Raw genomic sequence first — 57,053 nt, forward strand, 5'->3', positions numbered from 1 at the left:
GAACGCCGCCTTCACCTACCCCGGCTCCGAGACCCCCGCGCTGCGCGGCGTCTCGGTCGAGATCAAACGCGGTGAGGTCGTCGCGTTCGTCGGCGAGAACGGCTCGGGCAAGACCACCCTGGCCAAGATCCTGTCGGGCCTGTACGAGCCCGACACCGGCCGGGTCACCTGGGACGACGTCGACCTGCGCGAGGTCGATCCCGAAGCGATCCGCCGGCGCACCGGGGTCATCGCCCAGGATCACACGCGCTGGCCGCTCAACGCCCGCTACAACATCACGATGGGCACCGGCAAGGGCGAGGCCGCCCTGCACACGGCCGCCGCGGTGGCCGGGGCCGACGAGGTCATCGCCGAGCTCCCCCACGGCTACCGCACGCTGCTCGACCGGCGCTTCAAGGACGGGCACGAGCTGTCGGGCGGCCAGTGGCAGCGCATCGCCGTGGCTCGCGGCTTCCACCGGGAGGCCGACCTGCTCATCTGCGACGAGCCGACCGCCTCCCTCGACGCGCGGGCCGAGCACGCGCTGTTCGAGCGGATCCGCGGCCACTCCGACGGACGGACGGTGCTGCTGATCACCCACCGCCTGGCCAGCGTCCGCTACGCCGACCGCATCTACGTGCTCGACCACGGGCTCGTCACCGAGGAGGGCGACCACGAGACGCTCATGGCGCTCGGCGGCCTCTACACCGAGCTCTACACCCTGCAGGCCTCGGCCTACCGCTGACCGCCCGATGTGGAGGTGGAATCGGGAGTGGGAGCCAGTCGCACGCCGCCCGGCTCGGTCTTCTCGTCGGGGAAGACCCACTTCCGCAGCGCCCAGAAGCGGAAGACCATGGCGATCAGCGTGCCGATGATCTGCGCGCTCATGAAGTCGGCGATCTCCTGGGTCAGCAGGCTCACCTCCGGGGTCTCCAGACGGAACATGTACCGGGAGATCCATAGCGGCGCGGAGCTGAGCACCAGACCGACGCCACTGACCAGGAAGAACAGCGCCGCCTCGTGACGGCGCTCACGGCCGCCCCTGGTCCGGAACGACCATTCGCGATTCAGCACGTAGGACACGATCGTCGCCACGAGCACCGCGATGATCTTCGCGGTCACCGGCTTCGGTTCCAAAAAGGTCAGCTTCAGACCATAGAACACCGTGTTGTCCACTAAGAACGCCGCTCCACCCACCACCGCGAACTTCAGCGGTTCGCGGTGCTTCAGCGCACGTGCGCGCAGTGGTTCCGGCAATCTCGCGACTACTGCGTTGGCTATTCGGAGCACCCCCGATCTTCTCACCAGTCGAACAGCGCCGGGTTCCGCGGTTCCGTGGCAATTCCGGCCGGTCATGGGCGCAGTCCGAGCCAACTCAGGTGACCATGAGCGCTGACGGGAGGTTCAGGGCCTCCAGGAACGCGGCGGCGGCCGGTGCGGGGCGCTGGCGGCTCCAGATCAGGTGCTCCACCCGGGTGGGTGGATCACGGAGCTCGACGACGCGCACATCACGGAGTTCGGGGGCGAAGGCGGCGGGCATCATGCCGATCCCCAGACCCAGCCGGACCAGCCGCGCCAGGAGATCCGCGTTCGTGATCTCGAAGGCGACCTCACGGCTGACGCCGGCAGCGGCGAACGCCTCGTCCGACTGAGCGCGCGCGGCCGTGCCGGCGGGAAAGTCCACGAACACCTCGCTCGACAGCCGGCGCAGATCCACGTCGGCCATGTCGGCCAGCGGGTGGCCGGGCGCCACCACCGCGACCAGCTCACCCCGCGCCAGGGCGCGCCCCCGGACCTCCTTCGGTTGTACGTCCGGCGGCAGCCCGAGGAACGCGATGTCCAGCGTGCCCTGCCGTACCTGTTCGGCCAACTCGTCGCTCGCCCCCACGCGCAGCGTGATCCGCACCTGCGGATGGCGCACGTGAAAGCTCTTCAGCGCGCTCGGCAGGTCGACCGCCGTGACGGTCGGGATGGTGCCGATGGCGAGCTGGCCGCGAAGCTCCCCGGAGGCCGCCGCCACCTCAGCGCGCGCCCGTTCGGCGGCGTCGAGAGCCTGCCGGGCAGCGGGCAGGAACGCTTCGCCGGCGGGGGTCAGTCTGACCCGGCGGCTGGTGCGCTCGAAGAGCCGGGCGCCCAGTTCGCGTTCCAACCGGGCGATCTGGTGGCTCAGTGCGGATTGGACGACTCGGCAACGTTCGGCGGCACGGGTGAAGTTCGCCGTCTCCGCCACGGCGACCACATAGCGCATCTGCTGGAGTTCCACGAATCCATCATGAATCACGATCGTTAGCGTGAAAAACATGCATTGGACTCATTGATTCTCAGTGCCCAAGGCTGGGGACATGACGAACGCAGCCGGATCAGGCACTCCACGCGTTACGACGCACCACGAGGCCACCGAGGTGCCAGACGGTCCCGCGCCGCTGAGCCGCGGGCTGCTGCTCCTGATGTCCGCGGCGACGGGGCTCTCGGTGGCCAACAACTACTTCGCCCAGCCACTGCTGGACCTGCTCGGCCGGGAACTCCGGCTCAGCACCACGATGGCCGGAATGATCGTGACGGCCGCGCAGGTCGGCTACGGACTGGGGCTGATCCTGCTCGTGCCGCTCGGCGACCTGGTGGAACGCCGCAGGCTCGCTGTCATGCTGTACGCGGCCACCGCGGTGTTCCTGCTGGTCTCGGCGACCGCGCCCAACGGAGCACTGCTGCTGGCCGGAACCGTGCTCACCGCATTGACCTCGGTGGCGGCCCAGGTCGTGGTGCCGTACGCCGCCACGCTCGCGGCACCGGCGCAGCGCGGCCGAGTGATCGGCACCGTGATGAGCGGGCTGATGCTGGGCGCGTTGTTGTCCCGTACGGTCGCGGGAGGGCTCGCCGAACTCGGCGGCTGGCGGACGGTCTACTGGGTGAGCGCGATCCTCATCGCCGGGGTGACAGTGCTGCTGTGGCGCTTCCTACCGCCCCTGCACACCCCAATCGGGCTGTCGTACCCGGCGCTGTTGCGCTCGACGATCGCGCTGTTCCGCCACGAGCCCGTGTTGCGGTGGCGGGCCGGCATCGCCGCCCTCTCGCTCGCCTCGTTCAACGTGCTGTGGACGGCCGTGACCTTCCTGCTCGCCGGCCCGGCGTACGGCTGGTCCGAGGGGGGCATCGGACTGCTCGGACTGGTGGGCGCGGTGGGCACGGTGGCAACGACGGTGGCCGGCCGGCTGGCCGACCGTGGCTACACGCAATGGGTCACGGGGATCGGCAGCGCCACGCTCGCCGCCGCCTGGCTGCTGATCGGCATGGGCGAGAGCTCCCTCTGGTGGCTCCTCGGCGGGGTGATCGTGCTGAACCTGGCACACCAGGCGGTGCTCAACAGCAACCAGCACGTCATCTACGCGCTGAGCCCGGAGATCCGCAACCGGCTCAACTCCGCGTTGATGACGGCCTTCTTCGCCGGCGGCGCCGCAGGCTCGGCGCTGGCCGCGGTGGCGTGGGTGCGTGGCGGCTGGACGGCGGTGAGCGTCCTGGGAGGCGTGCTGGCCTGCGGGATGTTCGTGCTGTGGGTGCTGGAACGGCGAAATGTCCGAGAGAGGCGTCATCCGGCCGGCTCCACGTGACCTGTCCGCTGCCGCCAATGTCACCGTCACACCATGGAAGGGATCCAGCAGTGTCGAACAAGAAAACCGTCCTGGTCACAGGCGCGACCGGTGGCCAGGGCGGCGCCGTCGCCCGCAGGCTGCTCGACGACGGCTGGGCGGTGCGCGCCCTCGTCCGCGGCCCGGACAAGCAGAAAGCCAGGGAGCTCAAGGCGCTCGGCGCGGAGCTGGTCACCGGCGATCTCGACGACCCGGAGTCGCTGCGCGCGGCGGCGCAGGGCGCGCACGGCGTCTTCAGCGTGCAGCCCGCCGACGTGGCCGACCCACACCCCGCGGTCGAGGTGCGGCAGGGCAGGAACGTCGCCGACGCGGCCCAAGCCGCGGGCGTCGCGCACCTCGTCTACAGCTCCGTTGGCGCCGCCGGGCGCGAGTCCGGCGTCGCCCACTTCGAGACCAAGACGGAGATCGAGGCGCACATCGATGCCATCGGCGTGCCCGCGACCGTGCTGCGGCCGGCTTTCTTCATGGAGAACTGGCCGTCCATGGTGCCGCAGGCGGAGAACGGCGAGCGGGTTGGTTCGATCGCGCTGGACGCGGACACCTCGCTGCAGATGATCGCGCTGGTCGACATCGGCCGGATCGCGGCGGACGCGTTCGACAAGTCGGCCGAGTTCATCGGCAAGAAGATCGAGATCGCCGGCGACGAGCTGACCGTGCGGCAGATCGGCGAGGTGTTCACCAGGGTCGATGGCATTCCGACTCGCTTCGAGCGGCAGCCGATCGAGGAACTGCGGGCCGGGGCAGAGGAGGTGGCGAACATGTTCGACTGGTTCAACGAGAAGGGGTACCAGGCCGATATCGCCGCGCTCCGCGAGCGGTACCCGGAGTTGCTGACCCTGGAGGCGTGGCTGAGCAGGAACCGGTAGGAGATCGGCCCCGCACGCGCGATCCGTCAGGACAGGGCAGCCTGGAGGATGGCGCGGGCGATCGCGGCGGCGGACGGGTCGCCGGGAGGCGCCTGTTCGAGGACGACGCCCACGGCCACCTCGGGCACGTCCGCGGGGGCGAAGGCGGTGATGACGGCCTGGTCCCGGAGCGACCCGGCGGCGGCCGGCTCGACGCCGGGAAGGGCCGCCGGCGCGCTCCCGGCGGCCACCTCGACTCCGGGGATGGCGATCGCCTCGCCGGCGCCTCCCGGCCGGGTGACGGCGGCCATCATCGCCGCCAGCTGCCGGGCGTCGGGCGCGGCCAGCGTGACGCGGTAGGGCGAGGCGTCGGCGCGGTTGATGATCGAGCCGTCCGGCAGACGTACGTCCTGCACCAGGTACGGGCGCATCAGGACCCCGTCGTTGGCCACGGCGGCCGACAGCATGGCGACCATCAGCGGCGTGGCCCGGACGAGGTGCCGGCCGGTGGCCGTCAGCGCGGTCCCGGCCCGGTCCAGGCCGGCGGGGAAGGTGCTGGGCACGGCGCGCAGGGGGACGGCGAGGTCATCGGCGCCGAAGCCGAACGCCTCCGCCTGGGCGCGCAGAACGTCCTGGCCGAGGTGGAGGCCGAGCCCGGCGAACGCGGTGTCGCACGATCCGCGGAAGGCGCGGCTGAGCGCGACCGTGCCGTCGCCACAGGGCCGGCCGCCGGGGTTGGACAGGTGGCGCGAGCCGCCGGGGAGCGGCAGGCGGCCGGGGGCGACGACGCGGGACACGGGCGTGTACTCGCCGGAGGCGAGCGCGGCGGCCGCGGTGACCACGGTGAAGGCCGAGCCCGGCGGGTAGCTCCGCTCCAGGGCCCGGTTGAGCAGCGGCCGGCTCGGGTCGTGGCTCAACCGCTGGTCCACCCTGACCAGCCGGTCCGCGTTGAGCGTGGAGTAGGCGCCGGGGTCGTACGACGGGTAGCTGGCCAGGGCCAGGATCGCGCCGGTCGCCGGGTCGACGGCCACCGCCGCGCCGGGCCGGCCCGTCGACCTGAGGCCCTGGTAGGCGGCCCATTGGACGCGTTCCCTGATCGTGAGCCTGACGTCGGCCCCGCCCGCGTCGCCGTCGTTGATCAGCCTGCGCATCCGCACCTTCGGGTCGTCCCCGGACAGCACGCCGTTCTCGGCCTGCTCGACGCCGGTGGCCTGGTGCAGGGCGATGTGGCCGGTGACGGGGGCGTACATCTCGCCGTTGGTGTAGACGCGCCGGTACTCGTACGGGCCGCGCCTGCTCGGCCGGCTCCTGACGATGGTCCGGCCGTCGTAGGTGAGGATGTCGCCGCGCGGGTGCGCGAACCTGGCGAGGAGCGCCCGTTGGTCACGCGGGTCGGCGCCGAAGCGGCGCACGCCGAGCGTCTGCAGATAGGTGATGTTCGCCAGCAGGGAGAACAGCAGCGCTCCACAGACCAGGGCGACCCGTCTCAGCGGGATGTTCATCCGTCTCGCCCTCGGCCCGGCCATGGATCACGTCTAACAGGCGGCCCGCCAAGCCAGGGCTACAGGAGGCTCCGGTAGTAGGAGATCTTGTTGTGGAGGTAGCGCTGCCGCTCGGTGAGGCTGGCGATCTGGGGATCAGCCCACGTCACCGAACAGGTCCTGGACAGCCTGAGCGGTGGCCGCGCCGGTGAGCCAGGTCTCGAGCTGAGCGAGATCCGTGCAGGACAGGATCCGGGCACGTGTCTCCTCAGTGACGTGAAAGCCCCGCGCATTCAGCACGAGCAGCACCGACCGGGCCGCCTCCTCGGCCTTCCCTTCGACTTTTCCTTCGACCTTCCCCTTGGCTTTGACTTCGGCTATGCCCTCTTGGAGACCGCGACCGTAGTGCTCGCGGGCCCAGGGTGTGTAAACCGGCCAGTCGGTGGACGTCATGATCTCCTCCATGAAAACAGGTGCACGGCCTCCGGCTTCAGAGGACGCTCTGATAGTAGGAGATCTTGTTCCTGATGTAGCGCTTGCGTTCCACGAGGTTCTCGATCTGGGCCTCGACGCGGTGATCGTGCTCTTCGAGGAGCTTGATGCGATCCGGGATGGTGTGGTCGCCGGCACGGGTCAGCTCGGCGAAGCGGAGCATCTCGGCGATCGGCATGCCGGTGTCGCGCAGGCACCGGATCGTCCCGAGCCAGCCCACGTCCTCCTCGCTGAACCGGCGCTGCCCGGCAGCGTTGCGGCCCACGGGCTCCAGCAGGCCGATCTTCTCGTAGTAGCGCAGGGTGTCGAGGGTGAAGCCGGTCTCCTCGACCACTTCGGCGGGTGTGTAGACGCTCACGCCCCAGAGCATCGCACCTGGAGTGCACTCCAGGTCAACGCGAGATCGTTCGTACCGAAAAATGCTCTTACGCGGGCACTTGTTGAGCGCTTGACATGGAGTGCACTCCAGCTTCCACAGTCATCCCTTGACATCCTCCCGGCTCTGAAGAACCGGGATTCCGACCGTCGCCGGTCGGGCTTCCTGCTTCACCGCCGGTCGCCCGCCCGAGAGAGGACTCTCGTTGAGGTCCTACACCGGCTCCACAGGCGTTTCGCCTCTCCGCAAGCCCTGCGGCGAGGGTGATTCCGATCGTTCGTCCGGCGGCTTGGTTGTCGCCACCGTCGAACACACTACCGAACCGCGCGGTGTCGTGCGGCGTTTCGACGGCGGTCCGCCTGGCGGCGAATCGCCTGCCCCTGCCCTGCTCCGCAGGGGTCCGATTCCTCCCTCGCCGGAAGGCGGGGGTCTCCTCGGAGGTTCCCGATGAACATCGCACTCGGCACGATCCCCTTCGGCACGACAGTCGGCGAGAAGGACTCCTTCGCCCTTCTGGACCGCTTCGCCGAGGTGGGCGGCACCATGATCGACACTGCGAACAACTACCCGTTCTGGGCCGAGGGCTGCTCCGGCGACGAGAGCGAGCTGACCGTCGGGGCCTGGATGGCCGCCCGCGGCAACCGCGACGAGATCTTCCTGAGCACCAAGGTCGGCGCCCGCCCGACGATCCCCGGCGACACCACCCTGGACTCGGCGGAGGGGCTGTCCGCCCCGGCCGTCGCCAAGGCCGTCGAGGGCAGCCTGAGCAGGTTACGGACGGACTACATCGATGTGTATTGGGCGCACATCGAGGACCGTTCGGTGCCGCTGGAGGAGACGCTGGGCGCCTTCGACGCGCTCGCCCGGCAGGGCCGGATCCGCAGCGCGGGCGCCAGCAACGTGCCCGCCTGGCGGCTCGACCGGGCGCGCAACCTGTCGGCCTCGCGCGGCCTGCTGCCCTACACGTACGTGCAGCTCCGCCACACCTACCTGCGCCCCCGCCCGCTGACCAGAATGGCGGAGTCGGGCCATGTGCTCGCCACGGACGAGATGCTGGACTACGTCCGCGCCGAGCCTGACCTGACGCTGTGGGCGTACAACACGCTGATGGCGGGCGCCTACACGCGGCCCGACCGGCCGATCCCGGAGATCTACGACCACCCGGGCACCACCCGGCGGCTCGCCGTGCTGCGCGAGGTGTCGTCGGAGCTGGGCGTCACGCCCAACCAGGTGGTGCTGGCCTGGCTCCTGGCCGACGGGTACGTCCCGATCGTCGGCGTCTCCACGATGGCCCAGCTCGATGAGGCCATCGGCGCGGCGGACCTCAAGCTCGACGACGACCTCCGCGCGCGGCTCGACGCCCCCTGCTGACCCCGCCGCCGCGAGCCGCGGCTACGGGAGATGCTCGGCCAGGTAGCGGCGGACCAGCAGCTTGCACTCGGCGATCATGAACGGGTCGCCGTCGGGCTGGATGCGGAAGGCCACCTTCAGCACCGCGTCGGTGGCCTCCACCGCCACCAGCAGCGCCCGGTCGAGCCCGTCGCCCGGAGGCGCGTCGAGCAGGTCGACGGCGAGCGCTCGCAGGCGCTCGGCCACGACGACGTTGTTGTCCTGGGCCCGGTCGAGGGTCCGGCGGGTGCCCTCCAGGGGCGGCCCTCCCGGCCGGGCCAGGACCTCGCCGAAGTCGACCACCGCGAACCCCGGCGTGGTGCGCTTCATCGCGACGAACTCGTCGATCGCCAGGTCCACCAGGTCGGTCCAGTGCCCCAGGTGGGCCTCGGCGATCCGCTCACTCACCCGGCTCAGGAACGCGTCGAGGTTGCGCACGGCCAGCGCCCGGACCAGGCCCTGCTTGTCGGGGAAGAACTGGTAGAACGTGCCGATCGGCACCCCGGCCCGCCGCGCGACCTCCTTGGTGGTCAGCGCCTCGTAACCGAGCTCGTCCAGCAGGCGCGCGCACTCGTCGAGCATCCGCTCCACCCGCTCCACACTGCGGCGCTGGGCTGGACGGCGGCGCAAGGCACTGGTCATGCCCCCATCCTCGCTTATTTCCCGCGGGGACAGGCTCTGACTTCCCAAGACGATTAACATGAGCAGCACTCGCATAACTTGAGGAGCCGCTGATGTTTCTCTGGGGTACGGCCACGGCCGCCTACCAGATCGAGGGGGCCATCGCCGAGGACGGCAGGGGCGTCTCCATCTGGGACACGTTCGCGCACGAGCCGGGCCGCGTCCGCGACGGCCACACCGGCGACGTGGCCTGCGACCACTACCACCGCTGGCGCGAGGACCTCGGGCTCCTGACGGACCTCGGGGTCAACGCCTACCGCTTCTCGATCGCCTGGCCCCGGATCCAGCCGGACGGCGCGGGCGCGCCCAACCCGGCCGGTCTCGGCTTCTACGAGCGGCTGGTCGACGGGCTGCTCGCGGCGGACATCACGCCGGTGCCGACCCTGTTCCACTGGGACCTGCCGCAGGCGCTGGAGGACCGCGGCGGGTGGCTGGACCGCGACACCGCCGAGCGGTTCGCCGAGTACGCCGGCATCGTCGCCGAACGGCTGGCCGACCGGGTCCCGATGTGGATCACACTGAACGAGCCGTTCGTGCACATGGCCTTCGGCTACGGCATGGGCGTCCACGCCCCGGGCCGGGCGCTGCTGCTCGACGCTCTCCCCGTCGCGCACCACCAGCTGCTCGGCCACGGCCTGGCCGTACAGGCGTTGCGGGCTGCGGGCGCCGGGCAGGTGCTGATCACCAACAACTGCACCCCCATCTGGCCCGCGTCGGACTCGGAGGAGGACCTGGCCGCCGCGGCCGCCTACGACGCCCTGCACAACCGGCTGTTCAACGACCCGGTCCTGCTGGGCTCGTATCCCGACCTGTCGGCGTACGGGACCGAGGTGGAGGTCCGCGACGGTGACCTGGCCACGATCTCGGCCCCGCTGGACGGCCTGGGCGTCAACTACTACAACCCCACCCGGATCGCCGCTCCCACGGGCGACGGCCTCCCCTTCTCGGACGTCGGCGTCACCGGCTACCCCACCACCGCCTTCGGCTGGCCCGTGGTCCCCGACGGTCTGCGCGAGCTCCTGACGGGCCTGCGCCAGAGGTACGGCACCGCCCTCCCACCCGTCTACGTCACCGAGAACGGCTGCTCCCAGCCGGACGAGCTCACCCCGGCCGGCGTCGACGACCAGGCGCGCATCGCCTACCTCGACGGCCACATCGACGCGGTCGAGCGTGCCCGTCGGGAGGGCGTCGACGTGCGCGGCTACTTCGTCTGGTCGCTGCTGGACAACTTCGAGTGGGCCGAGGGCTATCATCAGCGCTTCGGCCTCGTCCACGTCGACTTCGCCACCCAGCGCCGCACCCCCAAGGCGTCCTACCACTGGCTCAGGCGCCGCCTGGCCGGCGGCGACCGGCCGCCCTCTTGACGCCACCGCATATCGGGAAACACTGTTTCCCTCATGGCAGCGACATGGTCCGCAGATGACGTCCGAGAGCCCGAGCCGACCGCCACGTGGGACGCGATCGTCGTGGGGGCGGGCCCCGGCGGGCTCGCCTGCGCCGTCGCCGCCGCCGACGCCGGGGCCCGTGTGCTGCTGCTGGAGAAGGCGGACGACGTGGGAGGCGCGCTGCACTTCTCCGGCGGGCACCTGTCCGCCGGCGGGTTCTCGGCCCAGTACGAACGCGGCATCGAGGACGACCCGGAGCGGCACCTCGCCGACATCCGGCGGATCAGCCGGGGCACCGCGCGCGAGGACCTGACCCGGGTGTCGCTCGCCGAGCAGCCGGCCGTGCTGGAGTGGCTGCTGGCGGCCGGGTTCGCGATCGACCCGGCGACTCCCCGGATCGTGCACGGGCACGAGCCGTACCTCACGCCGCGCACGGTCCACGCCTCCGCCGTACCGGGGGGACCGGCGATCCTGGCCGTGCTGCGCCCGCTGCTGGCCGCCCACCAGGCGGCGGGCCGGATCGACCTGCGGTGCGGAGTCCGGATCACCGACCTGCTGACCGCGCCGCCGACCGGCGGCGCGGGGGCCGGGAACGGGCCGGCCACCGGCGCCCAAGACGGCGACGGCCGGGTGACCGGGGTGGTGGCCGAGGACGGGACCCGGTGGCGGGCCGGTGCGGTGGTGCTGGCCACCGGCGGCTTCGGCTTCGCGCCGGAGCTGTTCGCCGAGCTGGAGGGAGCGCCGCTGACCACGTCGGCGGCGCCCACGTCCACCGGCGACGGCCTGCTGATGGGCCGGCGGGCCGGCGCGGCCGTGCAGGGCACCGGCAGGTACATCCCGACGTTCGGCGGCCTGCCCCCGGAGGGCGACGATCCCCGGGTCGACTGGACGCACCGGCCCCAGCTGGTCGCCGTCGAGCGGCCGCCGTGGGAGATCTACGTCGACCCGCGCGGCAGGCGGTGGATCGCCGAGGACGAGCCGAGCATCGACCGCAAGGAACGGGCGTTGACCACGGTCGAGCGGATGACGTTCTGGATGGTGTTCGACGAGCGGGCGCTGCGCGAGTCGTACCCGATCGTGCACGGGTGGAGCGCGGCCGAGCTGGCCGAGCGGTGCGGGCGGCGGCGCGGCGTGCACCGGGCGGGCGACCTGGGCGGGCTCGCCGAGCTGGCCGGGATCGACCGGGAGGGCCTGCTGGAGACGGTGGCCAGGTACAACGGCTTCGTGGCCGGCGGCCGGGACCCCGACTTCGGCCGGCGCCACCTGCCCGCGCCGATCGCCGAGCCGCCCTACTACGCGATCGAGAACCATCCGGTCACGCTGATCACGTTCGCCGGGCTCGACGTGGACACGCGGTCGCGGGTGCGCCGCGCCGACGGGCAGATCATCCCCGGCCTGTACGCCGTCGGCGAGGTCATCGGCTCGGCGGCCGTCAACGGCAACGCGTTCTGCTCGGGCATGTGCCTCACCCCGGCGATGGCCTTCGGCCGCCTCGTCGGCCGCGACCTCGCCGGACGGCGCGGGATCCGGCGCTAGAACAGCGTCGGAGACCGCCCCGGACGCCCGTGCTGGAACCGCGCTAGAACACCGACACGTGCACGTGGTCGTAGTGGTTGGCGGTGGGCCCGCCGCGGTCGGACATGGGGTCCCAGCCCCCGCCGGACCGGATGTCGTAGTAGCGCTGCTTCCAGATGATGTACATCACACCGAGCCGCGACCCGTTCTGGATGAGGTACTCGGCCAGCGCGTCGCCGCGGTCGGCGTCGGCGCCGGAGGCCACCCGGCCGCCGCCCGACATCATGAAGTCGCAGGCGCGTCCCTTGCCGTGCTCGCCGGGGTCGCCGGAGCGCAGGCAGCCCACGCCGTAGGGCATCGGGAAGTTCTGCATGACCTCGGCACGTACCGAGATCATGCGCTGGGTGAGCCCGCTGGAGCCGCCGGGCTGCTGGAAGCCGTACTTGGCGAGCAGCCGCTCCATCTCGCGGCGCTTGCCCTGCATGACCTTGATCTCTTTGCGCAGCTTGTTGATCTTGTCGTTGGCGGCGAGCTTGGCCTTCTTGGAGTCGTCGATCAGCTTCTCGATGCGCTGGACCTGGCTGGTGCGCTCATGGGCGATGTAGGCCATGTTGGCCGCGTGGCCGAGCGCGTTGTGCGGCTCGCCGCCGAGGCCGAACAGCTGGGTGCCGTCGAGCGGGCCCACGATGTAGGCGTTGCGGGCGATGTCGGCGACGTCGGCCCTGGCCCTGTCGAGCCGTGCCTGCAGGGCGCCGGAGGTCTGGGTGGCCTTGCCGGCCTGGATCCTGATCTCCTCAAGGCTCTGGATCTGGCCCCGGTAGAGGTCGTTGAGCTGCGCCGCCTGTTTGGTCAGCTTGCGCAGCTCGGCCGGACTGGGGTCGGCCGAGGCCGGCCGCGAGGGAGGGAGGGCGAGCAGCCCGGCGAGGAGGGCGGCGAGTGCGGTGCGGCGACCCAGTCTCACGCCCGTCCTCCCCTCATAGACGGACCGAAACTATAGAAGATGATCTTTATTTCTGTCATCCGAACGATGGAACCCATGTGTCTTAGGTGATGCATGCCTACTTTGTCGGAAATAAGAGCACGATAAGTTTTTGGGCCTTGCCGAGACCGTCGAGTCGGTTTGAGATGGCGGCGAACTCTCTGCGAAGGGGCAGACCGTGTCTCGTTTATCGTCCTCACTCATGGCCGTCGTTCTCGGCCTCGGCACCTGCCTGGTCGCCGTCCAAGCCCACGCCGAGGTGGACCCGCTGCCACCCGGCGACCGGATCGAGCTCTATCAGCTGGACAGCCCTCCCGGCACCGGGCAGATCCTGCGGGAGAAGGGCTTCGACATCGTCCAGCAGGAGAACAAGGGCGGCCAGGAGCACATCGAGCTGACCGCCGCCCAGGCCGACCTCGACGGGCTGCGCAAGCTCGGCCACAAGCCCGAACCCGTGCGCAACCCGCAGGGCCAGACCCAGCTGGAGGCCGCGAGGACGCAGGCGGCGGGCGGCTACACGGTCTGGAAGTCCTACTCCGAGCCCGGCGGCATCGCCGACCAGCTCAGAGCCATCGCCAACGCCAACAAGGACATCGTCAAGATCCAGTCCATCGGCAGGACGCTGAGGGGCCAGGACATCCTCGCCGTCAAGGTCAGCACCCTGGCCAGGGCGCTCCCCGACGGGATCAAGCCCTCGACGCTCTACTCGGCGACGCAGCACGCCCGCGAGTGGATCGCCGCCGAGGTGGACATGCGGCTGCTGAAGTACGTGGTGGCCAACAAGTCGGCGCTGCGCGACCTGCTCAACAGGACCGAGCTGTGGTTCGTGCCGGTGGCCAACCCCGACGGCTACGACTTCACCTTCACCGAGGGCAACCGCCTGTGGCGCAAGAACCTGCGCGACGTCAACGGCGACGGCCGGATCACCAGCGGTGACGGCGTCGACCCCAACCGCAACTTCCCCACGAACTTCCACTACGACGAGGAGGGCTCCTCCTCGATCCCGAGCAGCGAGACCTACCGGGGCACCGGCCCGGCCAGCGAGCCGGAGACCAGGGCCATGGACGGCCTGCTGAAGCGCGTCGGGTTCGAGATGCAGCTCAACTACCACTCGTTCGGCCCGCTGCTGCTCTACCCGATCGGCTTCCAGATCGCCACCGAGACGGCCGACAACCCGATCTACGAGGCGCTGACCGGCACCGACGCCAACCCGGCGGTCCCTGGCTTCGACCCCGACCTCGGCGCCGAGCTCTACACCACCAACGGCGACACCAACGACCAGGCGCACCGCCAGTACGGCACGCTGTCCTGGACCCCGGAGCTCAACGAGGGCTGTGACGGCTGCGGGTTCGTCTTCCCCGACGACGAGGCGCTGGTGCAGGCGGAGTTCGAGAAGAACCTCCCGTTCGCCCTGGACGTCGCGAAGTCCGCGGTCAACCCGGTCGAGCCGGTCAGCCACCTGGGCAACAGGACGCCCGACTTCGTGATCGACCCCTTCGAGGTGAGCCATGGCCGCGACCAGGTGGTCCAGGTCAACGCCAAGCGCCGGCTGGGCCCCGTCGCGCTCAGCTACCAGGTCAACGGCGGCCGTACCAAGACGGCGCTGACCAGCGAGTGGAAGGGCGGAGAGCGCTACGGCAAGGGCTACGACCGCTACTACCACCGGCTGCGCGGCAAGATCACCGGCACCAAGCCGGGTGACAGCGTGAAGGTCTGGTTCACCTCGCTCGGCAAGAAGAGCGCCGACTTCACCTACAAGGTGGCCGACGACATCGGCGGCAAGGTGCTGGTGCTCGCCGCCGAGGACGTCACCGGCATCAGCCCGGCGCAGGGCGTGACCGAGGCGAAGTACGCCGACGACTACGCCAAGGCGCTGGACGAGGCCGGCTACAGCTCCGACGTCTACGACCTGGACAAGATGGGCCGCAAGGCGCCGCACCCGCTCGGCGTGCTCAGCCACTACAAGGCCGTCGTCTGGGAGACCGGCGACGACATCATCCCGCGCAGCGTGGGCCAGGTGCCCGGCACCACGTCCAAGGCCGGGGTCGACACCGAACTGGCCGTCCGCGACTACCTCAACGAGGGCGGCAAGCTGCTGCACGCGGGCAAGTACCCGTCGTACGCGGCCAACAACAACGGCGCCTACTACTACCAGCCCGACCAGCCGGCCCAGCCGGAGTGCGCGACGCCGAACGACCCGCCGTGCATCCCGGTGTTCAACGACTTCCAGCAGTACTACCTGGGCGCCTACGTCTACTTCGACGACGCGGGCACCGACCACGACACGGGTCAGCCGTTCGCGCTGAAGGGCGTGGGCGGCCGCTTCGACGGCCTCAACGCCACGCTGGAGCCGAGCCACACGAACTCGTTCGTGGCGACCTCGGCGATCCTGCCCGCCGACCGGTTCCCGCTGTTCGCGAGCTCAGCGCCCGTCAAGTGGGTACGGCCCGGCGGCCCGTTCGACCCGCACACCGGCTCCTGGGACGTCTACAGCGGCATCGCCGACGTCTCGTGGAAGCGGCTGACCAAGACGATCGACCTCACCGGCAAGACCTCGGGCGACCTGTCGTTCTGGACGTCGTACGACACCGAGGCCGACTGGGACTTCCTGACCGTGGAGGCCCGTACCGCCGGTGGCGACGACTGGACCACGCTGCCCGACGCCAATGGCCACACCGCGCAGTCGACGGGCAGCAGCTGCGCACCGCCGAGCGGCGGCGCGGGCTGGCGCACGATCCACCCCTTCACCCAGCGCTACCAGGGTGCCGACTGCTCGCCGACCGGCACCTCGGGCTCGTGGAACGCGGCCAGCGGCAACTCCGCGGGCTGGCAGCAGTGGAAGATCGACCTGACCCCGTACGCGGGCAAGCGGGTCGAGCTGTCGATCTCGTACATCAGCGACTGGGCCACCCAGGGCGCGGGCGTCTTCCTCGACGACTTCGCGGTCACCCTGGACGGCGCGGCGAGCGAGTCGACGTCGTTCGAGGCCGACCTGGGCGGCTGGACGGTCGGCGACCCGCCGGAGGGCACCTCGCCCTCGATCAACAACTGGTTCCGCACGGACCAGGTGTTCGAGGAGGGCGGCGGCGTCACCACCAAGGACACCGTCTACCTCGGCTTCGGCGTGGAGAGCCTGACCACGCAGGAGATGCGCACCGACCTGGTCAAGCGGTCGATGCGGCATCTGCTCGGAGATCGGCGCTGATCTGAGGCGAGCGTGACGGGGGGCGCGGCGTACCTGCCGCGTCCCTCTTGCGTGCGCGGACAGAACATGGTTCGGTCACCTTGAGGCTGTGCACAAACAAGCAAGCATTCGGTCCGCGGGAGGCTCACATCATGCGCCAGCACGACACGCTGTTCATCGGAGGCGAATGGGTGGCACCGGCGGGCACCGGCACCATCGACGTCATCTCCCCCCAGACAGAGGAGGTCGTCGGCCGGGTGCCCGACGGCACGCCCGAGGACATGGAGCGCGCGGTCGCCGCCGCCCGCGAGGCCTTCGACCACGGCCCCTGGCCTCGCATGACGTTCGCCGAGCGGGCCGCGGCGATCGGCCGGCTGGCCGCGATCTACGAGGCCCGGCAGGGCGAGATGGCCGCGCTGATCACCGAGGAGATGGGCTCGCCGATCACCTTCTCCAACCTCGCGCAGGCGCCCCAGCCGCTCGGGATGCTGAAGTTCTACGCCGAGTACGGCGCGACGTTCGAGCAGGAGGAGCAGCGGCCCGGCCTGTTCGGCCCGGTGACGGTGCGGCGCGAGCCGGTGGGCGTGGTGGCCGCCGTGGTGCCGTGGAACGTCCCGCAGTTCGTCTCGATGACCAAGATCGCGCCCGCTCTGCTGGCCGGCTGCACGATCGTGCTCAAGCCCGCCCCCGAGACCCCGCTCGACGCCTACCTGCTGGCCGAGATGGTGCTGGAGGCCGGACTCCCGGCCGGCGTGCTCAACATCGTGCCCGCCGGTCGTGAGGCGGGCGAGCACCTGGTGTCCCACGCGGGCGTGGACAAGGTGGCCTTCACCGGCTCGACCGCCGCCGGCCGCCGCATCGCCGCCATCTGCGGCGAACAGCTCAAGCGGGTCAGCCTGGAGCTCGGCGGCAAGTCGGCCGCCATCGTCCTCGACGACGCCGACCTCCCCTCCAGCATGGGCATGCTGGCGCTCGCCTCGCTGATGAACAACGGCCAGGCCTGCGTCGCGCAGACCCGCATCCTCGCCTCGCGCAACCGCTACGACGAGGTCGTCGAGGCGGTCGCGAACATGGTGACCTCGCAGCCCGTCGGCGACCCCGCCGACCCGGGCACCGGCATCGGCCCGCTGGTCGCCAAGCGGCAGCAGGAACGCGTCGAGGGCTACATCAAGGCCGGCATGGACGAGGGCGCCAAGGTCGTCGTCGGCGGACTCGACCGGCCCTACGACCGCGGCTGGTACGTCGCCCCGACCGTGTTCGCCGGGGTGACCAACGACATGAGGATCGCCCGGGAGGAGATCTTCGGCCCGGTGCTGGCCGTGATCCCCTACGAGGACGAGGCGGACGCCGTACGCATCGCCAACGACAGCGACTACGGCCTGGCCGGCACCGTCTGGACGGCCGACACCGAGCACGGCATGGACGTGGCCAGGCAGGTGCGCACCGGCACGTACGGGGTCAACTGCTACATGCTGGAGGCCAACACGCCCTTCGGCGGCTACAAGGCCAGCGGGATCGGGCGCGAGCTCGGCCCCGAGGGGCTCAGCGGCTACCTGGAGTACAAGACCATCGCCCGCCTGGGCTGACGGAGCGTTCGCAGGGCTCCGGCATTTCGGTGTGCCGGAGCCCTGCTCGCGTGCGAGACAGAACACCCAGCGCGCCCCCGCAACGCTAGGTGAACATCCCGCCGGCCCCTCAGCGGCCCGCTGGACGTGGACCACGGTGGGCGACCGTCCAGCTACAAGAAGTATGTCCCAGTCCGCCGCCGCTAGCGGTTTCCTGCCCCAAGGACTTTCTCCCTGCGGTTTTGTTCCATCCGCCCTAGGTAGACGTGTATTACTCAGGAAAAGTTCGAGTCGATCCACTTTCCGATGCGACGGACCAGTTCGGGGGTCGCCGCCGCCTCCGCGTGGCCGAACCCGGGCTCGATCCAGAGCTCCTTGGGCTCGCGCGCTCCCGCGTAGACCTGCCAGGCGTGCTCCAGCGGGAAGAACGCGTCGGCGTCGCCGTGCACGATCAGCAGCGGCGTGGGTGAGACCAGCCCGGCGGCCTCGTGGGGCGGCATCGGGATCGGGTCCCAGGCGCCCCGCGCGATCCGGGTGCGCTTGGCCATCCGGGCCGCCCACCGCCCGACGGGCTGCTCGATGGCCCAGTGGACCTGCCGCATCGGCCGGGTGCCCCGGTAGTGCCAGCGGGCCGGCCCGCTGACCGCCACGACCGCCTCGACGCCGCCCAGCAGCGCCGCGTGGCGCACGGCCACCGCCGCGCCCATCGAGAAGCCCACCACCGCGATCCGGGAGTAGCCGATCACCCGCGCGTGGCGCACGGCCGCGGCCAGATCGAGGATCTCCAGGTCGCCGACCGTGGTCTCGCCGCCCGAGCGGCCGTGGCCGCGGAAGTCGAACGCGATCACGCCGCCGTGGCCGCTGAGCGCGTGGACGATGCGGCGGGCCGCGCCCACCCGCCACGAGCCGGTGAACCCGTGGGCCACCACGATGCCGAGGTCGGACCGGGCCGACGGGGTGTGCGCGGCGTCGATCCGGACGCCGTCGTCGGTCCTGAGCATGACCGGGAAGTGTGGCGCGAGCGGCATGACCTCAAGCGTAGGGTCACCGCCGGTCCGCATCGCGCCGAGAGGGCGCCAGAACACGCAGGTCAGCCACGCTCACCACGGTCCGCACCCGCGAGCCGTCGGCCGCGTCGAGCGCCTGGGGCAGATCGGAGATCATCACGCGCGCGTGGCTGGCCAGGATGCGCCGGCGCAGGTCGCAGGCGTCGAGCTCGGCGGGCAGCGGCCAGGCGACCGCGCCGACGGCGATCACCGCGTCGGTCGCCACCAGCAGATGGGGCCCGACGGGCAGGCAGATGAGCACCGAGTCGCCCAGCCGCACTCCCCTGCGGCGGAGCTGGACGGTCGCCGCCGCCGACCACTCGTCCAACTCCCCCTCGGTGAGCCGCAGACCCGTCGCCGAGTCCACCATGACGATGCGCTCATCCATGCCGACCACGGTAGGGAGGGGCATCTCGGGCGTACATGGGGCGGAATATGCACTTCGCTATGCAGAAGCCTCAGGATGTTCGGCGGCCCACACCGCGATCTGCGCGCGCGAGGTATAGCCGAGCTTCTCCATGATGTTGGCGATGTGCCTGGCCACGGTGGCCGGGCTGATCACGAGCTCCTCGGCGATGGCCCGGTTGGACAGCCCCCGGGTCAGCAGCGCGGCGATCTCCCGCTCGCGCGGGGTCAGCACCGAGTGCGGGACCCGGGCGGAACGCGGCCGGGGCGCCCGGTCGGCCGGCGCCGGCCGCTCCCCGTCGAGGACACGCTGGGCGGCGTCGGCGGGGCTCATCGTCCGGCCCCGCGACCAGAGCAAGGAGGCGCGGCCCTCACCGAGCTTGGCCCGGGCGCGGGCGAGCAGCTCCTCGATGCGGGTCGCGGCGGAGTGCTGGCCGATCGACTCCCGGAGCGTGGCCGCCGCGGCCGCGGCGAGGACCGCCGCCTCCAGGTCACCCTCGGCCTCGGCGAGCACCGACAGCCCCACGAGGCAGCGGGCCACGCCCTGGCGCTGCCCGGTGTGCCGGCTCAGTGACAGGCTCGCGCCCAGCCGTTCTCTGGCCGTGGCGAACTCGTGCAGCAGGGCCGCGACCCGCCCGGCGCGCGCCAGGCAGCGGGCCAGCTCGACTCCGGTGCCGAGCTCCCGCAGCCAGGTGACGGCCGCCTCGTAGTGGGCCATGGCCGTCACCAGGTCGCCACGCGCCTCGGCGACCGCGCCGAGCTGGGTCGCCACCCGGGCCAGGATCCACCGGTGGCCGTGCTCGCGCGCCCGCTCCAGCGCCTCCTCGCCGTACCGCTGGGCCTCGCGCAACCGGCCGCGCACCAGGGCCACGGCCGAGAGCCCGGCCAGCCCCGCCGCCTGGTTCCACTGGTCGCCGGCGGCCGTGGCCACGGCCAGGCACCGCTCGGCGTGGTGCAGCGCCTCCTCGGCCCGCCCCAGGCGCAACCACACCATGACCAGCAGGTTGTGCACGACGCAGGCCCGGAACCGGTCGTCGGCGAGGCCCGGCAGACTCTCCGTGGCCAGCTCAAGGGAACGGGGCAGCTCGTCGCGAGCCTCCAGGCCGTAGGCGAGGTAGGCCTTGGCCAGGGCGATCTGATGGACGGGCACCTGGCTCAGATCGAGGGCGAGCAGCCGCTCCACCCAGCCGACGATCTCCGTCAGGCCGCTCACCGGCAGCAGGCCCGTGCTGCGGAAGCACAGCCGCAGGCCCTGCGACGCGCTGCCCGACTCGATGGCCCAGTCGAGCGCCGCCCGCTGGTCGTCGAGCAGCGTGCGGCTCGCGGTCAGGGCGGCCAGCCGCCGCGCCCACGGCAGCCGGCGCTCGGTCAGCTCGGCCGTGAAGTGCCGCTGCATCAGCTCGCAGAGCACGTGCAGGTGACGGTCGCGGACGACCTCGTGCTCACCCGCCGCCGCCAGCCGCTCGGCGGCGAAACGCTTGATGGTCTCCAGCAGGCGGTAGCGCCTGCGAGATTCGTCACACAACACCAGGGACTTGTCGACCAGCCCGCCCAGCAGGTCGACGATCTCCGCCCCGGAGATGGGCAGCTCGGCGCACACCTGCTCGGCGAGGTCGAGGTCGAAGGACCCGGCGAAGACCGAGAGCCTGCGCAGCAGCACCTGCTCCTTGGCCGACAGCAGGTCGTGGCTCCACTCGACGGCGGCCCGCAGGGTGCGCTGCCTGGCCGGGGCGGTGCGCTCACCGGTGGTGAGCAGCGAGAAGCGGTCGTCGATCCGGTCGGCGATCTGCCCGGGGTTGAGCAGGCTGGTGCGGGCGGCGGCCAGCTCCAGCGCGAGCGGCAGCCCGTCGAGGGCCCGGCACAGGCGCGCCACGTCGGCCTGGCTCTCGGGACCCAGCCGGGTGCCCACGGCGGCCGCCCGGTCGCGGAAGAGCCGCACCGCCTCGGCGTCGGGCGCCCCGGGCTCGGGCAGGTCGAGCGGCGGCACCCGCCAGACCAGCTCGCTGGCGATGCGCAACGGCTCCCTGCTGGTGGCCAGGATGCTCAGCCGCCGGCACGAGGCGACGAGCCTGGCGCTCACCTCGGCGCAGCTGTCGACCAGGTGCTCGCAGTTGTCGAGCAGCAGCAGGCAGCGCGTGCCGCCCAGCCGCGCGGCCACGGTGTCGAGCAGCGGCCGGGTGTGCTCCTCGGGCACGCCCAGCACCCTGGCGATCTCGCGCACCACCAGCTCGGGCCGGTTGATCCTGGCCAGCTCGACCAGCCACACGCCACCGGAGTAGGAGGGCACCAGCCGGGCCGCGACGCGCAGGGCCAGCCGGGTCTTGCCGATGCCGCCGACGCCGCACAGGGTGACCACACGCGTGTCGCCGAACATCCCGCACAGGTCGTCGAGATCACGCTCGCGTCCGACGAACCGGTTGGGCTCGGCTGGGAGGTTGTGCCGGGGGGAGTCAGGCATGTGGTCACCCTGCGTCGCGGAAGGATCACACTCTTCCACAGTGTCGCACTTTTCACAGGGCGAGGGAGCTGACGACCGCCCTTTCGTCGACGACGCGCAGCGTGGGGTCGCCGAGCAGGCGTCTGGCCAGGTCGTACGGGGCGACGACGAGCGTGGCGGCGCGCTCGTGGGCCAGCACCCGGCAGCCGATCAGGCTGGGCTCGTGCGCGATCACGACGTGCGCGCCGGCCATCATGGCCAGGTCGAGCACCCGCAGGCCCTTGAACGCGTCGCTCACCGCCGCGAGCACGACGTCGTCGGGGCCGACCAGCAGCCGGGTGGCCAGCTTCCGCAGGTCTCCGGCCAGCTCGTCGTGGTGCAGGATCCGCTCACCGTCGACGCTCAGGGCGGGACCGGCCAGCGGCCCGAACTCGACCGTGCGCTCGCCGATCAGGTCGGCGAACGGCTTGGCCCCGGAGACGGGCTCCATGCTGAAGACGTGCTGCACGTCGACCGCGTCGGCGTCGAAGCCGCGATGGACGATCATCATCCGGGCGGTGCCGGAGGCGCCGAGCACGACGACGCCGCCGGACCAGGCGACGGAGTGCACGGCGACCGCCAGTCCGGCGCCGAGGGGCAGGTCGACGAGCACGCGGTCGCCGTAGCGGAGCCCGTGGCGGCGCAGCCCGGCCGCCACGTGCGTGACCCGCCGCGCGAAGGCGGCGTAGGACAGCACCTCGCCGGTCCTGACGTCGGTCACCGCCGGTCGGTCGCCCCGCGTCGGCGCCGCGCCCATCACCAGCTCTGTCCAGGTCATGCCGTCAATGTAGGGACCCCAGGCCTTCCCCGGCATGCACACAATTGTGCAACCCGGTATGTACCTCGCCCCGCTGAACCGGGACAAGCGCCCTAGTCTTGCTCCATGCGGGACGAGTCCGTCGAGCGCATCCTCGACGCCGCCTACGCGCGGATGCTGGCCGGTGGCCTGCGGCGGTTGACGGTCGACGAGGTCGCCAAGGAGGCGGGCCTGTCACGGATCACCGTCTATCGCCGCTTCGCGCGCAAGAGCGATCTGGTGCAGGAGGTCATCCTGCGCGAGCTGCGGAGATTTCTGCGTTCGTTCGAGCAGGCGGTGGCGCCCCTGCCGGACATGCCGGAGCGGGTGGTCGAGGGGTTCGCCGTCACCCTGCGCCTCGTTCGCGGGCATCCGCTGCTGAGCGGGCTGCTGGCCACCGAGCCGGAGACGATCCTGCCGCACCTCACGCTGGAGGCGGGGCCGTACCTCGCGGTGGCCAGGGAGTATCTGGCGGCGCATCTGAACACGCCGGACGCGCGGGCGGTCGCCGAGATGTTCATCCGCGTGGCGCTGTCGTTCGTGCTCACGCCGGACAGCGTCGTGCCGCTCGGCACTGACGAGCAGGCCCGCGCCTACGCCCGCAGGCACCTCGTCCCGCTCCTGCCATCAGAGGGGATCAACTAGACTTGGTAGGTCGCGACATCGCGCGGCCGACCCCACGACAAACAGATCGAGACTCATCATGCCTTTGAACAGCCGCGACGACCTGCGGAACATCGCGATCATCGCGCACGTCGACCATGGCAAGACCACGCTGGTCGACGCCATGCTCTGGCAGTCCGGGGCCTTCCGCGCCAACCAGGATGTCGACGACCGCGTCATGGACTCCAACGACCTCGAGCGCGAGAAGGGCATCACCATTCTCGCCAAGAACACCGCGGTCGAGCACGGCGGCATGACCATCAACATCATCGACACTCCCGGCCACGCCGACTTCGGCGGCGAGGTCGAGCGCGGCCTGTCCATGGTCGACGGTGTCGTGCTGCTGGTCGACGCCTCCGAGGGACCGCTGCCGCAGACCCGGTTCGTGCTGCGCAAGGCGCTGAGCGCGAAGATGCCGGTCATCCTGTGCATCAACAAGGTCGACCGGCCCGACGCCCGCATCAAGGAGGTCGTCGACGAGGTCTATGAGCTGTTCATGGACCTCGACGCGACGGAGGAGCAGATCGACTTCCCGATCGTCTACGCCTCGGGCAAGGCCGGCCGGGCCGCGCTCGCCCGCCCCGACGACGGCACCATGCCCGACTCCGAGGACCTCGAGCCGCTGTTCGAGATCATCAAGTCGACGATCCCGGCTCCCACCTACGACCCCAACGCGCCGCTGCAGGCCCACGTCACCAACCTCGACGCGTCCTCCTACCTCGGCCGCATCGCGCTCTGCCGGATCCACCAGGGCGTGCTGCGCAAGGGCCAGCAGGTGGCCTGGTGCCGCACCGACGGCTCGGTGCAGAAGGTGAAGATCACCGAGCTGCTGATGACCGAGGCGCTGGAGCGCAAGCCCGCCGAGGAGGCCGGGCCGGGCGACATCATCGCCATCGCCGGCATTCCCGACATCATGATCGGTGAGACGCTGGCCGATCCCGAGGACCCGCGCCCGCTGCCGCTGATCACCGTCGACGAGCCGGCCATCTCGATGACCATCGGCACCAACACCTCGCCGCTGGTCGGCAAGGCCAAGGGCACCAAGGTCACCGCCCGCATGGTCAAGGACCGCCTGGAGCGGGAGCTCGTCGGCAACGTCTCGCTGCGCGTGCTGCCCACCGAGCGTCCCGACACCTGGGAGGTGCAGGGCCGTGGCGAGCTGGCGCTGGCCATCCTGGTCGAGCAGATGCGCCGCGAGGGCTACGAGCTGACCGTCGGCAAGCCGCAGGTCGTCACCAAGCTCGTCGACGGCAAGGTGCACGAGCCGGTCGAGCGCCTGACGGTCGACTGCCCCGAGGAGTACCTGGGCGCGGTCACGCAGCTGCTGGCCGTCCGCAAGGGCCGCATGGAGCACATGACCAACCACGGCACCGGCTGGATCCGGATGGAGTTCGTGGTGCCCGCGCGCGGCCTGATCGGGTTCCGCACCGAGTTCCTCACCGAGACGCGCGGCACCGGGCTGGTGCACCACGTGTTCGACTCCTACGAGCCGTGGTTCGGCGAGCTGCGCACCCGCAACAACGGGTCGCTGGTGGCCGACCGCTCGGGTCCGGTGACCGCCTTCGCCATGCTCAACCTGCAGGAGCGCGGCACCCTGTTCGTCTCGCCGACGACCGAGGTCTACGAAGGCATGATCATCGGCGAGAACTCCCGGTCCGACGACATGGACGTCAACATCACCAAGGAGAAGAAGCTCACCAACATGCGCTCCTCCACCTCCGAGGAGACCGAGAAGGTGATCCCGCCGCGCGTGCTGTCGCTGGAGCAGGCGCTCGAGTTCATCCGCGAGGACGAGTGCGTGGAGATCACACCCGAGGCCGTACGCATCCGCAAGGTCGAGCTCAACGCCTCCACCCGCGGCCGGAGCGCGGCGCGGGCCAAGCGCGCCTGACGTCCTTCCGCACGGCCGGGTCCGCGCGTCCCACCGGGACGGCGGCGCCCGGCTCGGCCGCCGTCCTCGGTCTCCTCGGGCGACGACCAGGTCAGCTCCAGGTCAGCTCCGCGCCGAGGTGAGGACCACGTACCCGTCCCGGGCGAACCTCACCTCGTAGCCGTTCGCGACCAGCAGCCGCACCCGCTCGCGCTGCTCGGGCAGGTCGGCGAAGGGGAACGTGCGGCGCCCCGTCTCGGCCACCACCCATGGCGCCCAGCGGGGCGTGCGGTCCCAGAGCAGCACGGTGGTCCTGCCCGACAGGGCGGGCGCCAGGTTGTTGGCCGCCTCGACCAGCACGCCGTCGGGCACCACGGCGACCGCGGCCGCCGCCGCCCGCTCACGCCCGTCGAGGCGGTAGGAGTCGGGGTCGGCGAGGGCGGCCAGCGAGAAGAAGGGCACCGTGGCGACCGCGAACGCGAGCGCGCCCGCCGCCCACGCCCGGGGTAGCCAGGGAACTCTCCCCCGGACCCGCCGGACGGCGTCCACCCCACCGGCGAAGACGACCACCACGACGAACGCGTTGTAGTGGTATTCGGCCACCCACCAGTTGGGGAACGAGCCGGCCAGCATCCGCTCGGCGATCAGCGGCACCGCCATCGCGAACAACGGCGAGCCGAGCGCGGCCAGCAGGCTGACACCGAGCAGCAGGGCCAGCGTGACGAGCTTGACGGGCGGGGCGCCGAGCTGGGCGATCACCGTGAGCGGGTCGGTCAGCGCGGTGCGGGCGACGGCGGGCAGATCGGGGCCCAGCGCGCCGTACGCCCAGTAGTAGGTGGACCTGCCGCCGAACAGCGGGATCAGCACCTGGGACGCCAGCGCGGCGAACCCGAGCCCGCCGGCCACGAACGCACCGCCCAGCACCCGCCAGCCCCGCTGGAAGAGCAGGACCAGCCCGAAGCCCGCGACCAGTAGGCCCATGTCCTCCTTGACGCAGAGCAGCGCGAGGACGGCGAGCACCACGTGGCCGCGCCGGCCCGCCTGCCACCGTTCGAGGAGCAGGGCGGTCAGCAGGGGCGCGAAGGCGGCCTCGTGGAAATCGAAGGCGACGGCCTCGACCACCGGCCACGACAGGGTGTAGGCGACCGCGACCAGGTGCGCCACGGCCGGGCTGCCCAGGGCCCGCCTGGTGAAGACCCACAGCGGCACCGCCGCCGCGGCCATCAGCACCGCCTGGGCGACGAGCAGGGTCTGGGGACCGTCGAAGATCCAGTAGAGCGGCGCCAGCAGGGCGAGGATCGGCGACCAGTGGTCGCCGAGGACGGCGAAGCCGGGGCCGAAGTCGTTGTGGACGCCCTTGACGATGGCGACCGGAAGCTGGAAACGGGAGTAGGAGCGGACCGCCTGGTCGAAGATGACCAGGTCGTAGGCCCCGGCCCGGAACCCCGCGAACCGGGTCAGCGACAGCACGGCGTAGGCCAGGGCGGCCACCCCGGTGATCGCCCCCAGAATGATCCGGTGCCGGTCGAACCCGGCTCGGGTGCCGCTCTCCGGTCGCCGGACGTCCGTGTCGTGGCTGCTCGCCGTCACTTCAGCGCCGGGGCAGATCGCTGGCGCGTACGTGGGTGCCGAGCCACCCCACCAGCGGCTCGAAGGCGCGCCAGGTCTCGCGGACCCGGTCGGCCGCCTCGGCGGTGTGGATCCAGGGCTCGGGCGGGAACCGGTGTCCGGCGTGCAGGGACCTGTGGCGCAGCAGGTCGATGCGCGGATGGTCGTCGGAGAACCCACGCGGTTTCGTCTTGAGCCGATCGCCCTCCAGGGTGTGGCCCGCCGCCTGGAGAGCCGCGACCAGGGCGGCCAGCGACTTGCCGGTCAGGTCGTCGTCCACGGCCGCGCGGTAGCGGGCGACCTGGTCGGAAGCCTGGGTGTAGCAGCCGCCCGCGGTGTAGAGGCCGTCGGCGGAGATCTGGACGTAGAGCCCGATGCCGGGCACCAGGTCGACGAAAGCCCCCTGATGGGTCTTGTACGGCGACTTGTCCTTGGCGTAACGAACGTCGCGATAGGGGCGGAACAACTGGGCCTGGCCGAACTCCTGCGCCAGCTCCTCGGTGAGGGCCAGCATGGGCGCGCGCACCGCGTCGTCGTAGAAGTGCCGGTGACGGGTGAAGTACGTCTTGGAGTTGTCCGCCTCAAGGCCCTCGTAGAAGACGAAGGCCTCGTCGGGAAAGCCGGTGAAACCCATGCCGACAAGCGTGCCACGCCTCACTCGTGCTTCGTCCACCGATCCGTGTACTCCCGGCCGGGCACCGGCGTGGCACCGTACAGCTCCGAGACGGTGACGAACTTGAAGCCCTTCTTGGCGAGCGTGTCGAGCAGCTGGGGCACGGCCTCGATGGTCGTGCGGTGGATGTCATGCATGAGCACGATCTCTCCGGGTTTGGCGGCGCCCGCTCGCCGGGCCACGACCGAGGAGGCGCGGTCGCGCCAGTCGAGGGTGTCGAGGCTCCACAGGATCTGCGCCAGCCCCTCACGGCGGGTCTCGGCGGCCACCCTGGCGTCCGTGGCCCCGTACGGCGGCCGCATCATCCGCATCCGCACCCCGGTCAGCCTGCGCACGAGATTGTCGGTCTGGACGAGCTCGGCCCTGATCTGCTCCTCGGGGAGGGCCGTCAGCGGCGGATGGCTCCAGGAGTGGTTGCCGATCTCGTGGCCCTCGTCGACGATGCGGCGCGCGAGGCCGTGTGGGTCGGCGGCCACCATCTGGCCCAGCACGAAGAAGGTGGCCTTGGCCTCGCGGCCACGCAGCAGGTCGAGCAGCTTGCCGGTGTATTCACCGGGCCCGTCGTCGAAGGTGAGCGCGACGCACTTGTCACGCCGGCAGTTGACCGGGCGGCTGGCGGGCCAGTCGGGCTGCGCCCGCGCCAGCCGCTTGGCCAGGACCCGGGGGTCGACCACCGCCGGCGGACGGGCGGCCTGCTGACGTGTCTGGGGCCGCGTGCCGCAGGCCGTGACCGCCATCACCAGCAGCGCCAGAGCCAGTCCCCATATGTGCACGCTTCCCCCTGAAGGCACAGGGGGGCAGGCTATGGATAGTCCTGTGCCGGATCCCCCCGCAAGTCCTTGGCCAGGTCCTCCCACCATGGTGGGATATCGGCCTGCGGAGCGGTAAGGCGACGCGCCACTCTTAGGGCACATCCGACCGGATCCGTACCTAGATGCCGATGTTTCACTGGTCGGGCGCTTCGCGGGGCTCGGCGACGACCATGATGAGGCGGAGTTCGTCAGGCCCGTTGTTGGCGTAGCGATGGGGCCGATCGGCGGTGAAGACCACCGCGGCGTCGGTCCTGATCAGGTGGCTTCTGCCGTACACGGTGAGGGTGAGCTCACCCGCGAGGACAGTGAGCATCTCCCTGGTGCCGGGCGGGTGCGGATCGCCGTCGTGGTGCCCGCCGGGGCCGAGCCGCCAGTCCCACAGCTCCAGGATCGTCGGAGTGTCGGCGCCGACGAGCACCCGAGCGTGCACCTCGCCCTGGTCGAAGGTGACCACGTCGGCCTTCTCCACGATCCGGACCACCGGCACGTCGGCGACCTCGACCAGCCGGGCCACGGTCACGCCGAGCGCGGAGGCGATGCGGGTGAGGGTGGAGACGCTGGGGTTGGTCCTGGCCTGCTCGACCTGGACGAGCATGCCTTTGCTCACCCCCGAGCGTGCGGCCAGGGCGTCGAGGGTGAAGCCGCGGTGTGAGCGCTGTGCCCTGACGTTGCTGGCGATGGCCTGGGTGATCGTCTCCGGATCCTGCATGAGTGCAGTCTAGTGAACCCCGCTTGCAGTATATTGCACCTATTGTGTTGCACTAAGAGTGCACTCCACTGCACCAGATGGGAGAGACGTGACTGCGGTGATCCTGGCGACCGCCTGTGCGTTGGTCTACGGCACGGCCGACTTCTTCGGCGGGCTGGCGACCCGGCGTTCCCGGGTGTTCGCGGTCGTGGCCCTGTCGCAACTGGCCGGCCTGGCGCTGATCCTGGCCCTGCTCCCGCTGCTGCCCGGCCTGTTCGGCACCAGGGCGTTGCTCTGGGGGCTGGCCGCCGGTCTGGCGGGCGCGGCCGGGCTCGTGCTGTTCTACCGGGCGCTGGCCACCGGGGTGATGTCGGTGGTCGCGCCCACCACGGCGGTGACCTCCGCCGTGCTGCCGGTGCTGTTCGGGCTCGCCAGCGGCGAGCGGCCGCATCCCGTGGCGCTGACCGGGGTGGTGCTCGCGCTCGGCTCGGTGCTGCTGGTCAGCCAGGACCCGTCGGCCGCGAAGGGCGGCTCCGTGGGTTCGGTGCTGGTCGCGCTGGCGGCGGGCGCCGGGTTCGGCGGCTTCTTCATCCTGCTCGCGCTGGCCCCGGACGACGCCGCGCTGTGGCCGCTGGTCGGCGCCCGGCTCTCGTCGGTGACCATGGTCGTGCTGCTGGCCGTCGTCGCCGGGCGCACGCTGAAGCCGGCCGCCGGGGGGTTGCGCGTCATCGTCGCCGCCGGCCTGCTCGACATGCTGGCCAACGTCCTCTACCTGCTGGCCAAGGCCGAGGGCCTGCTCAGCCTGGTGGCGGTGCTGGTCTCGCTCTACCCGGCGAGCACGCTGCTGCTGGCCAGGCAGGTGCTCGGTGAGCGGCTGCACCCGATCCAGCTGACCGGGGTCGCCTGCGCGCTGGGGGCGGTCGCGCTCATAGCCGTTGCGTAGGCGACAAGCGCTTGCTACGTTTCGCCCGTGCGTCCCGACCGGGCACGGGCCCACAGTGAGTCGTTGAGACACCTGCTGGTGCCGTACGACTCGCCTGAGGCGTTCCTCCGACTGGTGGTGCCGCGCGTGCGCGACGCGCTGGCTGACGGCAGGCGGGTGCTCGCGGTCACCTGCGCGGCGAAGCTCGGGCTGCTGTCCGAGGCGCTCGGAGCCGACGCCGACCGGATCGACACCCGCCTGTCCGGCTCGTGGTACGCCCACCCGCACCGGACCCTGGCCGCCTACCACGAGTACGCGACGGGCCGGCGGACCCTGATCATCGGCGAGCCCACCTGGACGGGCCGGAGCGACCGGGAGATCCGCGAGTGGATCCGCTACGAGTCGGTGCTCAACGCGGCCCTGGGCGGCGCCGCGACCACCGTGCTGTGCCCGTACGACCCGGGACGGACACCTGAGGAGGTGTACAGCCACGGCCCCGTCACGCACCCGCTCACGCTGCGCGCCGACGGGGAGGTGGCCAACGCGCGGTTCGTGGAGCCGCACGAGCTGGTGCTGAGCGGCGACCTCGCGCCGCTGCCCGACCCGCACGGGCGGGTGGAGTCGCTGCGGTTCACCGCCCGCGAGCTGAAGGACCTGCGCCAGGCGGTCACCGACTACGCCAGGGCGGCCGGGATGTCCCGGAGCGACGTCGCCTCGCTGGTGCTCGGCGTCTCGGAGATAGCCGCCAACAGCGTCGAGCACGGCGCCGGGCACGGCCTGGTCAGGATGTGGGTGAACGGGAGGGAGCTGGTCTGCGAGATCGCCGAGCCGGGCGGCGCTCTGACCGACCCGTTACCGGGCTATATACCACCGGAGCCCGAATCCTCTCGGGGATACGGGCTCTGGATCAGTCGTCAGCTCTGTGATCTCGTCGAGCTGCGGACGGAGCGCGGAACGCTCCGGGTGCGCCTGCACATGCGTCTCGGTGACTAGGCCGCGCTCTGCGCGGGCACGCGCACGGCGCCCTCGGCGCGGGCGTACGGCTCCAGCGTGTCGCGCAGCTGGCGGCGGCCGCGGTGCAGCCGGGACATGACGGTCCCGATGGGAGTGCCCATGCGCTCGGCGATCTCCTTGTACGCGAAGCCCTCGACGTCGGCCAGGTAGACGGCCACGCGGAAGTCCTCGGGCAGCGCCCGCAGCGCGTTCATCACCACGTTGTCGGGCAGCCGGTCGAGCGCCTCGGTCTCGGCGGACCTGAGCCCGGTCGAGCTGTGCGACTCGGCGGCGTGCAGCTGCCAGTCCTCGATGTCCTCGGCTGCGGAGAGCTTCGGCGAACGCTGCTTCTTGCGGTAGTCGTTGATGAAGTTGTTGGTGAGGATGCGGTGCAGCCAGGCCTTGAGGTTGGTGCCCTCGCGGAACTGGTGGTAGGAGGTGTAAGCCTTGGCCACCGTCTCCTGGACCAGGTCCTCGGCGTCGGCGGCGTTGCGGGTCAGGCGCATGGCGGAGGCGAACAGCTGCGACGTCACCGGCACGACGTCGCGCTCGAACCAGTCCTGACGCTGCTCATCGGTCATCGTGATCAATTCATTCCCCCTTGCACTGTCCCCGTCTCGGCGCAGGCAGCGAAACCATGTTCGCAAAACCCCCGTAAGGGCCGCGTTAACGGTTGCGCCTGGTCAGAGAGGTAAAAAAGTCCCATTGCTCGCGGCATGCGTCATCACGTCCACGGCCGGACTAGTCTCATTATCATAACACTATCCATCCAATTTCCTAGAAAAAGTGGGCGGAGTCACATGAGATAGCGTATGGACATGGATTTCGTGGACCGTCACGACATGGAGGCACGTCACTGGGTGGCGGAGGCCATCCGCAAGGTGGAGGCCGACGCCAACCGGAGCTGTGACACACACCTGCATGTCTTCCCGCTGCCCCCGCGGTGGGGGGTAAACCTCTACTTGAAAGACGAGTCGGTACACCCGACCGGTTCACTGAAACACCGACTTGCCCGATCACTTTTCCTGTACGGCCTGGCCAACGGCTGGATCGGCCCCTCGACCACGATCGTCGAGGCGTCCAGCGGCTCCACGGCCGTGAGCGAGGCCTACTTCGCCCGCCTGCTCGGCCTGCCGTTCATCGCGGTGATGCCCGCCTCCACCTCACCGGAGAAGTGTCACCTGATCGAGTTCTACGGCGGCAAATGTCATTTGGTCGACGACCCGACCACGATCTATGACGAGTCTCACCGCCTGGCCGCCGAGACGGGCGGCCACTTCATGGACCAGTTCACCTACGCCGAGCGGGCGACCGACTGGCGCGGCAACAACAACATCGCCGAGTCGATCTACGCGCAGATGTCGCTGGAGCCGCACCCGGTGCCGGCCTGGATCGTGGTCGGCGCGGGCACCGGCGGCACCTCGTCCACGATCGGCCGCTACATCCGCTACCGCCGCCACGACACCCGCCTGGCCGTCGCCGACCCCGAGGGCTCGGCCTTCTACCCGAGCTGGGTGTCGGGCGACCCCTCGGTCACCGCGCCGGGCTCGCGGATCGAGGGCATCGGCCGTCCCCGGGTGGAGCCGTCCTTCCAGCCCACGGTGATCGACCGCATGGTGGCCGTGCCCGATGCCCGGTCGATCGCCGCCATGCACTGGGTGCGCGAGGTCACCGGCCGGGACGTCGGCGGCTCCACCGGCACCAACGTGGCCGCCTGCGTGGACCTGATCAGGGAGATGCGCGAGGCCGGCGAGCAGGGCAGCGTCGTCACCCTCATCTGCGACGGCGGCGAACGCTACCGGGGCACCTACTGCGACCCCGGCTGGCTCGCCGCCCAGGGCCTCGACATCCACCCGCACCTCGACGAGTTCCGGGCGTTCCTGCCCGACTGATCGGCTAGGCCGCCTTGGCCGGGTCGACCTCGAACAGCTTGGCCACGTCGTCGAGGATCGCGTGGGCGCCCTGGATGCCGACGGCGGTCATCCAGGTGAGGTCGTTCACCTCGTGCTTCTCGCCCTTGAGCTTGCCCCACAGCGGGTTGTTCACGAACTTCTCCTTGGGCCCGTCGGCGGCGGGGTCCGCGTAGGTCGCCACGAAGATGTGGTCGGCGTCCAGATCGGCGATGCGCTCCTGACTGACGTTGACCACGATCGAGTCGCTCACGGTGGGCTGGCCCTCCGGCCGGGGGAAGCCGATGTCCTTCATGACCAGGCCGGAGTAGGACTCCTCGACGTACAGGCGGGTCGTCGGCTCGCCCGCGAAACGGACGATGGAGATGGTCGGCAGCTCGCCCTCCTTCTCCTTGATCGCGGAGCCGATCTTCCCGGCCCGCTCCTCGAACGCCTTGAGCCTCGCCTCCGCCACGTCCTCCTTGCCGAGCGCCTGGCCCACCAGGCGGAGGTTCTCCTTCCAGATGGCGCCGGTCGTCTCGCTGAAGACGGTAGGAGCGATCTTGGCGAGCTTGTCGTAGAGCGCCTCGTGACGGACCTTGGCCGAGACGATCAGGTCGGGCTTGAGCGCGATGATCTTCTCCAGGCTCGGCTCCTCCAGCGTGCCGACGGCCGTGGCCTCCTTGCCGTACTCCTCGGCGACGGTGCCGAGGTAGTCGGGCAGCGCCGTGTCGATCGACCGGTAGGTGGTGTATCCGACCACCGGCGTCTCCAGTGTCAGCACCGCGTCCACGAAGCTCTGGTCCAGCGCCACCACCCGCTTGGGCCGACTGGGGATCACGGTCTCGCCCATCGCGTGCTTGACGGTGCGGAACGGCCCGGCCGAGCTCTCCGGAGCGGCGGACTCGGCGGTCTCGGTCGAGCCGCAAGCGGCCAGACCCGCCACCAGAACGGCCCCTACCAGCGCACGCAACGATTTCATCGAGAACCCTTCTTAGCTTAGGCAACCCTTAATTAAGTTAGCCGTGCCTAACCTGGCATACTTCTCCGGGATCGGGCAAATGCTGGAGGGACGAGTGGGAGCAACCGCTGTCGCGCCACGCTCGCACACCCTCCGCCACCGGCGTCTCCTTCTGCTCACCGTGCTGCTGGGAGCCGTCTGCGTGACCGTGGTGCTGAGCGTCACGGTCGGGTCCAGGCCCGTGCCGCCGGCCGACGCCTGGCAGGCGCTCACCGCCCCCACCGGCACCGAGAGCCACATCATCATCCGCTCGCTGCGCGTCCCGAGGACCGTGCTCGGCGTGCTGGCCGGCCTCGCGCTCGGCGTGGCGGGCGCGCTCATGCAGGGCCACACCCGCAACCCGCTCGCCGACCCCGGTCTGCTCGGCGTCACCCAGGGCGCCGCCTTCGCCATGGTGGCCTCGATCATCCTGCTCGGCGCCCAGAGCCTGCTCGCCTACATCTGGTTCGGCCTGGCCGGAGCTCTGATCGCCAGCGTGGGCGTGTTCGCGCTCGGCATGGTCGGCGGCCGGGGCGGCCCCACGCCCGTCACGCTCGCCCTCGCGGGCACCGCCGTCAGCGCCTTCCTCTACGCGCTGACCTCGGCCATCGTGCTCCTCGACGAGCAGGCCATGGACGTGTTCAGGTTCTGGCAGGCGGGTTCGATCGCCGCGCGCGGCCCTGACGTGGTCTGGCAGGTGCTGCCGTTCGTCGTGGCCGGCCTGGTGCTGGCCATGGTCAACGCCCCCGGCCTGAACGCGCTCTCCCTCGGCGAGGACGTCGCGCGCGGCCTCGGGCAGCGCATCGGCCTCACCCGGGGCGTCGGCGTCGCCGCCGTCACGCTGCTCACCGGCGCCGCGGTGGCCGCCTGCGGGTCCCTGGCCTTCGTCGGCCTGATCGTGCCGCATCTGGCCCGCTCGCTGTCCGGCACCGATCACCGTTGGCTGCTGCCCTACTCCGGCCTGATCGGCGTCGCGCTGCTGCTGCTCGCCGACGTGATCGGCCGCGTCGTCGCCCCTCCCGGCGAGCTGGAGGTCGGCGTGGTGCTCGCCCTGCTCGGCGCCCCCTTCTTCGTCGCGCTGGTCCGCCGCAGGAAGCCGGTGCGGCTGTGACGACCGTCCTCGCGCTCCGCGTCGCGGGCCTGTCCTGGCGGGTACGCCCCCGCGCCGCCGCCGTCACGCTGGGCGGCCTCCTGCTGCTCGGCGTGCTCATGGCACTGAACATGCGCATCGGCGACATCCAGATGAGCCTGGCCGAGGTGGCGCGGGCCACGTTCGACACCGCGAGCGCCGGCCACTTCGTCATCATGGATCTCCGCCTGCCCCGCACCCTGACCGGCGCGCTGGTGGGCGCCGCGCTGGCGCTGTCCGGCGCGATCATCCAGTCCATCGCCCGCAACCCGCTGGCCAGCCCCGAGATCCTCGGGGTCACCACCGGCGCCTCGGTCGCCGTCGTGGCCGGCGTCGTGGTCAGCGGCAGCGCGTACGGCGGCGCCAGCGGGCTGCTCTCCACCCTCGGCATCCCGGCGCTTGCCCTGGCCGGCGGGCTCATCGGCGCCGTGATCGTCTACACGCTGGCCTGGCGGCGCGGGCTCGACGGCTACCGGCTGGTCCTCGTCGGCATCGGCGTGGCGGCCGTGTTCACCAACGTCAAGTTCTGGCTGCTGACCATCGGCGACGTCAACGACACCAGCCGGGCCATGGTCTGGATCAGCGGCTCGCTCAACGGCCGCGGCTGGGAGCATGTCCGGCCCGTCGGCGTGGCCCTCGCCGTGCTCATCCCGCTGGCGCTGCTCGGCGCCCGCTCGCTCGACGCGCTGCGCTTCGGCGACGACACCATCACCGGGCTGGGCGTGCGGATGAACCTCTCGCGGGCCCTGCTGATCCTCGCGGCCGTGCTGCTCGCCGCCGTCGCCACCGCCTCGGCCGGGCCGATCGCGTTCGTCGCGCTGGCCGCGCCGCAGATCGCGCTCCGGCTGGCCCGCTGCGCGCAGCCACCGCTGCTGTCGTCGGCCGTCGTGGGCGCCCTGCTCACCACCGGCGCCGACCTGATCGCGCGCACCGCCTTCTCCCCTGTCGAGCTGCCCGTGGGCATCGTGACCGCGGTGCTCGGCGCGCCGTACCTGATTCATCTGATCTGGAGGGCACGCACTTGAGGCTCCAGGCCGCCGCCGTCAAGCTCGGCTACGGCGAACGAACCGTCGTGGACGGGCTCGACCTCGTCATCGAGCCGGGCACGGTCACCGCGATCATCGGCCCCAACGGCTGCGGCAAGTCCACGCTGCTGCGCGCCCTCGGCCGCCTGCTCAAGCCGCGAGGCGGCGAGGTGCTGCTCGACGGCAAGCGCATCGACCGCATCCCCACCCGCGAGGTGGCCAAGGTGCTCGGCCTGCTCCCCCAGGCGCCCACCGCGCCGGAGGGCCTGACCGTCGCCGACCTGGTCGTCAGGGGCCGCCACCCGCACCAGACCTGGTATCGGCAGTGGTCGTCGGACGACGAGGCGGCCGTGAGCGAGGCGCTGGCCATGACCGGGCTGGCCGACCTGGCCGAGCGCCCGCTGGACGAGCTGTCCGGCGGGCAGCGGCAGCGGGCCTGGATCTCCATGGCCCTGGCCCAGGGCACCGACCTGCTGCTGCTGGACGAACCGACCACCTTCCTCGACCTGGCTCACCAGGTGGAGGTCCTGGAGCTGGTCCGCCACCTGCACCAGGCGGCCGACCGGACCATCGTGATGGTGTTGCACGACCTCAACCTGGCGGCCCGTTACGCCGACCGGCTGGTGGCCATGCGCGAGGGCCAGGTGATCATCGCCGGCGCCCCGCACGAGGTGCTGACCGAGGAGCTGTTGCGCGAGGTGTTCGAGCTGGACGCCAAGGTGATCACCGACCCGGTGGCGGGCACGCCGCTGGTCATCCCGATCGGGCCGCACCGCTAGCGACCGGCGCCCCGCTCATGGTCGCTCGGCGAGCGCCCGCCGGATCTCCTCGTCGTCGGGCGCCAGCTCCTGGGCTCGCAACAAATCGGCTCGGGCCAGCGCGGGCTGCCCGCACCTCCGGAGCGCGAGCGCCCGGTTGAACCTGACCTCCGCCCCCTCCTCCAGCTCGATCGCCCGGCTCAGGTCGGCGACGGCGCTCTCGTACTCGCCCTCGCCGAACGCGACCGCGCCGCGCCCCGCCCAGGCCGCCGCCAGCCGCGGCTCGCGTTCCAGCGCCGAGTCGAACGCCTTGCGGGCCTCCAGCGCGTGCCCCTCCGCCGCCTCGATCTGCCCCAGCACGCAGAGCAGGTACGGGTTGCCGGCATCGCGCTCGGCGTCGGCCCTGGCCCTGGCCGGCTCGTTCAGCGCCACGAGCAGCCCGGCCCGGTTGACGTAGGCGTCGGTGAAACCGGGATCCAGCTCGATCGCGTGATCGAGGTCCGCGAGCGCGCCCGCGAGGTCGCCGGCGGCGAAACGGATCTCGGAGCGGTTGTAGTAGGGCTCGGGGAAGGGCGGGCCGACCCGCATGGCCGTCTCGTAGTCGGCCGTCGCCTCGGCCGGACGGCCCAGGCGGTGCAGCAGGTTGCCCCGGTCGAGGTAGTAGTCGGGATAACCGGGATCGGCCGCGACGACCGCGTCGAGATCGCGCAGCGCGCCGGCGAGGTCGCCCCGCTGGGCCGCCAGCTGGGCCCGGTTCGCCCGCAGCACGAGCTTGTGGATGGGGTGCCGGCCGGGCTCTAGGTCGCGCTCGGCCAGCTCGACGGCCTCCTGGACAAGCCGCTCGGCCTGCGCAAAACGCCCTCTGCGCACCTCGACCAGCGCCTTGCCGTTGAGGTCGAAGCTCAGGTGGAAGGCCCGCTCGCCGCGATCGGGCAGCAGCGAGGTGAGCGCGACCGCCTGGTTGATCCAGGCCATCGCCTCCTCGGGGTCGCGCTCGCCGGGGTCGTGGTGGCGGACGAGCAGCATCGCGGTGGCGTAGGCGGCTGTGGCGAGCTCCTTGGGCCGGGTGCTGACCCGGCGGGCGCGGTCGAGCAGGTCGCGGGCCTCGCCCTCCCGGTCGAGGGCGGCCAGCGCGGTGGCCGTACGGTGCAGCAGCGTCCACCACTCCTCGCCGTCCTCGTCCAGCGTGGGCAGTAGCGCCAGGCCGGCCTCGGCCATGGCGTGGTGGAAGCCCTCGTTGCGGTAGCGGTCGAGCTCGGCCGCGGGCGGGACGACAGGCCGCGGGCGTGGCGGCCCGGGCGGAGAGATCACCACCGTGACGGACGCGGCGGGCACGCGACGCCTCAGGACCGCCAGGAATTCAGTATCGGTCGGGTCCGATTCTTCGGCATTATTCACCCGTAAAGTCAGCGGCACACTCCGCGCCACATGATCCCGGACGAACTCCGCCAGCCCGTTCGCCAGGCGGAGCGTCCGCAGGGGTGCGGGCACCAGGATGCGTTCGTCCTGCGGCAGCCGGTCGGCCAGCGAGGTCCTCCGGGCGGGGACCAGGTCGCGCAGACCGGGCGCGGCGGCTCTGATCTCGATGTCGTGCGCGGCCACCAGATCCGGCGCAGCCTCGGGGAGCAGCGCCGTGAGCAGCCCAGACGCCAGCGTGTAAGGGCCGCGCAGCCTGCGGTCGGCGTCAACCGTGATCTCTCGCAGAGTCACTCCCGGAGAAGACGGAAACCGGCGTCACCACCGCAGACGCCGGCCTCATCCGTGCGTTCAGGACAGGTCAGGCCGAGTGCTTCGGACTCGCGGCTCCGGACAGCTTGACGGTGCCGGGTTTGTGGACGACGACTCTCTTCATTGAGCGCCCTTTCCGATCAGTTTCCGAGGACCGCTCAATGTCAACACGGCACCGGTCAAACGACAAGGCATCAACCGGTAAGTGACATATCCGAATTGATTATGTGTCAGTCCCCAAGGATCGCGTCCACGAACACCTCGGGGTCGAACGGAGCCAGATCGTCGGGCCCCTCGCCCAGCCCGGCCAGTTTGACCGGCACCCCCAGCTCGCGCTGCACCGAGATGACGATGCCGCCCTTGGCCGTGCCGTCGAGCTTGGTCAGCGCGATGCCGGTGATGTTGACCACCTCGGCGAAGACCTGCGCCTGCCGCATGCCGTTCTGGCCGGTGGTGGCGTCGAGGACCAGCAGCACCTCGTCGACGGTGGCCTTCTTCTCGATGACCCGCTTGACCTTGCCCAGCTCGTCCATCAGGCCGGTCTTGGTGTGCAGCCGGCCCGCCGTGTCGACGATGACCACGTCGACCTTGTCCAGGATGCCCTTGGCGGTGGCGTCGAAGGCCACGGAGGCCGGGTCGCCGGCCTCCGGCCCGCGCACCACCTCGGCCCCGACCCGGTCACCCCAGGTCTGCAGCTGGTCGGCCGCCGCCGCGCGGAACGTGTCGGCCGCGCCGAGCACGACCGTCTTGCCGTCACCGATGAGCGAGCGGGCGAGCTTGCCGGTCGTGGTGGTCTTGCCGGTGCCGTTGACGCCCACGACGAGCACCACCGCGGGCCGCTCACCATGCCTCTGGACGTGCAGGGTGCGGTCGAGATCGGGATTGACCTGGGCCAGCAACTGCTCGCGGAGCAGGGCGCGCACCTGGTCGGGCGTGCGGGTGCCGAGCACCTTGACCTTGGTCTGCAGCTCCTCGACGATGGCGCGGGTGGGCGCCACACCGACGTCGGCGGTGATCAGCGCCTCCTCGATCTCGTCCCAGACCTCGTCGTCGAGGCGGTCACGGGAGAGCAGCTCCAGCAGCCCCCGGCCGAGCGCGCTCTGCGAGCGGGCCAGCCTGGACCGCAGCCGCACCATCCGACCGGCGGACGGCGGCGGCACCTCCACCTCGGGCGGCACCACGACCGGCTCGGCCGGTTTGACCGGAGGCGGGAGCGTGGTGGTGGCCCCCTCACCTTCCTCGCCACCTGGAGCCGCTCGCTTCTCCTTCTCCTCCGGAGGCACAAGCGTCTGCGGCGGCTCGGCCGGTGGCGCGGCCTTGCCTCCCGGTCTGAAGAGCAGGAACAGGCCGCCCGCCGCCACGAGGGCGACGAGGACCACGATCACGATGACGCCGAGATAACCATCCACAAGACGTCAGTTTTCCAGATCGACCGGCATGGTCATGCCCAGGGCCACGCGGATCAGGCCGGCTCGCGCTCCCGCAGCCGCTGGCTGACGACCTGGGTGACGCCGTCGCCCCGCATCGACACGCCGTAGAGGGCGTCGGCGATCTCCATCGTGCGCTTGTTGTGGGTGATCACGATCAGCTGCGAGCTCTGCCGCAGCTCCTCGAAGAGCCTCAGCAGGCGCTGCGTGTTGGTGTCGTCGAGCGCCGCCTCGACCTCGTCCATGACGTAGAACGGCGAGGGCCGGGCCTTGAAGATGGAGATCAGGAACGCCACCGCCGTCAGCGACCGCTCACCGCCGGACAGCAGCGACAGCCGCTTGACCTTCTTGCCCGGTGGCCGGGCCTCGACCTCGATGCCGGTGGTCAGCATGTCGGTGGGCTCGGTGAGGACCAGCCGGCCCTCGCCGCCGGGGAAGACCCGGGTGAAGATCTGCTCGAACTCGCGGGCCACGTCCTCGTAGGCCGAGGAGAACATCTGCTCCACCCGGTCGTCGACCTCCTTGACCACGGTCATGAGGTCGCGCCTGGTCTTCTTGAGGTCTTCGAGCTGCGAGGTGAGGAAGGCGTGGCGCTCCTCCAGGGCGGCGAACTCCTCCAGGGCGAGCGGATTGACCTTGCCCAGTTGGTTCATCTGCCGCTCGGCGGCACGGGCCCGTTTCTCCTGCTCCTCGCGTACGTAGGGGATCGGCGGGTCGCCGGGCACCGGGGCCTGCGGGCCGTACTCGGAGATCAGGGTCTCGGGCTCGACGCCGAACTCGTCCAGGGCCCGCTGCTCCAGCTGCTCCAGGCGCAGCCGCTGCTCGGTGCGGGCGACCTCGCTGCCGTGCACGCGGTTGACCAGCTTGTCGAGCTCCTGGCTGAGCTCGCGGACGCGCACGCGTACCTGCTTGAGCTCGGCGTCGATCGCCACCCGCGCCAGGTCGGCCTCGTCACGCTCCCGGGCCGCGAGCTGGACGGACGAGGCGAGCGCGGTGAGCACCCGCCTGGCGCCCCCGCTGACCGCCTCGGCCACCTCCGCCTGGCGCCTGCGCCTGGCGCGCCGGGCGGCGGCCTGGGCGCGCTCGTGCCGCTCGCGCTGGGCGGCGCGGACGAGGCCGTCGGCCCGGCCCTCGATGCCCTTGACGCGCTCCTCGGCGGTGCGGACCTGGAGCCGGGTCTCCATCTCGCGCTGCCTGTCGGTCTGGCAGGTGACGGCCAGCTCGTCGCGGGCCTCGGTGGTGGGCTCCGCCTCCAGCTCCTGGGAGTATTCGGCCTCGGCCAGCCTGATCTCCAGCTCGGCCAGCTCCGCCAGGCCCTCGGCCCGGGACTCCTCGGCCGCGGTGACGCCGTGACGCAGCCGCTCGGCCTCGTCGTGGGCGGCGTCGGCAGCCGCCTCCAGCTGGGCCAGCCGCTTGGCGGCGGCGGCGTCGCGCTGGTCGGCCTCTCGCTGCCGGGCCCTGACCTGGTCGAGCGCGCCCTGGGCGGCGCTCACCCCGGCCTGGGCGGTGCCGACGGCGGTCTGCGCCTCATTGACCCGGGCCTGCGCCTCCTCCACGGCCGCCTGGGCCGCCTGCTCGGTGGCGGCCGCCTCGTCGAGCGCCTCGGCGGTGCGCTCGGCGGTGGCCTCCGCGTCACCGAGGTCGGCGACGGCGTCGTCGAGCGCCGCCCGCACCTGCAGGACCGAGGTGCCGCCCTCGAACCCGCCGCTGGCCAGATGGGCGCCGACGAGGTCGCCGTCCCTGGTCACGGCGCGCAGCCCGGAGTGCTCCTCGACCACCCGGCGGGCGACGCCGAGATCGTCCACGACGACGACACCGGACAGCAGGCGGTCGACCGCCGACCTCAGGTGGCCTGGCACGGTCACCAGCTCGGCCGCCCACTCCGCACCTCCGGGCGCGGCCGTACGGACCTCGCCGCCTCCCGGCGCGGCCGCACGGACCCCGGTCTCCCCCATCCGGCCTGCCGCGGCTGCCGGGGACGGGTCCTTCGGCCCGTCACCTGGGGACGCGGACCCGCGTCCCGGCCCGTCGGCCGGGGAGGCGACGAGGAGGGTGGCCTGACCTGCCTCCTTGACCCGCAACAGCTCGATGGCCTCGATCGCCGTGTCGACGGACCTGACGGCGATGGCCTCGGCGACCGGGCCGAGCACGGCGGCGACCGCCGGCTCGGCGCCCGGCGTGACCTGGAGTGAGGCCGCGAGCGGGCCCAGCACCCCGGCCAGATCGGCCTCCAGGAGGGCGGCGCCGCCGTCGCCCTTGGCCAGCCCGAGCTCCAGCGCCTCGCAGCGGGCCCGCAGCGCGGCCACCGCCCGCTGGGCCTCCTGGTCGGCGGCGCGCGCCGCGACGACTGCCGCCTTGGCGGCCTGGGCGGCCGAACGCGGCGCGTCGAGGGCGGCCTTGGCCGACGAGGCCGCGGCGCGGGCCTCGTCGGCGACGGACTTGGCCTCCTCCACCAGTGCCTGCGCGGTGGCGAGCTCCTCGGCGAGCGCCGGATCGACGGCGGGCTCCTCGCGCCGCCGCTCCTCCAGGTCGTCGCGGGCGCGCCGCTCGCGCTCGGCCGCCTCGGCGACGGCCCGGTTGAGGCGGCCGATCTCCTCCTCGGCGGCGCGTGACCTGCTGCGCACGGAGTCGACCTGGCCCCGGAGTTTGGCCAGGCCCTCGCGCCGGTCGGCGGCGGCCCTGGCGGCCATGGCGAGGCGGCGCTCCTCGGCGCTCAGCGCGGCCTCGGAGTCGGCCCGCCGCTGGACCGCCTCCTCCAGCAGCTCCTGGGCGTGCTCCAGCTCGGCCTGGAGGATGAGCTCCTGCTCACGCACCTCGGCGGCCTCGCGTTCGAGATCTTCGGGGTCGCGCCCGCGCCGCTCGATGGAGGCGGCGTCGACGGCGTGCCGGTGGCGCTCGGCGGCCAGTTGTTCGAGGCCGGTGATGCGTTCACGCAGGCTGGACAGCCGGAAGTAGGTCTCCTGCGCGGCGCTCAGCCGGGGCTGAGCCTCGGCCTCGGCGCTCTCCAGGGCGGCCTCCCGCTGCTGGCCCTCGGCCAGCTCGGCCTCCACCTGGGTGCGTCTGCTCAGAACGGCGGCCTCGTCGGCGGCCTCGCGCTCCAGCGTCGAGCGCAGGATGCCGACGTCGTCGGCAAGCAACCGCAGCCGCGCGTCACGCAGGTCGGCCTGGATCACGGCGGCCTTGCGGGCGATCTCGGCCTGACGGCCGAGCGGCTTGAGCTGGCGGCGCAGCTCGGTGGCGAGGTCCTGGACGCGGGTCAGGTTGGCCTGCATCGCGTCGAGCTTGCGCAGCGCCTTCTCCTTGCGCTTGCGGTGCTTCAGAACGCCCGCGGCCTCCTCGATGAACGCCCGCCGGTCCTCGGGGCCGGCGTGGAGCACCGCGTCGAGCTGGCCCTGGCCGACGATGACGTGCATCTCGCGGCCGATGCCCGAGTCGGACAGCAGCTCCTGGATGTCGAGGAGACGGCAGGTGTCGCCGTTGATCGCGTATTCGCTCTGGCCCGACCGGAACATCAGCCGGCTGATCGTGACCTCGCTGTAGTCGATCGGCAACGCGCCGTCGGAGTTGTCGATGGTCAGCGTCACCTCGGCCCGGCCCAGCGGCGGCCTGGACGAGGTGCCGGCGAAGATCACGTCTTCCATCTTGCCGCCGCGCAGCGACTTGGCGCTGTGCTCACCCATGACCCAGGCCAGGGCGTCGACGACGTTGGACTTGCCGGAGCCGTTGGGGCCCACGACGCAGGTGATGCCGGGCTCGAAACGCAGAGCGGTCGCGGAGGCGAAGGACTTGAAGCCGCGCAGGGTGAGGGTCTTCAAATACAAGCGTCGGCCCCCTTCTCCCTGAACGGACTCCGGAAAAGCCTACTGGTCCTGCCTGCCCCATGCTGGCCGCCGCAGTCGAGTCCGCGGCGGCCCAGGCAAAAGAGCTACCAAGATATTCCGGATCGGGCGATGAAGAGGGCAAATAACGAGGGACGCCTCATGGAGACGTCCCTGGATCATGCGATCCGATCACTCGTCAGGTGAGTGCCGGCTCGCGCTCCTGCATGCGACTGATTGCCTCATCGCGGGTTTGCGCCGCAAGAGCGTCATTCTGGGCCTGAAGTCGGATGAGTTCTGCCTCCAGATCACGGATTCGCTGCTGCAGACGGCGCATCTCCGAGACCATTCGAGGGTCAGGACCGCCGACGTGGCCGAGTAGAGCCTTCGCCATGGTAAAGGGTCCTCCACGCTGAGTGACCAGACTGGTTCGCGCACTTCTTATTCCGCGGGAGGGGTGCGCGTGGTACCTAACAAGAGTCGCACCGGCAGTGTGGGCGGTCAAGTCGAACGAACCGCTGTTACCCCCCAGTGGGCACTCTTGCCATATAACTATACCCCATTTGGGGTGTTTAACGAAAGCCCTTACCGCTCGAGGAATCCCCCCAAACCACCTCGCACTTCACTCCAGCGTTCCACTACTCCATCCACCCGGCCCGGCGTGTCGCAACCTCTGAGCAGGTCCAGGAGCTTGACGCAGGCCTCCCGGGATCCCTCGGCGACGACCTCCACCCGGCCGTCCTCGGTGTTGCGTGCCCAGCCGACGAGCCCCAGCTCCAGCGCCCGGGCCCTGGTCCACCACCGGAACCCGACCCCCTGCACCCGCCCGCGCACCCAGGCGGTCACCCGGACGATCTCGGTGTTCTCCGGCATTCCACTGTCTCCGTCGCGTCTCAGGTGGGTGGTCAGCGCGGCCGTCGCTGGCAGGTCGGACAGGAGTAGGACGAGCGGTTCATGAACGCCTCACGCCGGATCGGGGTGCCGCAGCGCGAGCAGGGCTGGTCGCGCCTGCCGTAGACCTCCAGGGAGCGGTCGAAGTAGCCGCTCTCACCGTTGACGTTCACGTAGAGGCTGTCGAACGAGGTGCCGCCCTGGGCCAGCGCGGCGCCCATCACCTCGCGTACGGCGGCCAGCAGCTCGGCGATCTTGGGCCGGGTGAGGGTCTGCGTGGGACGGGCCCAGTGCAGCCGGGCCAGCCAGAGCGCCTCGTCGGCGTAGATGTTGCCGACCCCGCTGATCAGCGACTGGTCGAGCAGGGCCCGCTTGATCTCGGTCCGCTTGCGCCGCAGGCCGGCCGCGAACGCCTCGTCGTCGAACGCCTCTTCGAACGGGTCGGGCGCGATGTGCGAGATCGGCTCGGGGACGCCGTCGACCAGGGCCGTGAGCATGACATGGCCGAACGTCCGCTGATCGACGAACCGGAGGTCGGGACCGCCGTCCGTGAAGCCGAGACGTACCCGCAGGTGCTTCTCCAGCGGCGCGTGCGGGTCCACCACGAGCAGTTGGCCACTCATCCCGAGGTGGGCCATGAGCGCCTCCTCGGCGCCCGACAGGGGCAGCCACAGGTATTTGCCGCGACGTTCGGCGGAGATGACCGTGCGGCCCTTCAGCCGCGCGGCGAACTCCGTGGCGCCCGGAACGTGACGCCTGATGGCACGCGGGTGCAGCACCTCCGCCGTGGCGATCTCGCGGCCGGCCACCCACTGGGCGAGTCCCCGCCGGACGACCTCGACCTCTGGCAGCTCGGGCACCCTAGCCCGCCGGCTGGCTCTCGCGCTGCTCGCGGCGGGCCCGGATGCGGGTCCACGCCGCCTCGGCCGCCTGCTGCTCGGCCTCCTTCTTGCTGCGCCCCGTGCCCGAGCCGTAGGCCTCGCCGCCCACCAGCACCTCGGCGGTGAAGGACTTGGCGTGGTCGGGGCCGCTCTCCTCGACGTGGTATTCGGGCACGCCGAGCGCCTCGGAGGCGGTGAGCTCCTGCAGGGACGTCTTCCAGTCGAGCCCCGCGCCGAGCGAGGCCGAGCGGACGATCAGCGGGTCGAACAACAGGTGGACCACGCGGAACGCCTCGTCCAGCCCCTTGTCGACGTAGACGGCGCCGATCAGCGCCTCCAGGGTGTCGGCCAGGATCGACGACTTGTCGCGCCCGCCCGTGCCCTCCTCGCCCCTGCCGAGCCGCAGGAACCGGCCCAATCCCAGGTCGCGGGCCACGTCGGCCAGGGCACGCATGTTGACCACCGCGGCCCGCAGCTTGGCCAGCTGCCCCTCGGGCAGGTCGGGGTGGTTGCGGTAGAGGGTGTCGGTGACCACCAGGCCCAGTACCGAGTCGCCGAGGAACTCCAGGCGCTCGTTGGTGGGCAGGCCGCCGTTCTCGTACGCGTAGGAGCGGTGCGTCAACGCCCGCTCGAGAATGTCGGAGTCGAGGCTGACGGCCAGCACTCTCTCCAGCTCTGCTCCGGCGACCTCCACGGCCACCGGCTTAGGACCTGCGCCCACGTGTTCCTCCTCGGACACCTTCACACGGCGCGACGGCTGCGGAGGATGCCCGAAAACGTGGTGGGCGTCGGGGAGGACAGAGCCCCGGCGTCCACCACGACCGCGGGCGAACCGCTACCGCACGCATCTGAGACGTTAACGCCGACCGGGGCACAATGGCACCCGGTCGGCATCACGTCAACTGCGAGATCAGGCGGACGGCTCGATGACCTGACGACGGTTGTAGGTGCCACAGGTGGGGCACGCGATGTGCGGCTGCTTGGGCGAACGGCACTGCGGGCAGCTCACCAGGGCGACAGCAGTCGTCTTCCACTGGGAGCGACGGGCGCGGGTGTTGCTCCGCGACATCTTTCGCTTCGGGACGGCCACGTCACTTCTCCTGATCGTTATCGTTCTCGGTAACCAGACCTTGCAACGACGCCCAGCGAGCGTCGATCTTCTCGTGCCGGTGATCGTCGCCGGCCTCGGCCAGCTTGACCCCGCACTCCACGCAAAGCCCCGTGCAGTCGTCGCGACAGACGGGACTCAGCGGCAGCGCGAGCACCACCGCGTCGCGGAACGTCGGCTCGAGGTCGAGCAGCGCCCCGTCGAGCAGTGAGTCGTCCTCGGAGGCGTCCTCGTCGGAGTAGAAGAACAGCTCCTGCAGGTCGACCTCGATCTCCGAGGTCAACGGGTCAAGGCACCGCGCGCACTCCCCGGCGAGCGGGGCCTGCGCCGTGCCCGAGACGAGCACGCCTTCCATCACTGCTTCGAACCGGAGATCCAGCTCGACTTCGGCGTCCTTGGGGACACCGATCATGTCGACGCCGAGATCTGCCGGTGCCGGAAGGGTCAGGGTCACCCGCCTCATCGTGCCCGGCCGCTTTCCCAGGTCGTGGGTGGAGATCACCCATGGGGAGCGGGGGTCGAGGTGCTGAGTCATCCTGCTCTCGCTAGGCATGGCGAAACCGTCGCCGTCGTACAAGGCTGAAATGAAAGGATACCAGGCCGCTGTCAGCTCCTGAGCCGCTCGACGAGCAGTGTGTGCACCAGATCCGGCACCAGGCCGGACACGTCGCCACCATAGCGGGCGATCTCCTTCACCCTGCTGGAGGACAGGAACGAGTATTCGGGGTTGGTCGGCATGAACAGCGTCTCGACGCCGGACAGCCGGTAGTTGAGCTGTGCCATCTGCAGCTCGTAGTCGAAGTCGCTGACCACCCTGATCCCCTTGACGATCGCGGGGATGTCGTTGTGCCTGCAGAAGTCGACGAGGAGCCCGTGGAACTTCTCGACCTTGACGTTGGGGTATTCCTTGGTGACGGTCTGCAGCATGTCGATCCGCTCGTCGACCGTGAACAGGCTGCTCTTCTCGACGTTGATGAGGACGGCGACGGTCACCTCGTCATAGAGCCGGGCGGACCGGCCGATGATGTCGAGGTGACCATTGGTGATGGGGTCGAACGACCCCGGGCAGACAACGCGCCGCAAAACGCCTCCCAGGTCTACGGGTTCCCGGCGGCGCGACCGTACCAAACGGACGCTTCACCATAACGACGGACCCTCTCCTCAACGTACCCTTTAGGCCATATGAGGGGCTTTCCCCTGGTTTCCCGCTCGAATGCCACCAAAGCCCCCTCGGCCAGCCACCCGTGGTCGCGCAGCGACTCCAGCACCCGAGTCACCTCCTCGCCCGAGACCGCGTAGGGCGGATCGGCGAAGACGATGTCGTACGCCTCCCCGCCCTGGCCGGACGATCGGTCACCGCCCGCGCCCTCCGGCTCTCCGGGAGGCCTGCCCAGCAGCCGCTCCACCCGGTCGGCGACCACCTGGACCCCGTCGAGCGCCAGCGCCTTGACATTGGCCCTGATCGTCCGGACAGCCTTCGGGTCCGACTCCACCAGCAGCGCGTGCGCCGCCCCCCGGGACAGCGCCTCCAGCCCGACCGCCCCCGAACCGGCGTACAGATCCATCACCCGGGCACCCGCCAGCCCCTGGAGCGAGTCGAGGGTCAAGAAGATCCCCTCTCGCGCCCTGTCGCTGGTCGGCCTCGTCCCGCGCCCCGGCGGCACGACCAGCCGCCGCCCACCCGCGGTCCCCGCGATGATCCGAGTCATAAGAGCCATTGTTCCGCATGTCAACGCAGGTCAAGAGTGCACAGGTGTCGGCCTTGAGAGCGCAAGGGTGATTCACATCGTCTGACCGGCCACGCATGATGAGTCCTGCGGCCTCCGAGGTGACCCAGCTGGAGGCCGACCGGTGTGATCGTGAGCCCTTCCGCACACCGGTTCCCTCGGCACCTGACCCGAGGGGTGGGCCCAGCCGGGGACGGCATTCGGGGGGAGGCCGTCCCCGCGGCTGGGGCCGAGATCACGCCGGCGCCGGCCGCCGCGGAAGACGCTCGCCAGGAATCCGCTCTCCGGTCACGTCCTGCCGAGCGCCCCGCCGTAGATCACGTCTTCTCCAGGTATTCGGCGCGTTCGTCGGCCAGCAGCCGGTCGATCTCGGCGCGGAGACCGTCGTGGGAGGTCAGGGAGGGATCTCTGGCCAGCAGGGCCGCCGCCTCCTCACGAGCCGCCTCGATCACGTCCTCGTCGCGCAGGAGCTGGAGCATCTTGAGCGATGACCGCTTGCCCGACTGGGCGGCGCCCAGGACATCGCCCTCACGGCGTTGCTCCAGGTCGACCCGGGACAGCTCGAACCCGTCGAGGGTGGCGGCCACGGCGTCGAGGCGGGCCCGGGCCGGAGTGCCCTCGGGGAAGTCGGAGACCAGCAGGCAGAGCCCCGGCAGGCCGCCGCGGCCGACCCGGCCGCGAAGCTGGTGGAGCTGGGAGACGCCGAACCGGTCGGCGTCCATGATGATCATGACCGAGGCGTTGCGCACGTCGACCCCCACCTCGATGACCGTGGTGGCGACCAGGACGTCGAGCTCGCCCCGCGTGAACGCGCGCATGACCGCGTCCTTCTCCTCGGGCGGGAGCTTGCCGTGCAGCACACCCAGCCGCAGATCATGGAAGGGCCCCTCGGACAGCAGGTCGGCGACCTCCAGGACGGCCAGAGGCGGCCGGCGCTCGTCGTCGGCGGGCGGCGCCAGGTCGCCCTCGTCGCCCTCCAGGTCGCCGATGCGGGGACAGACGATGTAGGCCTGCCGGCCCAGCGCCACCTCCTCGCGCACCCGCTCCCAGGTGCGCTCCAGGAAGTGGGGCTTGTCGGCGGCGGGCACCACGTGCGTGGTGATCGGGGCGCGGCCCGACGGAAGCTGCGCCAGCGTCGAGACCTCCAGGTCGCCGAAGACGGTCATGGCGACCGTGCGCGGGATCGGGGTGGCGGTCATCACCAGCACGTGCGGCCGCCCGTCGCCGGCCTTCTCGCGCAGGGCGTCGCGCTGCTCCACGCCGAACCGGTGCTGCTCGTCCACCACGACCAGGCCCAGGTCGGCGAACTGGACGTGCTCCTGCAGCAGCGCGTGCGTGCCCACGACGATGCCGGCCGTGCCCGAGGCGGCGTCGAGCAGGGCCGAGCGGCGGGCGGCGGCGCCCATGGAACCGGTCAGCAGGGTGACCGCCGTGCCGCCGAACATGCCGCCCTGCGCCAGGTCGCCCAGCATGGCGCTGATCGAGCGGTGGTGCTGCTGGGCGAGCACCTCGGTGGGCGCCAGCAGGACGGCCTGCCCACCCGCGTCGACCACCTGCAGCATGGCGCGCAGCGCCACCACGGTCTTGCCCGCCCCCACCTCGCCCTGAAGCAGCCGGTGCATGGGGTGCTCCAGCGCCAGGTCGGCGGCGAGCTCCTCGCCCACGAGCGCCTGCCCCTCGGTGAGCGTGAACGGCAGCCGGGCGTCGAAGTCGGCCAGGATCCCGTCGTCCCGACGCGGTCGCGGCCGGGCCGGCCAGGCCGTCGCGGCCTGCCTGCGCTGGAGCAGCACCGCCTGCAGCACGAAGGCCTCGTCGAACTTGAGCCGCTCCCGGGCCCGCCGCACCTCGGCGAAGTCCTTCGGCCGGTGGATGGCCTCCAGCGCCTCGCCCAGATCCTGCAGCCCGTGGCGGGCGCGCAGCTCCTCGGGCAGCGAGTCGGTCAGCGGACCCAGCGTGTCGAGCACCAGGCCGACCGCCCGCCTGATCACCCACGGTGTCAGGTCCTTGCCCGCCGGGTAGATCGGCACCGGCGCGGCGGAGAACTCGGCGGCGCTGGCCTCGGTCTCCTCGAACAACTCGAACTCCGGATGCGACAGCTGCCAGCGCGGGTTGGTGTGCGACCCGAACAGGCCGACCTTGCCGGCGAACATGCCGCGCCGACCCGGCTTGAGCCGCGACTCGGCCACGTGGGAGCCCTTGCCGAAGAACGACAGATAGATCTTCTTGCCCGTGCCGTCGACGACCTCGACCTCGAGCCAGGTGCCGCCGCGGTTGCGCATGGGCTTGCGCATGAGCCTGGTGACCTCGCCCACCACGGTGACGTGCTCGTCGACCTCGAGCGCGTCGAGCGAGGTGAGCTCGCCGCGCTCGGCGTAGCGGCGCGGATAGTGGCGCAGCAGGTCACCGACCGTCTCCAGGCCGAGCACGCCGTGCAGCAGCTTGGCGGTCTTGGGGTCGAGCGCCTTGGTCAGGGGCTCATCGAAACGGCTCACCGGACTATGTTCTACCGTCTCCGACCGACAGAACGAACCGTCCACGCTGCCCCACGGCGAGTCCCGGGGCCGGGGCGCCGGTCGTGGCGCCGGTCGTGGCCTCATTCGACGCCGATGAGCAGGGGGTAGCCACCCTGCTCGCCGTCGTACACCACCAGGTCGAGGTCGGGTCTCGCGCCGCGCAGGTGACCGGCCAGCCGGTCGGCCAGCCCTTCGGGGGCGTCCGCGCCCGTGACCAGCGTCACGAGCTCGCCGCCGCCCGCCACCATCCGGTCCACGACCAGCGCGGCCACGTCGTCGAGCGCGCGGCCGATCACGGAGACGTCGCCGTCGATCAGCCCCAGCACGTCGCCGGGACGGCACACGCCCGCGCTGGTGACCGCCTCCCTGTCGGCGATCGCCAGGTGCCCGTGCCGGGTGTGCCCGGCCGCGTCGGTCATCGCGACGACGTCGTCGTCGAAGCGGCGCAGCGGATCGTGTACGGCCAGAGCCGCCAGCCCCTGAACGGTCGCCCTGGTCGGCAGCACGCTGACCACGACACCGTCCTCGCGGGCGATCTGCGCCGCCGCGGCCGCCACCGACCGGCAGCCCTCGTCGTTGGGCAGCACGGCCACCTCTCCGCCCGCCCGCCGGATCGCGGCCAGCAGCTCGGGCAGAGCGGGCCGCGTGCCGGGCGTCCGGCGCACCACGACCGCGCCGCACTGCTCGAACAGCGCCGCGATGCCCTCGCCGGCCGCGACGGCCACCACTCCCCTGCCCGCGTCGCCGCGATGGGTCCGCTCGGCCAGGTAGGTGATCCTGATCCGGTGCGGCCGCCCCGCCCGGAGCCCGGCCTCGACCGCGGGCCCCGCCTCGTCCACGTGGACATGCACGTTCCACAGCCCCTCGCCACCGACCACGACCAGTGAGTCGCCCATCGCGTCGAGCTCCGCGCGCAGCCCGGCCACCGCCGAGTCGTCGGCGTCGAGCAGGTACATCACCTCGTAGCCCGCGCCCACCTCGGTCATCGGCGAGACCCGTGACGTCGGCGCGGGAACGTCGTAGCGCACGCTGTAGGAGTCGGTGACGGCCGCGACCAGCGCGTCGAGGATGATCGCCAGCCCGGCCCCGCCCGCGTCGACGACACCGCTGCGGGCCAGCACGTCGAGCTGCTCGGGAGTGTGCCGCAGCGCCGCGCGGGCCGCCACCGCCGCCCGGCGCGCCACCTCGGCAGGCCCTCCTCGCTCGTCCTGTACGGCTCGCGCCACCGCGGCCAGCACGCTCAGCACCGTGCCCTCGACCGGCCGCGCCACGGCCTCCCTGGCCAGGAAGGCGGCCCGGCCGAGCCCGGCGCGCAGGTCGGCCTGGTCCTTCAGCACCTCGGCGAGACCCCGCAGCGCCTGGCTGACGATGACGCCGGAGTTGCCCCGCGCGCCGACGAGCGCGCCGTAGGCGAGCGTCTGCCACACCACCGCGGCGTCCACGTCGTCGGGCAGCGCCTCGACCGCCTCGGCCGCCGACAGCATGGTCAGGTGCAGGTTGGTGCCGGTGTCCCCGTCGGCGACGGGGAACACGTTGAGCGCGTCGATCTCCGCCCGCGCCTTGCCCAGGGCGTCGGCCGCCAGGCGCGCCCATCGGCGTACGCGAGGTGGGTCGAGGACCTCCATGTGCGACGCTCCGCCCTCCCCGAGTGCGCTACGTTGAACGAGGAGGATATCGCCGGGCCATCTGCTCGGGTTCGCACCGAGGGGTGTGGATCGGATATCCTCGTCTGGCTGGCCGGTTGTCCCGGCATGCCCTCCGCTCCGACGAACATCAGCGGACCGGGCTACATCGACTGTTTTAAGGAGCGATACCGTGGCTTCCGTCTGCGATGTCTGCCGCAAGGGTCCGACCTTCGGCAACAACGTGTCCCACTCTCACCGCCGCACCCGCCGTCGCTGGAACCCCAACATCCAGACGGTCCGCGCGGTCGTGGGCGGCACGCCGAAGAAGCTGAACGTGTGCACCTCGTGCATCAAGGCGGGCAAGGTCACCCGCTAGTTCCGACTTCCACGAGAGCCCGCCGGCCCGGCAACGAGCGGCGGGCTTTCGTCATGCCCGGGGCCTGTCAGCGCCACTGCCAGGCGTGGTCCACGGGGCCGATGCCGGTGCCCAGCGGGAAGCCCCGGGCGATGGCGCCCGTGACGTACGCCTTGGCCCGCTCGACGGCCGAAGGGACGTCCTCGCCCCGCGCGAGGTGGGAGGCGATGGCCGAGGCGAGCGTGCAGCCCGTGCCGTGGGTGTGACGGTTGTCGAGGCGTTCGGCGCTGAACCGGTATTCGCTCGTGCCGTCGGTCAGCAGGTCGACCGGCTCGTCCGGCAGGTGGCCGCCCTTGATCAGCGCCCAGGTGGGGCCGAGGGCCAGCACGGCGTCGGCGGCGCGGCGCAGGTCGCGCTCGTCCTCCACCTTGACCGAGGTGAGCTGCTCGACCTCCCACAGGTTGGGGGTGACGATCGTGGCGACCGGCAGCAGCTGGGTCCGCACCGTCTCCACGGCCTCGGGCACGAGCAGCGGGTCTCCGTGCTTCGACACCCCGACGGGATCGACCACCACGGGGGCGCCGTACGAGCCGAGCGCCACGGCCACGGTCTCGACCAGTTCGGGGGAGGCCAGCATGCCCGTCTTGATCGCCTGCGCGCCGATGTCGCCGAGCACGGAGTCGAGCTGGGCCCGTACGGCCTCGGCGGGCAGCTCCCAGTAGCCCTGGACACCCAGTGAGTTCTGCGCCGTCACCGCGGCGATGACGCTCATCCCGTGCACGCCCAGGGCCAGCATGGTCTTGAGATCGGCCTGGATGCCCGCTCCACCGCCGGAGTCGGATCCGGCGATGGTCAGCACACACGGAGGGGTCGTAACGGTCATGTCCCCCATCCAACCATTTAGTTGACTGCGCACTCCCCGCCGACCAGCCCGCAGTTGCCGGGCCGACCCGCCCGGCCCGTGGCGGAGAACTTCACCTCGGTGGACCCGCCCTTCACCAGGGAGCCGGACAGATCGATGATCAGCAGGTTGCCGTCCTGCGTCCATTCCCCGCCCGTCATGCTCACGACCCGGCCGGCGACGGGCAGCGACACCGTGAGCAACTTCAGCGCCTTCGGGGAGGCGTTGACCACGTCCAGATGCGCGGTGTAGCCGGTCACCCCCTGCCTGACGACGTCGAACCTGACGTTCACCGAGCCGCCGCTGAGCGCCGACTGGACGGTGGCCGACGCGGTCGGCTGAGGGTTGGCGGACGGCGTGTCGGTCGTGGTGCCGCCGGGATCGTTGATCGTTATCGGCTCCTCCGTCGGCTCCTCCGTCGCGGTCTCCTCGAAGTCCGTCGGGAGCGGCTCGTCGGTCTGCTTCGCCGGCGTCCTCTCCTTGGTCTTCGTGGGCGTCGGCTCGGGAGAGGAGGTGCGGCGCGGCGCCCGCGCGCTCGTCGTGTTCTGCGGAGTCGGGGTGTCGGCCGCGTCGGACTGCTCGTCCTCCGTCGGCTCATCGATCGGGGACTCCTCCTCCTCGACCGGCTCGGACACCACCGGCGCCGGCTGGTTGGAGGTCTGTACGGCGGTGCATCTGTCCCCAGGGCACGCGGTGTCTCCGGGGCCGCTCATCAGCTTGACGCCCGCGACGGTGCCACCGAGCACGACGGCCACGGCGGCGACGGAGAGCAGGGCGACCCTGGCCCTGCCACCGCCCGGCGCCTCGTCCACCACCGCGTCGACCGGAGGCGGCTTGCGGCGACCGCGACGGCGGCGGGGCCCGGAGTCGTCCGACGACCAGCCGGAGTCCAGGAAGCCGTCGCCGCCGTCCGCCCAGGCCGGGGCGGACGTGTCGGCCATGGTCGGGTTGCCGGGCGTGGTCGGGTTGCCGGCCACCCGCACGTCCCCGGGCTCGGGCGGCTGGAGCGCCTGAGTGCGGTCCGCCTCCTGGCCGAACGCCTGCGTGGCGTCTGCGCCGTACTCGAAGGCGCGCGGGTCCGAGTCTGCCTGAGGGGCCCTGAACGGATCGCTTCCAGGCCCGTACGCCCGCGGATCGGAATCCCCCCGGGCGGCTCCGAACGGATCGCTCGCGGGCCCGTGCGCCCGCGGGTCCGACTCTCCCGACGCGGCCCCGAACGGTCCGGTGGACGACCCGTGGGCCCGCGGATCGGTTTGTCCCGCGGCCGTCGCGAACGGATCCGCACTCCCGAACGCGCGCGGGTCCGGCGCCCCCGGATGGGCACCGAACGGATCCTGCCCGTCGCGGGAACCGGACGGACCCGGACCGAACGGATCCTGGGCACCACGAGGACCCGGCGCTCCTGGACCCAATGGATCCTGGGCGCCATGAGGACCTGTGTTCGCGCGAGAGCCGGGACGGCTCGGCGGACCGAACTCGTCGACGACCGAGAAGGTCTGGGTGTTCTCCCCCGGGGTGTCCCAATGCGCCGGCCGGGTGAAGGCCCCGGTGGTCTCGAACGGCTGGTCCGGCCCCGGCATGGACCCGCCCGGATGACGTTGGGGCGGCGGCGCGAAGGCCCCCGTCGTCTCGGGCGGACTGGACGGCGGTGGGGGCGGCGTCTGTCCGGGCTCCCGCCTGGGCATCGGCGCCCACTGGCCCGTCACCTCGACCTGATCGGGAAGCGACGGCCAGCCAGGCGGTTCGGCGGGCCGCTCATCGGTGTCCCAGAAGGAGCTCTTGGCGGTCGGGTCCGGCGCGGCAGCCCACTTCGCGGCGTGATCGGTGAACCTCAGGTCCTCCTGTGAGTCGTCGGACCTGCCGTCCCCCCATTCGTCCGCGTCTTCGGATCCACCTGTGCCGTGGCGGCCCATGGCTGCCCTTTCTGCCGGGTACATGGCCGCCAATCTTCATAACACCTTTGCTACGCCTTTGTCACAGCAATCACGGGAGTTCCCCGTCACACCCGAAGAATTTCCGCATATCAGGACAAGTCCTCACCTAAAGTGATCCCACCCGCCGCGGTCCGTCTCGCGCCCCTCGACGGACACCCCCCGGCCCGCGACCACACGGCCGACGACCCGCCACGACGGCCCGAGGCGTACCTCTGCCGGGAAGACGGCGGCGAGGGCGTGGTCATCACCGCCGGTGAGGACCCAGTCGAGCGGATCGGTCCCGAGCACCGCGGCCGCGGCGGCGACCGGCGCGTCCACCGCGAACGCGGCGGAGTCCAGCTCCACGCGCACCCCGCTGGCCGTCGCGACGTGCCCGAGGTCCTGCAGCAACCCGTCGCTGACGTCCAGCATCGCGCTCGCCCCGAGCCGCGCCGCCTCCGGCCCGCACGGGTAGGGCGGGCACGGCCGCCGATGCGCCGTCACGGCCTCGCCCAGCAACGACTCCACGTCATCACCGCCCGCCCGACCCGCCTCACCTAGCGTCCGACCATCCGCCGGAAGACCCGTCGGGCCCCCCTCACCGGACGGCCGATCCCCCGCCGGAAGGCCGGTCGGGCCCCCCTCACCGGACGGCCGATCCCTCCTCGCGGGGTCGGTCCAGCCGGCTTCCAGCAGGGCCAGCCCGGCCGCCGCGTGGCCGAGGCGGCCGGCTACGGCCACCACCTGTCCGGGACGCGCTCCCGACCTGGTCACGGGCGCCCGCCCACCCAGGTCGCCCAGCGCGGTCACGCCGAGCACCACCAGGTCGCCTCGGGTGGTGTCGCCCCCGGCCACGCTCGCGCCGACGACGGCGCACTCGTCACGGAACCCGTCGGCCAGCGCGTCGAGCCAGTCGACCGGCAGCTCGGCCGGCATCCCGAGCCCGACCACGATGGCCGTGGGCACCGCGCCCATGGCGGCGATGTCGGCGAGGTTCTGGGCCGCCGCCTTCCGGCCGACGTCGTAGCCGCTGGACCAATCCCGGCGAAAGTGCCTACCCTCGACTAGGAGGTCCGTTGACACCACCACGCGCCCGTCCGGCGCGCTGACCATCGCGGCGTCGTCGCCGGGACCGAGGAGCACTGTCTCTCCTTGGGGCAGACGTCCTGAAATACGAGTTACTGCTCCGAATTCGCCGAGATCTCCGACTGTGATGACGCACCTCCTGACGCACACAGGGTACGGTGGCCCTTCGGCGTGATCGAATCGCCCGGGAGGACGTAATGGTGCAGGCCTACATCCTTATTCAGACCGAGGTCGGCAAGGCCGCGAGCGTGGCCCGCGAGATCTCCGGGATTCCGGGGGTCACCCAGGCCGAGGACGTGACGGGCCCGTACGACGTGATCGTGCGCGCGGAGGCTCGCAACGTCGACGAGCTCGGCAAACTGGTCGTGGCCCAGATCCAGGCCGTGGAAGGGATCACACGTACCCTTACATGCCCGATTGTCCACATTTAGCGTTTCTAAGGTAGACATTCCCCATGCGTGCCGTTGTCGTCCTGCTGGTCCTGTTCGCGCTCGCCGGATGCGGTGCCGTACAGGTCGAGCCGCCGGCTCCACAGGGCGAGGCGGCGGCCGCGTGCGAGCGGCTGCGCGGACTGCTGCCCCAGCGGCTCGACGGCGTGGACCGTGGCACGTCCACCCCCGAATCCCCCTATGTCACCGTCTGGGGCGAGGGGGAGATCGCCGTGCGCTGCGGGGTGCCGCGGCCGGCCAGGATGGCGCCGACCGACCAGCTGCAGGAGATCAACGGGGTGGGCTGGTTCGCCGACCCGGAACGGCCGACGCTCTTCACCGCCGTCGCCGACCCGGCCTACGTGGAGGTCACGATCGCCGGCA

52 protein-coding genes (2 of these 52 running past the window's edge) are annotated in these 57,053 nt (G+C 71.3%); 19 read left to right on the forward strand and 33 right to left on the reverse strand.

Going from position 1 to position 57,053, the window contains the following annotated elements:
• Positions 1-724, forward strand: the final stretch of a protein-coding gene (locus AC5L3X_RS04930) for an ABC transporter ATP-binding protein (protein ID WP_494855381.1). 1,139 nt of this gene lie to the left of the window's left edge; 724 of the gene's 1,863 nt are visible here — the last part of the coding sequence; its start codon lies off the left edge, out of view; the stop codon is at positions 722-724.
• On the opposite strand, the gene AC5L3X_RS04935 is transcribed toward AC5L3X_RS04930, so the two are convergent.
• Together AC5L3X_RS04935 and AC5L3X_RS04940 are read right to left on the reverse strand one after the other, a co-directional pair.
• Positions 715-1,269: a GtrA family protein gene (locus AC5L3X_RS04935; RefSeq protein ID WP_494855383.1), complete on the reverse strand. Its 555-nt coding sequence runs from the start codon at positions 1,267-1,269 to the stop codon at positions 715-717. The genes AC5L3X_RS04930 and AC5L3X_RS04935 overlap by 10 nt on opposite strands.
• Positions 1,270-1,354: 85 nt before the next feature.
• Positions 1,355-2,242 carry a LysR family transcriptional regulator gene (locus AC5L3X_RS04940; protein ID WP_494855385.1) on the reverse strand — a complete coding sequence of 296 codons (888 nt, stop codon included), beginning with the start codon at positions 2,240-2,242 and terminating at the stop codon, positions 1,355-1,357.
• A gap of 79 nt (positions 2,243-2,321) precedes the next feature.
• Between AC5L3X_RS04940 and AC5L3X_RS04945 the strand changes: the two genes are divergently transcribed.
• Together AC5L3X_RS04945 and AC5L3X_RS04950 are read left to right on the forward strand one after the other, a co-directional pair.
• A complete protein-coding gene (locus tag AC5L3X_RS04945; protein ID WP_494855387.1) occupies positions 2,322-3,584 on the forward strand; it encodes an MFS transporter in 1,263 nt (420 codons plus the stop codon).
• 50 nt (positions 3,585-3,634) lie between these two features.
• Complete coding sequence (locus AC5L3X_RS04950; RefSeq protein ID WP_494855389.1) at positions 3,635-4,489, forward strand: NmrA/HSCARG family protein; 855 nt, start codon at positions 3,635-3,637, stop codon at positions 4,487-4,489.
• 26 nt (positions 4,490-4,515) lie between these two features.
• Here AC5L3X_RS04950 and AC5L3X_RS04955 read toward each other — a convergent pair whose 3' ends face one another.
• From AC5L3X_RS04955 to AC5L3X_RS04965, 3 genes are all read right to left on the reverse strand, one after another.
• Complete coding sequence (locus AC5L3X_RS04955; RefSeq protein ID WP_494855391.1) at positions 4,516-5,970, reverse strand: penicillin-binding transpeptidase domain-containing protein; 1,455 nt, start codon at positions 5,968-5,970, stop codon at positions 4,516-4,518.
• A 135-nt stretch (positions 5,971-6,105) separates the two neighbouring features.
• The gene (locus AC5L3X_RS04960; protein WP_494855392.1) at positions 6,106-6,402 is read right to left on the reverse strand and encodes a hypothetical protein; all 297 of its coding nucleotides are present in this window, start codon (positions 6,400-6,402) and stop codon (positions 6,106-6,108) included.
• 37 nt (positions 6,403-6,439) lie between these two features.
• Positions 6,440-6,799, reverse strand: a complete 360-nt coding sequence (locus AC5L3X_RS04965; RefSeq protein ID WP_225262401.1) for a MerR family transcriptional regulator — start codon at positions 6,797-6,799, stop codon at positions 6,440-6,442.
• Positions 6,800-7,264: 465 nt separating this feature from the next.
• Here AC5L3X_RS04965 and AC5L3X_RS04970 point away from each other — a divergent pair, with 465 nt between their 5' ends.
• On the forward strand, positions 7,265-8,188 hold the full coding sequence (locus AC5L3X_RS04970) for an aldo/keto reductase (protein ID WP_494855393.1): 924 nt from the start codon (positions 7,265-7,267) through the stop codon (positions 8,186-8,188).
• A gap of 21 nt (positions 8,189-8,209) precedes the next feature.
• On the opposite strand, the gene AC5L3X_RS04975 is transcribed toward AC5L3X_RS04970, so the two are convergent.
• On the reverse strand, positions 8,210-8,848 hold the full coding sequence (locus tag AC5L3X_RS04975; RefSeq protein WP_189123390.1) for a TetR/AcrR family transcriptional regulator: 639 nt from the start codon (positions 8,846-8,848) through the stop codon (positions 8,210-8,212).
• A gap of 92 nt (positions 8,849-8,940) precedes the next feature.
• On the opposite strand from AC5L3X_RS04975, the gene AC5L3X_RS04980 reads away from it, so the two are divergent.
• The gene (locus AC5L3X_RS04980) at positions 8,941-10,251 is read left to right on the forward strand and encodes a GH1 family beta-glucosidase (protein ID WP_494855394.1); all 1,311 of its coding nucleotides are present in this window, start codon (positions 8,941-8,943) and stop codon (positions 10,249-10,251) included.
• Positions 10,252-10,284: 33 nt separating this feature from the next.
• Entirely contained in the window at positions 10,285-11,808 is a 1,524-nt protein-coding gene (locus tag AC5L3X_RS04985; RefSeq protein ID WP_494855395.1) for an FAD-dependent oxidoreductase, read from the forward strand.
• Positions 11,809-11,851: 43 nt separating this feature from the next.
• On the opposite strand, the gene AC5L3X_RS04990 is transcribed toward AC5L3X_RS04985, so the two are convergent.
• Positions 11,852-12,748: a VldE C-terminal domain-containing protein gene (locus AC5L3X_RS04990; protein ID WP_494855396.1), complete on the reverse strand. Its 897-nt coding sequence runs from the start codon at positions 12,746-12,748 to the stop codon at positions 11,852-11,854.
• 220 nt (positions 12,749-12,968) lie between these two features.
• Between AC5L3X_RS04990 and AC5L3X_RS04995 the strand changes: the two genes are divergently transcribed.
• Complete coding sequence (locus AC5L3X_RS04995; RefSeq protein ID WP_494855397.1) at positions 12,969-15,971, forward strand: M14 family metallopeptidase; 3,003 nt, start codon at positions 12,969-12,971, stop codon at positions 15,969-15,971.
• A 131-nt stretch (positions 15,972-16,102) separates the two neighbouring features.
• A complete protein-coding gene (locus AC5L3X_RS05000) occupies positions 16,103-17,536 on the forward strand; it encodes an aldehyde dehydrogenase (protein ID WP_494855399.1) in 1,434 nt (477 codons plus the stop codon).
• A 254-nt stretch (positions 17,537-17,790) separates the two neighbouring features.
• Here the strand turns inward: AC5L3X_RS05000 and AC5L3X_RS05005 are convergent, their stop codons facing one another.
• Genes AC5L3X_RS05005 through AC5L3X_RS05020 form a run of 4 tightly spaced genes read right to left on the reverse strand, consistent with a single transcriptional unit; the run spans position 17,791 to position 22,220 of the window.
• Entirely contained in the window at positions 17,791-18,543 is a 753-nt protein-coding gene (locus tag AC5L3X_RS05005; RefSeq protein WP_494855400.1) for an alpha/beta hydrolase, read from the reverse strand.
• A 16-nt stretch (positions 18,544-18,559) separates the two neighbouring features.
• Positions 18,560-18,949 carry an AMP-binding protein gene (locus AC5L3X_RS05010; RefSeq protein ID WP_189123383.1) on the reverse strand — a complete coding sequence of 130 codons (390 nt, stop codon included), beginning with the start codon at positions 18,947-18,949 and terminating at the stop codon, positions 18,560-18,562.
• A gap of 57 nt (positions 18,950-19,006) precedes the next feature.
• Positions 19,007-21,424 carry a LuxR C-terminal-related transcriptional regulator gene (locus tag AC5L3X_RS05015; protein WP_494855402.1) on the reverse strand — a complete coding sequence of 806 codons (2,418 nt, stop codon included), beginning with the start codon at positions 21,422-21,424 and terminating at the stop codon, positions 19,007-19,009.
• A gap of 52 nt (positions 21,425-21,476) precedes the next feature.
• Positions 21,477-22,220, reverse strand: coding sequence for an AMP-binding protein (locus tag AC5L3X_RS05020; RefSeq protein ID WP_494855404.1), 744 nt, complete (start codon positions 22,218-22,220; stop codon positions 21,477-21,479).
• Between the two features lie 105 nt (positions 22,221-22,325).
• Here AC5L3X_RS05020 and AC5L3X_RS05025 point away from each other — a divergent pair, with 105 nt between their 5' ends.
• Positions 22,326-22,883: a TetR/AcrR family transcriptional regulator gene (locus AC5L3X_RS05025; RefSeq protein WP_189123380.1), complete on the forward strand. Its 558-nt coding sequence runs from the start codon at positions 22,326-22,328 to the stop codon at positions 22,881-22,883.
• Positions 22,884-22,941: 58 nt separating this feature from the next.
• A complete protein-coding gene (gene typA / locus AC5L3X_RS05030; protein ID WP_189123379.1) occupies positions 22,942-24,792 on the forward strand; it encodes a translational GTPase TypA in 1,851 nt (616 codons plus the stop codon).
• Between the two features lie 102 nt (positions 24,793-24,894).
• On the opposite strand, the gene AC5L3X_RS05035 is transcribed toward typA, so the two are convergent.
• From AC5L3X_RS05035 to AC5L3X_RS05050, 4 genes are all read right to left on the reverse strand, one after another.
• Positions 24,895-26,361 (reverse strand): DUF2079 domain-containing protein, encoded by a 1,467-nt coding sequence (locus AC5L3X_RS05035; RefSeq protein ID WP_494855405.1) that lies wholly within the window; start codon positions 26,359-26,361, stop codon positions 24,895-24,897.
• Position 26,362: 1 nt separating this feature from the next.
• Positions 26,363-27,013, reverse strand: a complete 651-nt coding sequence (locus tag AC5L3X_RS05040) for a DUF2461 domain-containing protein (protein ID WP_494855407.1) — start codon at positions 27,011-27,013, stop codon at positions 26,363-26,365.
• A gap of 20 nt (positions 27,014-27,033) precedes the next feature.
• Positions 27,034-27,825: a polysaccharide deacetylase family protein gene (locus AC5L3X_RS05045; RefSeq protein WP_494855408.1), complete on the reverse strand. Its 792-nt coding sequence runs from the start codon at positions 27,823-27,825 to the stop codon at positions 27,034-27,036.
• A gap of 172 nt (positions 27,826-27,997) precedes the next feature.
• Complete coding sequence (locus AC5L3X_RS05050) at positions 27,998-28,573, reverse strand: helix-turn-helix domain-containing protein (RefSeq protein WP_189123376.1); 576 nt, start codon at positions 28,571-28,573, stop codon at positions 27,998-28,000.
• A gap of 88 nt (positions 28,574-28,661) precedes the next feature.
• Here AC5L3X_RS05050 and AC5L3X_RS05055 point away from each other — a divergent pair, with 88 nt between their 5' ends.
• A complete protein-coding gene (locus AC5L3X_RS05055; RefSeq protein WP_494855410.1) occupies positions 28,662-29,495 on the forward strand; it encodes an EamA family transporter in 834 nt (277 codons plus the stop codon).
• A gap of 63 nt (positions 29,496-29,558) precedes the next feature.
• Positions 29,559-30,467 carry an anti-sigma factor RsbA family regulatory protein gene (locus tag AC5L3X_RS05060; RefSeq protein WP_494855411.1) on the forward strand — a complete coding sequence of 303 codons (909 nt, stop codon included), beginning with the start codon at positions 29,559-29,561 and terminating at the stop codon, positions 30,465-30,467.
• Here AC5L3X_RS05060 and AC5L3X_RS05065 read toward each other — a convergent pair.
• Positions 30,464-31,048: a sigma-70 family RNA polymerase sigma factor gene (locus AC5L3X_RS05065; RefSeq protein WP_225262396.1), complete on the reverse strand. Its 585-nt coding sequence runs from the start codon at positions 31,046-31,048 to the stop codon at positions 30,464-30,466. The two genes, AC5L3X_RS05060 and AC5L3X_RS05065, sit on opposite strands and share 4 nt — an antisense overlap.
• A gap of 237 nt (positions 31,049-31,285) precedes the next feature.
• Between AC5L3X_RS05065 and AC5L3X_RS05070 the strand changes: the two genes are divergently transcribed.
• Positions 31,286-32,359: a PLP-dependent cysteine synthase family protein gene (locus tag AC5L3X_RS05070; protein WP_189123372.1), complete on the forward strand. Its 1,074-nt coding sequence runs from the start codon at positions 31,286-31,288 to the stop codon at positions 32,357-32,359.
• A gap of 4 nt (positions 32,360-32,363) precedes the next feature.
• On the opposite strand, the gene AC5L3X_RS05075 is transcribed toward AC5L3X_RS05070, so the two are convergent.
• A complete protein-coding gene (locus AC5L3X_RS05075) occupies positions 32,364-33,338 on the reverse strand; it encodes an ABC transporter substrate-binding protein (RefSeq protein ID WP_494855414.1) in 975 nt (324 codons plus the stop codon).
• Between the two features lie 94 nt (positions 33,339-33,432).
• Here AC5L3X_RS05075 and AC5L3X_RS05080 point away from each other — a divergent pair, with 94 nt between their 5' ends.
• From AC5L3X_RS05080 to AC5L3X_RS05090, 3 genes are read left to right on the forward strand one after another with little or no spacing between them, the layout of a single operon-like run.
• Positions 33,433-34,467, forward strand: a complete 1,035-nt coding sequence (locus tag AC5L3X_RS05080; RefSeq protein ID WP_494855416.1) for a FecCD family ABC transporter permease — start codon at positions 33,433-33,435, stop codon at positions 34,465-34,467.
• Positions 34,464-35,510, forward strand: a complete 1,047-nt coding sequence (locus AC5L3X_RS05085) for a FecCD family ABC transporter permease (RefSeq protein ID WP_494855417.1) — start codon at positions 34,464-34,466, stop codon at positions 35,508-35,510. The genes AC5L3X_RS05080 and AC5L3X_RS05085 overlap by 4 nt, the downstream gene beginning before the upstream one ends.
• Positions 35,507-36,289, forward strand: coding sequence for an ABC transporter ATP-binding protein (locus AC5L3X_RS05090; RefSeq protein WP_494855419.1), 783 nt, complete (start codon positions 35,507-35,509; stop codon positions 36,287-36,289). Before AC5L3X_RS05085 ends, AC5L3X_RS05090 begins: the two co-directional genes overlap by 4 nt.
• A 15-nt stretch (positions 36,290-36,304) precedes the next feature.
• On the opposite strand, the gene AC5L3X_RS05095 is transcribed toward AC5L3X_RS05090, so the two are convergent.
• The 13 genes from AC5L3X_RS05095 to AC5L3X_RS05155 all read right to left on the reverse strand — a co-directional run bounded on the left by AC5L3X_RS05095 (position 36,305) and on the right by AC5L3X_RS05155 (position 51,986).
• Positions 36,305-37,978 (reverse strand): tetratricopeptide repeat protein, encoded by a 1,674-nt coding sequence (locus AC5L3X_RS05095; protein WP_494855421.1) that lies wholly within the window; start codon positions 37,976-37,978, stop codon positions 36,305-36,307.
• Positions 37,979-38,226: 248 nt separating this feature from the next.
• Positions 38,227-39,405, reverse strand: coding sequence for a signal recognition particle-docking protein FtsY (gene ftsY, locus AC5L3X_RS05100; RefSeq protein ID WP_494855423.1), 1,179 nt, complete (start codon positions 39,403-39,405; stop codon positions 38,227-38,229).
• Positions 39,406-39,458: 53 nt separating this feature from the next.
• The gene (locus tag AC5L3X_RS05105) at positions 39,459-43,244 is read right to left on the reverse strand and encodes an AAA family ATPase (RefSeq protein WP_494855425.1); all 3,786 of its coding nucleotides are present in this window, start codon (positions 43,242-43,244) and stop codon (positions 39,459-39,461) included.
• Positions 43,245-43,440: 196 nt separating this feature from the next.
• Positions 43,441-43,635 (reverse strand): hypothetical protein, encoded by a 195-nt coding sequence (locus AC5L3X_RS05110; RefSeq protein ID WP_049556952.1) that lies wholly within the window; start codon positions 43,633-43,635, stop codon positions 43,441-43,443.
• A 191-nt stretch (positions 43,636-43,826) separates the two neighbouring features.
• Positions 43,827-44,114: an acylphosphatase gene (locus AC5L3X_RS05115; protein WP_494855426.1), complete on the reverse strand. Its 288-nt coding sequence runs from the start codon at positions 44,112-44,114 to the stop codon at positions 43,827-43,829.
• A 32-nt stretch (positions 44,115-44,146) separates the two neighbouring features.
• Complete coding sequence (gene mutM, locus AC5L3X_RS05120) at positions 44,147-44,992, reverse strand: bifunctional DNA-formamidopyrimidine glycosylase/DNA-(apurinic or apyrimidinic site) lyase (protein ID WP_494855428.1); 846 nt, start codon at positions 44,990-44,992, stop codon at positions 44,147-44,149.
• 1 nt (position 44,993) lies between these two features.
• Entirely contained in the window at positions 44,994-45,713 is a 720-nt protein-coding gene (gene rnc, locus AC5L3X_RS05125; protein WP_189123594.1) for a ribonuclease III, read from the reverse strand.
• Between the two features lie 210 nt (positions 45,714-45,923).
• On the reverse strand, positions 45,924-46,103 hold the full coding sequence (gene rpmF, locus AC5L3X_RS05130) for a 50S ribosomal protein L32 (protein ID WP_033409409.1): 180 nt from the start codon (positions 46,101-46,103) through the stop codon (positions 45,924-45,926).
• A 1-nt stretch (position 46,104) separates the two neighbouring features.
• Positions 46,105-46,674 (reverse strand): YceD family protein, encoded by a 570-nt coding sequence (locus AC5L3X_RS05135; protein WP_494855430.1) that lies wholly within the window; start codon positions 46,672-46,674, stop codon positions 46,105-46,107.
• Positions 46,675-46,727: 53 nt separating this feature from the next.
• Positions 46,728-47,204, reverse strand: coding sequence for a pantetheine-phosphate adenylyltransferase (gene coaD, locus AC5L3X_RS05140; protein WP_189123363.1), 477 nt, complete (start codon positions 47,202-47,204; stop codon positions 46,728-46,730).
• 14 nt (positions 47,205-47,218) lie between these two features.
• Entirely contained in the window at positions 47,219-47,830 is a 612-nt protein-coding gene (rsmD, locus tag AC5L3X_RS05145) for a 16S rRNA (guanine(966)-N(2))-methyltransferase RsmD (protein WP_494855431.1), read from the reverse strand.
• 335 nt (positions 47,831-48,165) lie between these two features.
• The gene (recG, locus tag AC5L3X_RS05150) at positions 48,166-50,340 is read right to left on the reverse strand and encodes an ATP-dependent DNA helicase RecG (RefSeq protein WP_494855432.1); all 2,175 of its coding nucleotides are present in this window, start codon (positions 50,338-50,340) and stop codon (positions 48,166-48,168) included.
• A 101-nt stretch (positions 50,341-50,441) separates the two neighbouring features.
• Positions 50,442-51,986, reverse strand: coding sequence for a DAK2 domain-containing protein (locus AC5L3X_RS05155; protein ID WP_494855434.1), 1,545 nt, complete (start codon positions 51,984-51,986; stop codon positions 50,442-50,444).
• Positions 51,987-52,176: 190 nt separating this feature from the next.
• Here AC5L3X_RS05155 and rpmB point away from each other — a divergent pair, with 190 nt between their 5' ends.
• Positions 52,177-52,362 (forward strand): 50S ribosomal protein L28, encoded by a 186-nt coding sequence (gene rpmB / locus AC5L3X_RS05160; protein WP_043618345.1) that lies wholly within the window; start codon positions 52,177-52,179, stop codon positions 52,360-52,362.
• Positions 52,363-52,429: 67 nt separating this feature from the next.
• Here the strand turns inward: rpmB and thiD are convergent, their stop codons facing one another.
• The 3 genes from thiD to AC5L3X_RS05175 all read right to left on the reverse strand — a co-directional run bounded on the left by thiD (position 52,430) and on the right by AC5L3X_RS05175 (position 56,298).
• The gene (thiD, locus tag AC5L3X_RS05165; RefSeq protein WP_494855435.1) at positions 52,430-53,233 is read right to left on the reverse strand and encodes a bifunctional hydroxymethylpyrimidine kinase/phosphomethylpyrimidine kinase; all 804 of its coding nucleotides are present in this window, start codon (positions 53,231-53,233) and stop codon (positions 52,430-52,432) included.
• An 8-nt stretch (positions 53,234-53,241) separates the two neighbouring features.
• Positions 53,242-54,219 (reverse strand): hypothetical protein, encoded by a 978-nt coding sequence (locus tag AC5L3X_RS05170; RefSeq protein ID WP_494855437.1) that lies wholly within the window; start codon positions 54,217-54,219, stop codon positions 53,242-53,244.
• Between the two features lie 1,059 nt (positions 54,220-55,278).
• Positions 55,279-56,298 carry a thiamine-monophosphate kinase gene (locus AC5L3X_RS05175; protein WP_494855438.1) on the reverse strand — a complete coding sequence of 340 codons (1,020 nt, stop codon included), beginning with the start codon at positions 56,296-56,298 and terminating at the stop codon, positions 55,279-55,281.
• 140 nt (positions 56,299-56,438) lie between these two features.
• On the opposite strand from AC5L3X_RS05175, the gene AC5L3X_RS05180 reads away from it, so the two are divergent.
• Positions 56,439-56,672: an Lrp/AsnC family transcriptional regulator gene (locus tag AC5L3X_RS05180; protein WP_189123357.1), complete on the forward strand. Its 234-nt coding sequence runs from the start codon at positions 56,439-56,441 to the stop codon at positions 56,670-56,672.
• A 23-nt stretch (positions 56,673-56,695) separates the two neighbouring features.
• A protein-coding gene (locus AC5L3X_RS05185; protein ID WP_494855440.1) for a DUF3515 family protein crosses the window boundary here: on the forward strand, positions 56,696-57,053 show its 5' portion. 71 nt of this gene lie beyond the right edge of the window; 358 of the gene's 429 nt are visible here — the first part of the coding sequence; its start codon is at positions 56,696-56,698; the stop codon falls past the right edge of the window.

This window comes from Nonomuraea sp. CX421 (assembly GCF_059358955.1).

Bases quoted from the DNA above. Each gene is read 5' to 3' on its own strand.
- AC5L3X_RS04945 (WP_494855387.1), top strand. From the start codon at position 2,322: ATGACGAACGCAGCCGGATCAGGCACTCCACGCGTTACGACGCACCAC.
- AC5L3X_RS04955 (WP_494855391.1), bottom strand. From the start codon at position 5,970: ATGAACATCCCGCTGAGACGGGTCGCCCTGGTCTGTGGAGCGCTGCTG.
- AC5L3X_RS04960 (WP_494855392.1), bottom strand. From the start codon at position 6,402: ATGACGTCCACCGACTGGCCGGTTTACACACCCTGGGCCCGCGAGCAC.
- AC5L3X_RS04970 (WP_494855393.1), top strand. From the start codon at position 7,265: ATGAACATCGCACTCGGCACGATCCCCTTCGGCACGACAGTCGGCGAG.
- AC5L3X_RS04975 (WP_189123390.1), bottom strand. From the start codon at position 8,848: ATGACCAGTGCCTTGCGCCGCCGTCCAGCCCAGCGCCGCAGTGTGGAG.
- AC5L3X_RS04980 (WP_494855394.1), top strand. From the start codon at position 8,941: ATGTTTCTCTGGGGTACGGCCACGGCCGCCTACCAGATCGAGGGGGCC.
- AC5L3X_RS04985 (WP_494855395.1), top strand. From the start codon at position 10,285: ATGGCAGCGACATGGTCCGCAGATGACGTCCGAGAGCCCGAGCCGACC.
- AC5L3X_RS04995 (WP_494855397.1), top strand. From the start codon at position 12,969: ATGGCCGTCGTTCTCGGCCTCGGCACCTGCCTGGTCGCCGTCCAAGCC.
- AC5L3X_RS05000 (WP_494855399.1), top strand. From the start codon at position 16,103: ATGCGCCAGCACGACACGCTGTTCATCGGAGGCGAATGGGTGGCACCG.
- AC5L3X_RS05005 (WP_494855400.1), bottom strand. From the start codon at position 18,543: ATGCCGCTCGCGCCACACTTCCCGGTCATGCTCAGGACCGACGACGGC.
- AC5L3X_RS05010 (WP_189123383.1), bottom strand. From the start codon at position 18,949: ATGGATGAGCGCATCGTCATGGTGGACTCGGCGACGGGTCTGCGGCTC.
- AC5L3X_RS05015 (WP_494855402.1), bottom strand. From the start codon at position 21,424: ATGCCTGACTCCCCCCGGCACAACCTCCCAGCCGAGCCCAACCGGTTC.
- AC5L3X_RS05020 (WP_494855404.1), bottom strand. From the start codon at position 22,220: ATGACCTGGACAGAGCTGGTGATGGGCGCGGCGCCGACGCGGGGCGAC.
- AC5L3X_RS05025 (WP_189123380.1), top strand. From the start codon at position 22,326: ATGCGGGACGAGTCCGTCGAGCGCATCCTCGACGCCGCCTACGCGCGG.
- typA (WP_189123379.1), top strand. From the start codon at position 22,942: ATGCCTTTGAACAGCCGCGACGACCTGCGGAACATCGCGATCATCGCG.
- AC5L3X_RS05040 (WP_494855407.1), bottom strand. From the start codon at position 27,013: ATGGGTTTCACCGGCTTTCCCGACGAGGCCTTCGTCTTCTACGAGGGC.
- AC5L3X_RS05050 (WP_189123376.1), bottom strand. From the start codon at position 28,573: ATGCAGGATCCGGAGACGATCACCCAGGCCATCGCCAGCAACGTCAGG.
- AC5L3X_RS05065 (WP_225262396.1), bottom strand. From the start codon at position 31,048: ATGACCGATGAGCAGCGTCAGGACTGGTTCGAGCGCGACGTCGTGCCG.
- AC5L3X_RS05070 (WP_189123372.1), top strand. From the start codon at position 31,286: ATGGATTTCGTGGACCGTCACGACATGGAGGCACGTCACTGGGTGGCG.
- AC5L3X_RS05075 (WP_494855414.1), bottom strand. From the start codon at position 33,338: ATGAAATCGTTGCGTGCGCTGGTAGGGGCCGTTCTGGTGGCGGGTCTG.
- AC5L3X_RS05110 (WP_049556952.1), bottom strand. From the start codon at position 43,635: ATGGCGAAGGCTCTACTCGGCCACGTCGGCGGTCCTGACCCTCGAATG.
- AC5L3X_RS05115 (WP_494855426.1), bottom strand. From the start codon at position 44,114: ATGCCGGAGAACACCGAGATCGTCCGGGTGACCGCCTGGGTGCGCGGG.
- AC5L3X_RS05135 (WP_494855430.1), bottom strand. From the start codon at position 46,674: ATGCCTAGCGAGAGCAGGATGACTCAGCACCTCGACCCCCGCTCCCCA.
- rsmD (WP_494855431.1), bottom strand. From the start codon at position 47,830: ATGACTCGGATCATCGCGGGGACCGCGGGTGGGCGGCGGCTGGTCGTG.
- AC5L3X_RS05155 (WP_494855434.1), bottom strand. From the start codon at position 51,986: ATGGAGGTCCTCGACCCACCTCGCGTACGCCGATGGGCGCGCCTGGCG.
- thiD (WP_494855435.1), bottom strand. From the start codon at position 53,233: ATGGGGGACATGACCGTTACGACCCCTCCGTGTGTGCTGACCATCGCC.
- AC5L3X_RS05180 (WP_189123357.1), top strand. From the start codon at position 56,439: ATGGTGCAGGCCTACATCCTTATTCAGACCGAGGTCGGCAAGGCCGCG.